This is a genomic window from Erwinia phyllosphaerae, from assembly GCF_019132875.1.
In the GTDB taxonomy this organism is placed as follows: domain Bacteria; phylum Pseudomonadota; class Gammaproteobacteria; order Enterobacterales; family Enterobacteriaceae; genus Erwinia; species Erwinia phyllosphaerae.
This window is the reverse complement of record NZ_JAHSPF010000002.1, coordinates 449,507-506,299: the sequence shown is the minus strand read 5'-3', so window position 1 is coordinate 506,299 and position 56,793 is coordinate 449,507. Positions and strand designations below refer to the sequence as shown.

At 53.7% G+C, this 56,793-nt stretch carries 53 protein-coding genes, 1 tRNA gene, 1 pseudogene and 1 other annotated feature; of the genes and pseudogenes, 28 read left to right on the top strand and 27 right to left on the bottom strand.

All coding sequences use genetic code 11. From position 1 onward, the window contains the following. Positions 1-219 precede the first annotated feature (219 nt). From KUE00_RS05735 to KUE00_RS05710, 6 genes are all read right to left on the bottom strand, one after another. The gene (locus tag KUE00_RS05735) at positions 220-1,467 is read right to left on the bottom strand and encodes a c-type cytochrome (protein WP_425523563.1); all 1,248 of its coding nucleotides are present in this window, start codon (positions 1,465-1,467) and stop codon (positions 220-222) included. Between the two features lie 6 nt (positions 1,468-1,473). Then, a complete protein-coding gene (locus KUE00_RS05730) occupies positions 1,474-3,243 on the bottom strand; it encodes a GMC family oxidoreductase (protein WP_246758639.1) in 1,770 nt (589 codons plus the stop codon). 34 nt (positions 3,244-3,277) lie between these two features. Further along, positions 3,278-4,003 carry a gluconate 2-dehydrogenase subunit 3 family protein gene (locus tag KUE00_RS05725; protein WP_246758638.1) on the bottom strand — a complete coding sequence of 242 codons (726 nt, stop codon included), beginning with the start codon at positions 4,001-4,003 and terminating at the stop codon, positions 3,278-3,280. A 305-nt stretch (positions 4,004-4,308) separates the two neighbouring features. After that, the gene (locus tag KUE00_RS05720; RefSeq protein WP_246758637.1) at positions 4,309-4,803 is read right to left on the bottom strand and encodes a DUF1198 family protein; all 495 of its coding nucleotides are present in this window, start codon (positions 4,801-4,803) and stop codon (positions 4,309-4,311) included. A gap of 106 nt (positions 4,804-4,909) precedes the next feature. Next, positions 4,910-5,191: a hypothetical protein gene (locus tag KUE00_RS05715; protein ID WP_246758635.1), complete on the bottom strand. Its 282-nt coding sequence runs from the start codon at positions 5,189-5,191 to the stop codon at positions 4,910-4,912. 143 nt (positions 5,192-5,334) lie between these two features. After that, a complete protein-coding gene (locus tag KUE00_RS05710) occupies positions 5,335-6,294 on the bottom strand; it encodes a chemotaxis protein (RefSeq protein ID WP_246758633.1) in 960 nt (319 codons plus the stop codon). A 1,171-nt stretch (positions 6,295-7,465) separates the two neighbouring features. Between KUE00_RS05710 and KUE00_RS21830 the strand changes: the two genes are divergently transcribed. After that, on the top strand, positions 7,466-7,594 hold the full coding sequence (locus KUE00_RS21830; protein WP_281434495.1) for a hypothetical protein: 129 nt from the start codon (positions 7,466-7,468) through the stop codon (positions 7,592-7,594). A gap of 365 nt (positions 7,595-7,959) precedes the next feature. Here KUE00_RS21830 and KUE00_RS21925 read toward each other — a convergent pair whose 3' ends face one another. Continuing rightward, positions 7,960-8,211, bottom strand: coding sequence for a hypothetical protein (locus KUE00_RS21925; protein WP_425523562.1), 252 nt, complete (start codon positions 8,209-8,211; stop codon positions 7,960-7,962). Positions 8,212-8,827: 616 nt separating this feature from the next. Here KUE00_RS21925 and KUE00_RS21920 point away from each other — a divergent pair. Next, a pseudogene (locus tag KUE00_RS21920) lies at positions 8,828-8,944 on the top strand (hypothetical protein); the annotation flags it as partial. Between the two features lie 72 nt (positions 8,945-9,016). On the opposite strand, the gene KUE00_RS05700 reads toward KUE00_RS21920, so the two are convergent. Beyond that, positions 9,017-9,093: transfer RNA gene (locus KUE00_RS05700), tRNA-Arg, on the bottom strand. A 183-nt stretch (positions 9,094-9,276) separates the two neighbouring features. Here KUE00_RS05700 and folD point away from each other — a divergent pair. Further along, entirely contained in the window at positions 9,277-10,143 is an 867-nt protein-coding gene (folD, locus tag KUE00_RS05695; RefSeq protein WP_246758632.1) for a bifunctional methylenetetrahydrofolate dehydrogenase/methenyltetrahydrofolate cyclohydrolase FolD, read from the top strand. Then, positions 10,143-10,355: a ribosome-associated protein YbcJ gene (gene ybcJ / locus KUE00_RS05690; RefSeq protein WP_246758631.1), complete on the top strand. Its 213-nt coding sequence runs from the start codon at positions 10,143-10,145 to the stop codon at positions 10,353-10,355. The genes folD and ybcJ overlap by 1 nt, the downstream gene beginning before the upstream one ends. 33 nt (positions 10,356-10,388) lie before the next feature. Here the strand turns inward: ybcJ and cysS are convergent, their stop codons facing one another. Then, the gene (gene cysS, locus KUE00_RS05685; protein ID WP_246758630.1) at positions 10,389-11,774 is read right to left on the bottom strand and encodes a cysteine--tRNA ligase; all 1,386 of its coding nucleotides are present in this window, start codon (positions 11,772-11,774) and stop codon (positions 10,389-10,391) included. A 232-nt stretch (positions 11,775-12,006) separates the two neighbouring features. On the opposite strand from cysS, the gene ppiB reads away from it, so the two are divergent. The 5 genes from ppiB to KUE00_RS05660 all read left to right on the top strand — a co-directional run bounded on the left by ppiB (position 12,007) and on the right by KUE00_RS05660 (position 16,140). Continuing rightward, a complete protein-coding gene (gene ppiB / locus KUE00_RS05680) occupies positions 12,007-12,501 on the top strand; it encodes a peptidylprolyl isomerase B (RefSeq protein WP_246758629.1) in 495 nt (164 codons plus the stop codon). After that, positions 12,501-13,226, top strand: a complete 726-nt coding sequence (gene lpxH, locus KUE00_RS05675) for a UDP-2,3-diacylglucosamine diphosphatase (RefSeq protein WP_246758628.1) — start codon at positions 12,501-12,503, stop codon at positions 13,224-13,226. The genes ppiB and lpxH overlap by 1 nt, the downstream gene beginning before the upstream one ends. A 145-nt stretch (positions 13,227-13,371) precedes the next feature. After that, the gene (gene purE, locus KUE00_RS05670; protein ID WP_246758627.1) at positions 13,372-13,881 is read left to right on the top strand and encodes a 5-(carboxyamino)imidazole ribonucleotide mutase; all 510 of its coding nucleotides are present in this window, start codon (positions 13,372-13,374) and stop codon (positions 13,879-13,881) included. Further along, a complete protein-coding gene (gene purK, locus KUE00_RS05665; RefSeq protein ID WP_246758626.1) occupies positions 13,878-14,957 on the top strand; it encodes a 5-(carboxyamino)imidazole ribonucleotide synthase in 1,080 nt (359 codons plus the stop codon). Before purE ends, purK begins: the two co-directional genes overlap by 4 nt. A gap of 439 nt (positions 14,958-15,396) precedes the next feature. Beyond that, entirely contained in the window at positions 15,397-16,140 is a 744-nt protein-coding gene (locus tag KUE00_RS05660) for a helix-turn-helix transcriptional regulator (protein WP_246758625.1), read from the top strand. Here KUE00_RS05660 and KUE00_RS05655 read toward each other — a convergent pair. From KUE00_RS05655 to ybbA, 3 genes are all read right to left on the bottom strand, one after another. Beyond that, complete coding sequence (locus tag KUE00_RS05655; protein WP_246758624.1) at positions 16,102-16,761, bottom strand: acyl-homoserine-lactone synthase; 660 nt, start codon at positions 16,759-16,761, stop codon at positions 16,102-16,104. The genes KUE00_RS05660 and KUE00_RS05655 overlap by 39 nt on opposite strands. Before the next feature lie 149 nt (positions 16,762-16,910). After that, positions 16,911-19,328 (bottom strand): putative ABC transporter permease subunit YbbP, encoded by a 2,418-nt coding sequence (ybbP, locus tag KUE00_RS05650; protein WP_246758623.1) that lies wholly within the window; start codon positions 19,326-19,328, stop codon positions 16,911-16,913. Then, entirely contained in the window at positions 19,325-20,011 is a 687-nt protein-coding gene (ybbA, locus tag KUE00_RS05645) for a putative ABC transporter ATP-binding protein YbbA (RefSeq protein WP_246758622.1), read from the bottom strand. Before ybbA ends, ybbP begins: the two co-directional genes overlap by 4 nt. Here ybbA and tesA point away from each other — a divergent pair. The 5 genes from tesA to KUE00_RS05620 all read left to right on the top strand — a co-directional run bounded on the left by tesA (position 19,982) and on the right by KUE00_RS05620 (position 23,799). Next, positions 19,982-20,632, top strand: a complete 651-nt coding sequence (gene tesA, locus KUE00_RS05640) for a multifunctional acyl-CoA thioesterase I/protease I/lysophospholipase L1 (protein ID WP_246758620.1) — start codon at positions 19,982-19,984, stop codon at positions 20,630-20,632. The genes ybbA and tesA overlap by 30 nt on opposite strands. Positions 20,633-20,636: 4 nt before the next feature. Then, positions 20,637-21,407, top strand: coding sequence for an SDR family oxidoreductase (locus KUE00_RS05635; RefSeq protein WP_246758619.1), 771 nt, complete (start codon positions 20,637-20,639; stop codon positions 21,405-21,407). 81 nt (positions 21,408-21,488) lie between these two features. Further along, the gene (locus tag KUE00_RS05630) at positions 21,489-22,346 is read left to right on the top strand and encodes a co-chaperone YbbN (RefSeq protein ID WP_246758618.1); all 858 of its coding nucleotides are present in this window, start codon (positions 21,489-21,491) and stop codon (positions 22,344-22,346) included. Between the two features lie 53 nt (positions 22,347-22,399). Then, positions 22,400-23,314, top strand: coding sequence for an SPFH domain-containing protein (locus KUE00_RS05625; protein ID WP_246758617.1), 915 nt, complete (start codon positions 22,400-22,402; stop codon positions 23,312-23,314). Further along, complete coding sequence (locus tag KUE00_RS05620) at positions 23,314-23,799, top strand: NfeD family protein (RefSeq protein WP_246758616.1); 486 nt, start codon at positions 23,314-23,316, stop codon at positions 23,797-23,799. The genes KUE00_RS05625 and KUE00_RS05620 overlap by 1 nt, the downstream gene beginning before the upstream one ends. A gap of 11 nt (positions 23,800-23,810) precedes the next feature. Here the strand turns inward: KUE00_RS05620 and cueR are convergent, their stop codons facing one another. Next, positions 23,811-24,221, bottom strand: a complete 411-nt coding sequence (gene cueR / locus KUE00_RS05615; RefSeq protein ID WP_246758615.1) for a Cu(I)-responsive transcriptional regulator — start codon at positions 24,219-24,221, stop codon at positions 23,811-23,813. A 156-nt stretch (positions 24,222-24,377) separates the two neighbouring features. Between cueR and copA the strand changes: the two genes are divergently transcribed. From copA to ybaK, 3 genes are all read left to right on the top strand, one after another. Continuing rightward, on the top strand, positions 24,378-26,873 hold the full coding sequence (copA, locus tag KUE00_RS05610) for a copper-exporting P-type ATPase CopA (RefSeq protein ID WP_246758614.1): 2,496 nt from the start codon (positions 24,378-24,380) through the stop codon (positions 26,871-26,873). 98 nt (positions 26,874-26,971) lie between these two features. After that, the gene (locus KUE00_RS05605) at positions 26,972-27,769 is read left to right on the top strand and encodes a TraB/GumN family protein (protein ID WP_246758612.1); all 798 of its coding nucleotides are present in this window, start codon (positions 26,972-26,974) and stop codon (positions 27,767-27,769) included. Positions 27,770-27,942: 173 nt separating this feature from the next. Continuing rightward, positions 27,943-28,422, top strand: coding sequence for a Cys-tRNA(Pro)/Cys-tRNA(Cys) deacylase YbaK (gene ybaK / locus KUE00_RS05600; protein ID WP_246758611.1), 480 nt, complete (start codon positions 27,943-27,945; stop codon positions 28,420-28,422). Here ybaK and KUE00_RS05595 read toward each other — a convergent pair. Next, the gene (locus tag KUE00_RS05595) at positions 28,419-29,306 is read right to left on the bottom strand and encodes a LysR family transcriptional regulator (protein WP_246758609.1); all 888 of its coding nucleotides are present in this window, start codon (positions 29,304-29,306) and stop codon (positions 28,419-28,421) included. The genes ybaK and KUE00_RS05595 overlap by 4 nt on opposite strands. Before the next feature lie 85 nt (positions 29,307-29,391). Here KUE00_RS05595 and KUE00_RS05590 point away from each other — a divergent pair, with 85 nt between their 5' ends. Continuing rightward, complete coding sequence (locus tag KUE00_RS05590) at positions 29,392-29,808, top strand: multidrug/biocide efflux PACE transporter (RefSeq protein WP_246758684.1); 417 nt, start codon at positions 29,392-29,394, stop codon at positions 29,806-29,808. 86 nt (positions 29,809-29,894) lie between these two features. Here KUE00_RS05590 and ushA read toward each other — a convergent pair whose 3' ends face one another. Further along, positions 29,895-31,655, bottom strand: a complete 1,761-nt coding sequence (ushA, locus tag KUE00_RS05585) for a bifunctional UDP-sugar hydrolase/5'-nucleotidase UshA (RefSeq protein WP_281434515.1) — start codon at positions 31,653-31,655, stop codon at positions 29,895-29,897. 440 nt (positions 31,656-32,095) lie between these two features. On the opposite strand from ushA, the gene ybaL reads away from it, so the two are divergent. Beyond that, positions 32,096-33,772, top strand: coding sequence for a YbaL family putative K(+) efflux transporter (gene ybaL, locus KUE00_RS05580; RefSeq protein ID WP_246758605.1), 1,677 nt, complete (start codon positions 32,096-32,098; stop codon positions 33,770-33,772). Between the two features lie 17 nt (positions 33,773-33,789). Here ybaL and KUE00_RS05575 read toward each other — a convergent pair whose 3' ends face one another. From KUE00_RS05575 to dnaX, 7 genes are all read right to left on the bottom strand, one after another. Then, a complete protein-coding gene (locus tag KUE00_RS05575; protein ID WP_246758604.1) occupies positions 33,790-35,094 on the bottom strand; it encodes an inosine/guanosine kinase in 1,305 nt (434 codons plus the stop codon). A gap of 75 nt (positions 35,095-35,169) precedes the next feature. Further along, the gene (hemH, locus tag KUE00_RS05570) at positions 35,170-36,129 is read right to left on the bottom strand and encodes a ferrochelatase (protein WP_246758603.1); all 960 of its coding nucleotides are present in this window, start codon (positions 36,127-36,129) and stop codon (positions 35,170-35,172) included. Between the two features lie 115 nt (positions 36,130-36,244). Continuing rightward, positions 36,245-36,889, bottom strand: a complete 645-nt coding sequence (gene adk / locus KUE00_RS05565) for an adenylate kinase (protein WP_246758602.1) — start codon at positions 36,887-36,889, stop codon at positions 36,245-36,247. 473 nt (positions 36,890-37,362) lie between these two features. Further along, a complete protein-coding gene (htpG, locus tag KUE00_RS05560; RefSeq protein WP_246758600.1) occupies positions 37,363-39,237 on the bottom strand; it encodes a molecular chaperone HtpG in 1,875 nt (624 codons plus the stop codon). A gap of 90 nt (positions 39,238-39,327) precedes the next feature. Further along, complete coding sequence (gene recR / locus KUE00_RS05555; RefSeq protein ID WP_246758598.1) at positions 39,328-39,933, bottom strand: recombination mediator RecR; 606 nt, start codon at positions 39,931-39,933, stop codon at positions 39,328-39,330. Then, positions 39,933-40,262 carry a YbaB/EbfC family nucleoid-associated protein gene (locus tag KUE00_RS05550; RefSeq protein ID WP_246758597.1) on the bottom strand — a complete coding sequence of 110 codons (330 nt, stop codon included), beginning with the start codon at positions 40,260-40,262 and terminating at the stop codon, positions 39,933-39,935. Before KUE00_RS05550 ends, recR begins: the two co-directional genes overlap by 1 nt. Before the next feature lie 54 nt (positions 40,263-40,316). Next, positions 40,317-42,458 carry a DNA polymerase III subunit gamma/tau gene (gene dnaX / locus KUE00_RS05545; RefSeq protein WP_246758595.1) on the bottom strand — a complete coding sequence of 714 codons (2,142 nt, stop codon included), beginning with the start codon at positions 42,456-42,458 and terminating at the stop codon, positions 40,317-40,319. Continuing rightward, positions 40,911-40,972: a sequence feature (DnaX frameshifting element), on the bottom strand. Its footprint overlaps the gene before it by 62 nt. Before the next feature lie 550 nt (positions 42,459-43,008). Here dnaX and KUE00_RS05535 point away from each other — a divergent pair. Beyond that, positions 43,009-46,512 (top strand): hypothetical protein, encoded by a 3,504-nt coding sequence (locus KUE00_RS05535; RefSeq protein WP_281434493.1) that lies wholly within the window; start codon positions 43,009-43,011, stop codon positions 46,510-46,512. Positions 46,513-46,553: 41 nt separating this feature from the next. On the opposite strand, the gene apt is transcribed toward KUE00_RS05535, so the two are convergent. Continuing rightward, a complete protein-coding gene (gene apt / locus KUE00_RS05530; RefSeq protein WP_246758592.1) occupies positions 46,554-47,105 on the bottom strand; it encodes an adenine phosphoribosyltransferase in 552 nt (183 codons plus the stop codon). A gap of 86 nt (positions 47,106-47,191) precedes the next feature. Between apt and KUE00_RS05525 the strand changes: the two genes are divergently transcribed. The 4 genes from KUE00_RS05525 to rsmS are packed head-to-tail and all read left to right on the top strand — an operon-like array spanning position 47,192 to position 48,383. Then, on the top strand, positions 47,192-47,338 hold the full coding sequence (locus KUE00_RS05525) for a hypothetical protein (RefSeq protein ID WP_246758591.1): 147 nt from the start codon (positions 47,192-47,194) through the stop codon (positions 47,336-47,338). A 36-nt stretch (positions 47,339-47,374) separates the two neighbouring features. Further along, on the top strand, positions 47,375-47,911 hold the full coding sequence (gene priC / locus KUE00_RS05520) for a primosomal replication protein PriC (protein WP_246758590.1): 537 nt from the start codon (positions 47,375-47,377) through the stop codon (positions 47,909-47,911). A gap of 43 nt (positions 47,912-47,954) precedes the next feature. Further along, positions 47,955-48,200, top strand: coding sequence for a GlsB/YeaQ/YmgE family stress response membrane protein (locus KUE00_RS05515; RefSeq protein WP_246758589.1), 246 nt, complete (start codon positions 47,955-47,957; stop codon positions 48,198-48,200). Positions 48,201-48,215: 15 nt separating this feature from the next. Continuing rightward, positions 48,216-48,383 (top strand): pleiotropic regulatory protein RsmS, encoded by a 168-nt coding sequence (rsmS, locus tag KUE00_RS05510; protein ID WP_246758587.1) that lies wholly within the window; start codon positions 48,216-48,218, stop codon positions 48,381-48,383. On the opposite strand, the gene acrR is transcribed toward rsmS, so the two are convergent. Then, the gene (acrR, locus tag KUE00_RS05505) at positions 48,380-49,021 is read right to left on the bottom strand and encodes a multidrug efflux transporter transcriptional repressor AcrR (protein WP_246758586.1); all 642 of its coding nucleotides are present in this window, start codon (positions 49,019-49,021) and stop codon (positions 48,380-48,382) included. The two genes, rsmS and acrR, sit on opposite strands and share 4 nt — an antisense overlap. A gap of 141 nt (positions 49,022-49,162) precedes the next feature. On the opposite strand from acrR, the gene KUE00_RS05500 reads away from it, so the two are divergent. From KUE00_RS05500 to ykgO, 4 genes are all read left to right on the top strand, one after another. Beyond that, positions 49,163-50,344, top strand: a complete 1,182-nt coding sequence (locus KUE00_RS05500; protein WP_246758585.1) for an efflux RND transporter periplasmic adaptor subunit — start codon at positions 49,163-49,165, stop codon at positions 50,342-50,344. Positions 50,345-50,361: 17 nt separating this feature from the next. Then, positions 50,362-53,505, top strand: coding sequence for an efflux RND transporter permease subunit (locus KUE00_RS05495; RefSeq protein WP_246758584.1), 3,144 nt, complete (start codon positions 50,362-50,364; stop codon positions 53,503-53,505). Positions 53,506-53,810: 305 nt separating this feature from the next. Beyond that, a complete protein-coding gene (locus tag KUE00_RS05490) occupies positions 53,811-54,059 on the top strand; it encodes a type B 50S ribosomal protein L31 (protein WP_246758583.1) in 249 nt (82 codons plus the stop codon). 9 nt (positions 54,060-54,068) lie between these two features. Continuing rightward, the gene (gene ykgO / locus KUE00_RS05485) at positions 54,069-54,209 is read left to right on the top strand and encodes a type B 50S ribosomal protein L36 (RefSeq protein WP_246758582.1); all 141 of its coding nucleotides are present in this window, start codon (positions 54,069-54,071) and stop codon (positions 54,207-54,209) included. A 150-nt stretch (positions 54,210-54,359) separates the two neighbouring features. Here ykgO and KUE00_RS05480 read toward each other — a convergent pair whose 3' ends face one another. Genes KUE00_RS05480 through KUE00_RS05470 form a run of 3 tightly spaced genes read right to left on the bottom strand, consistent with a single transcriptional unit; the run spans position 54,360 to position 56,763 of the window. Then, the gene (locus KUE00_RS05480; protein ID WP_246758581.1) at positions 54,360-55,238 is read right to left on the bottom strand and encodes a metal ABC transporter substrate-binding protein; all 879 of its coding nucleotides are present in this window, start codon (positions 55,236-55,238) and stop codon (positions 54,360-54,362) included. Beyond that, positions 55,235-56,107, bottom strand: a complete 873-nt coding sequence (locus tag KUE00_RS05475; protein WP_246758580.1) for a metal ABC transporter permease — start codon at positions 56,105-56,107, stop codon at positions 55,235-55,237. The genes KUE00_RS05480 and KUE00_RS05475 overlap by 4 nt, the downstream gene beginning before the upstream one ends. Continuing rightward, positions 56,104-56,763: a metal ABC transporter ATP-binding protein gene (locus KUE00_RS05470; RefSeq protein WP_425523561.1), complete on the bottom strand. Its 660-nt coding sequence runs from the start codon at positions 56,761-56,763 to the stop codon at positions 56,104-56,106. Before KUE00_RS05470 ends, KUE00_RS05475 begins: the two co-directional genes overlap by 4 nt. Between the last annotated feature and the right edge of the window lie 30 nt (positions 56,764-56,793).

Here is a 56,793-nt window from a genome sequence, read left to right as displayed (position 1 = left end):
CGGTGACTCCTGTCATAAGCGGCGAAACAATAAACAAACGGTACGCCTCCCTCTTTCAAAGCGCAACGGCAAAAGCTTTACCAAAATGCGGCATCTCTCCAGAAAACAAGATGTAACGAGTGAAACTATCGGAAAGTGGAGGAAAAAGGCGTGCGCCTTTTATGAGGGCTAACCACTATAAACAATTGCGGAGAGGCATTGCACCTCTCCGTTATGACATTAATGCTTCAGTGTTTCTCTGACCTTTTTCACGTCGCCCGCGTTGACCGCCGACGCTTTATTACCCCAGCCCTGGCGAATAAAGGTTGCCAGCTGCGCGACCTGTTCATCACTCAGGCGAGAAGCAAAACCGGGCATGGCCAACGTGGAGGGCGCTTTCGCCGTAGAAGGCTGCTGCGCGCCCGCAAGGATAGTGTGGATTAACCCTGTTGGATCGCCTGCGTTAACAATAGTGGCCCCGTCCAGCTGTGGGAACACGCCAGGCGCGCCCTTGCCCGTGACAAAGTGACAGGCCCCACAGTTGTCCAGATAGAGACGTTCGCCGGAAGTCAGTTTTTTGGCTGCCGTTAGCCTGGTTTCCGTCGCGCTGGCTGCTTTGTCATCGCTGGCAATAACGGCGGGATTACCGCCCAGAAACTTCAGATATGCCGTAATCGCCTTCAAGTCGGCGTCGCTCATATAAGAAGTACTGTGTTCTACCACCGAAGTCATTTCGCCGCCTACTGCCGCCTTATCGTTACGGCCCGTCGCCAGGTAATCAACGGTTTCCTGCTCCGTCCAGCGCGGCAGACCGCGCAGCGAAGGGACTTCCCAACCGTTGAGGCTACCGCCGGAAAGGAATGTTTTATCGCCGCTGTCCAGCGCTTTTTCATTCATTCCCAAACCGCGAGGCGTATGGCAGCTGCCGCAGTGTCCCAGGCTTTCCACCAGATAGGCACCACGGTTTACCTCTGCCGATGCACCGCCAACAGGCTGGAAAGGCTTATCGGAAACAAACGCCCAGTTCCAGAAGCGCATGCCCCAGCGCTGGCTGAACGGAAAACTCAGGCTGGTTTCAGGCGGCGCTTCCGCACTCGGTTTTACGCCCTGCATAAACCAGGTGTACAGCGCGTGCATATCTTTATCGCTGATTTTGGCGTAATCCGGATAAGGCATAGCCGGATAAAGCCGTGAGCCATCCGGCAATACGCCTTTTCTTACCGCATCAGAAAACTGCTGTTCGCTGTAATTGCCAATACCGTGCTCTTTATCCGGCGTAATATTGGTTGAATAAATCGTACCTAAATTAGATTCAATAGCCAGACCGCCGGAGAATGGCGCTTTGCCTGGCAGTGAATGGCAGGCGCTACAGTCGCCCAGCCGGGAAAGATATTCGCCCTGTTGCAGTTCGCTGTTATCGGCCGTTGCCGCCAGTACGGAACCGGCGCTCAGCAGCCCGGCTCCGGCGATTAAATATTTAATTTTCATCATCGCTTACGCCTGTACCATTGGTCCGGGGTTTTTCAAATAAATATCTTTAATAGCCTGCGCCGCCATCAGCGTTATTGCGCCAATGGTATCGGTAGGGTTAGCCTGGAAATTTTGTGGAAAAGCATTACCGCCCGGCACAAACACGTTATGGACATCCCAGCTTTGCAAATATTTATTCAGCGCTGACGTTCTGGGGTTATCGCCCATGACCGCGCCGCCCACGTTGTGGGTAGAGACATATTTGGTCAGGTCAAAATGCGCATCCATCGGCAGGAAACTTTCGCTGTAGCTGTCCGGATTTAGCTCTTTGGTGATATTACTGACTATCCCCTTCAGATACTGTTGCAGTTTCAGCTCGTTCTGTTTCCAGTCGAAAGTCATACGCAGCAGCGGATAGCCATATTCATCTTTATAGTTCGGGTCCAGGTCGAGATAGATATCGCGATAAGACTGGCAGGTCGTGGTGATGCTGATTTTCATTGAATGGCCGTACCACTCTTCCAGCCCTTCCTTCCAGCCGGTTCCCCACGCTGGCGTGCCCTTTGGCAGCGCAGTACTGATTGGCGTGCCGGTTGCCTGCGAGCTATGGATTTTTGCGCCGCCAATAAAGCCCAGCGATGGACCGTCAAAGTTGCCGGGCGAAATGTCATTAAACATCTGGCCGGTGGCGCCTGCGGTCGCAAAAGGATTGAAGTTTTTGTCTTTGAAGAACAGCGTCGAGCCGCCATTGCTCAGGAAGGCATAGTTACGGCCAACCACTCCCTCTTCGGTAACAGGATTGTAAGGCTTGCCAATGCCGGAAAGCAGCATCAGGCGTACGTTACAAAACTGGAAGCTGCTCAACACAACAATTTTTGCCGGCTGGAAGCACTCATTACCTTGCGCATCAATATAAATTACGCCTTTTGCCGTTTTTTTATCGTCATGTAGCACGACTTTCATCACGTTGGCATGCACTTCGTAGGAAAAGTTATCCATACGCTTAAGCGCATCCATTACGGCGGTCTGTGGCGATGCTTTAGAGTAGTTCAGGCAAGGATATTTACTGCAATAGCCACAGTAGTTGCATGGCGCAATCTGGTTGCCATAAGGGTTAGTCCAGGCGCGCGACACACAGGCGGAAGGATTCGGAAAGGGGTGATAACCCAGCTTTTTGGCCGCTTTAACAAACATTGTATTGTTTAGCGTATCTTCCAGTGCCGGGAGCGGATAAGGTTCTGAACGTGGCCCTTCAAACGGATCCCCGCCTTCCAGTATTTGCCCGCGCAAATTGCCGGTATTGCCAGACTGCCCGCAAATATGTTCGAACTTAGTGTAGTACGGCTCAATTTCATCCCAGCTGAACGGGAAATCCATGATACGCATATCTTCCTGCAGGATACCCGGCTTGTAAGCCTGATCTGCATAGGTTTTTAATTTTAAATCGGTTGGCGTGGGACGAATAAGCACCGCCGTCCAGTGCAGGCCGGAACCGCCTACGCCCGTGCCGGGTGCGAAGGCGCCCCATTTGCGGGTCGGTAATGCGGTTTGACTCATGTTATAACGGACGGTCACAGCAGCTTCTGCCGGGGTCGCCATTACTTTATTACGTACGCCGTAAGCGTACTCATCTGCCGGTTTAGGATAAGCAAACTCTTCATATCCACGGTCGCCACCGCGTTCCAGCGCGCGTACTTTTAATCTGGCCATCGCCAGCTCAATGCTCATCAGCGAGCCAGCCCAGCCCAGGCCGACGACGACGACGTCGACTTCTTCTTTATTTACCGTTGCCATTTTTGATCCTGTCAGTCTGCAATCAGAGAAAAATTCAGGCCTGCTCGCCTTTGATGCTTATCGGGCCAAGCGGGTACGGCACGTTGTGCTGTTTTACCCACTCCATATAGCTGGCGCGCGCGCCGGGAAAGCCGATAGCTATCCAGGCCTTCATCCCTTTATTGCCGCCATACATAGGATCGGAGAGATAGCCATGTTTGGTATTTGAGAGCAGCTCACTGAAGAATTGCGATCCCTGTAGCGCGCTTTCGCCAAGATCGGCGAAGCTGATCTGATTTTTTTGCACCTGGTTGAGCACGGCTTCCTGATCCGCTGTCGCCAGCTGGTGAAAGGCTTTCTGATGCTGTTGCTGGCACCAGCCGTCAATCAGGCGGATACCGGTTTGCAGAATCTGTTGTGGACGGAATGGAATCTGATAACCCATCGTGGCGGGCGCGTGTGGCTCGAACGGTCCCTGCATATAAATTTCGCTGCCGAGATCGCCGTGCATTTGCTGATCGATAAAAATCGGTACGTTGGTTTCAAGTGCGCCAGGCGCCTTGCCTTTGCCGCCAGCGGGAATAAGACGATCGCAGGCTGCCATAATAAACTGCCATTCACTGGCGGAGAAGAAAATGGGTTTGTAGTCGAGTAGATCGGGAGCGGCCATTTCCGCAGCCTGGGCCGCAGTCAATCCTTTGAAGACCAGTTCGCCTAGCGGTAAAGCTAATAGCGATCCCAGTAAAAACTTACGCCGGGTAGTTTCTTTTTGTAGCAACATATCATTACGACTCTCACGTGATAATAAAATGTAATTTGGTTTAATAAATTTTGTTATCGACCAGAAAGTCAGTAATGTTATGGATAACATTTATGTCTAAATGTAAGAATTGACGTGATTTTATTTTTAGTTAAGCTTTATAACTTTGTTATAAATTTGAAATTAAATTGATATTAAAATGTTTTGATTGCAAATTGCGCGTACGCATTACTTTTCTGCCGAATAAATGTACATTTCCCCTGTAATACGTTGCAGATAATTCAAACCGGTGATAATGCCTGCGCTGAACAGACGGGAAAAATTATTCAGTGGTGATGAGAATGAGAATGGATAGAGACAACATTATTTTGCGCAGATGATTCATTAGCCGCCAGCGGCGCAAAGCGGGCGTTATAACGCAGGCGAAACGCATGCATTTCCTGTGCATCCGGTTCCAGTTCACGCAGGAAGCTAAGTGCCAGACGAACATGCTCGCCGGAAAGCTCGGTGGGAAGCCAGGCTTCACGCAGTACGCCGCGCCAGAAAGCAATATTCTCTTCGGACTCGTCAACCAGAAAAAGCTGCCAGATTAACAGCACGCTGGCGGCGTTACTCAGGTGTGCCTCGCTGTCGCGGGAAAGATAAGCGACAAACTCTTCTCCGGCAGTACGTCCCATCAGGCTAAGCAACGATTCAACATAAACCGGATCGATATTCAGTCGTTTAGTCAGCGCGCCGGTAGCGCGTCGCGAAGGGGAATTAAGCACGCGAAAACCAATGATAAATACCACGGCCAGCGTCAAAAGCATTAACCAAATCATGTACAGTTCCGAAAGTAGCAAGCGTGAAGGACGCCAGATTAGCAGCAGGCTTGCGTAGAAGGCAAACCTGCACAAAGACAGCCTTTAACCAGAAAAATGCGTGACTTTAATTTTGCTGCTGCCACTCAGCACGATGTTTAACACACATATCAACAGCAAGCTGTAGCGTTTCGCCAGCCGTCTGGCCCGTCATTTTTTCGGCAGGTAAAATTATTTCATCGACCTTGGTCCACACGGCATAAGAGAGCAGACCAACCTGATGTTGTAACGATATGTGCGCCAGAGCCAGCGTGGCTTTACCTGTCTCATCGGCGAGGATCTCATATTTTAAGAAGTCGCCCTTCTCTTTATTAAGATAAATGATTTTTATTACTTCCAGCATTGTCATCCTGATCTCCTTATGGTCTGACAGAGCGAGAGGACAGAATACTTTTTTCCTCTCGCCAGTGCACTACCCATAAAAACAGTATCAGAAAGTAATAAAAGCCACTAAGGTCAGGCTACTGGCGGTCAGCTAACCGCCAGTCACTATCAGTTGCCTGCTTCTTCCAGCACTTTATGGATTACCGCGGAAAGTTCGTTAATCTCGAACTTAGCGACATAACCGTTTGCACCCACTTTACGGACGTGATCTTCGTTGGCGCTGCCCGAAAGCGAAGAGTGAATAACCACGGGAATATTTTTCAGGCCTAAATCACCTTTTATATTACGGGTTAGCGTAAAGCCGTCCATTTCAGGCATTTCCAGATCGGTTAATACCATCGCGATTTTATCGTGAATAGATACACCTTCCGCCATCGCCTGCTGGGCCATCAGCTTGATTTTTTCCCAGGCTTCGCGGCCCGTGTTGTGCATTACCGCTGGAATGCCCATTACTTTTAAACCTTGCTCCAGCATCTGCCGCGCCACTTTAGAATCTTCGGCGACAATCGCCACTGAACCCGGTTTGATATTAAACGCTTTCAGCTTAACGTCATCCGCTTTAACGTCGCGTACGGAAGGGATGACGTCGTGAAGGATCTGCTCAACGTCCAGCACCATTGCCATACTGTTGGTTTTATCATCCAGACAGGCGATGCTGGTAATGTTGCGGCTGCTGATCCCGGATTCGGCAGTATGGATTTGGTTCCAGTTAAGACGCACGATATCGTCCACCGATTCAACGGCAAAAGCCTGGGTGCTGCGGGCGTATTCAGTAACTAACAGCAAATTCAGCCCGGTTTCCGGCGTGCAGCCCGTTACCGCAGGCAGATCGATTACCGGAATAAACTGACCGCGGATATTGGCCATACCCAGCAGCGGTGACTTCATACCTGCCGCTTTGGTAATCGGCGGCATGGTAACGATTTCGCGCAGCTTAAATACGTTGATGCCAAACAGTTCCGATTTTGCATCGTTCTGATCTGAACCTAAACGGAACAGCAGAAGCTCAAATTTATTGGATAAGGCGAGATTCGCTCTCTCATCAATCTCTTTCTGAAAATTATCCATCACTACCTCTGGGTTGCCTGGCTGTTTGTACGCTGGTAAGCGGCGTACAACGGCACGCGGCTTATCACTCTGTCAGTGTTATCGGCAATGGTGAAGAAAAGTACAGGGGGAGGATAAAAGAGTTATGACATTAATCATTCGTCACCCAGGCTAACCAGCAGCTGAACGTCTCGGGCGGTATCGGGTGCTGTTTCCAGCCATTCTGGCGGCTCTTTTTTGCCGGTCAGGTAGTCTCTCTCGCGTCAAAAGCTTATGAACGCGCTTCACTTTCTGCCAGATAAAGGAGTGTGCCAACGCCAGTGGAGATATGCCAGTATGTATTTAACCCTTTTAGATAAGGTGCTTAGAAAAACCTGGTGAGAATTAATGATGATTCATCACATCCATTTTTAAAAAAATTGCATACTCTTTTCATAATTGCTTTTTGAATTAGCCATGTTTTATCTGCCATAAATATCCACACTGTTTTTAGTAGATGTTCAGGAAATTTTATTAATTCCGACAGGGAACCATTTTTAACTAAAGAACCCGCTACAAAACAGAGATAAGAATAATTTTTAACACTAAGTCTGGAGATAACAGACTATCTACCTCTGGCTTGATAATAGTCAATATTCAATTATTAAAAACATTTAAAATACAAGTTCATAACAATGAGATTTGCTACCGTTTTGCCCGCAGCCCCCTGCGGGCTTTTTTTGTAGGGAAAGACACGCTTATCGCACGCTAACTGAAGAATTTCATTCCTTGAATTGTGCAAATAAAGGTCAAACGCCACACAAAAACTCCAACCTAATGCAAACCAGCAGGCAAAACAACTTAATTGAAAATAAATTCATTTATTCCCGGCAATTTTGAGCATATGGTCTATATTTTTGAAGCTACACATTAACGTGCTGTAGTTCGAGAGTGAATTGTTCTGTTTTCCAGCCTTTGGCTGATTTTGTTCCAGACTACACAGTGTTGGATAAGCCCGCTATTTAAGCGGGCTTTTTTATGCCTGTTATCCGGGATTTAGGGCATTACTGTAAGGTTTAATCAGGGCTTGTATTGAGGGTTTCTAACTTCACCGTCACCATTCCACTCTTTATCAGTGTATGAAGCTTAACCCCTGAAAAATTTGGGACGAGCACAACAAGATGGCTATGGGGCAGCAGAGATTGCCAGATTTATGGAGGACCGCGCCGACGATATTGCTAACCCAACCGGTGGGGAATGGCTGGAAATCACGACTACGTTTCAGACGATCGGTAAGGCGGTGTTCGTTTCAGCTATCTATCTCACTACCGGTGAGTTTTAGTTCAACTGCAGCGATAAGAACGATAAAGGCACCATTGATTTACCGGAAGTTATCACGCCGGGACTGGCCCCGCTCCATTAAAGTGATCGTATGAGGTACAGGTCCGTCTGCGTGTGGGCAGGCTGACATTTAGGTTCACAACCCGGAACGCGTAATCAGAGACGCTTTTAATTCGGTAGTAGAGAACGTTAAAGCAGGTGTGATTGAGGCAACTGTTTACGATGCATAAACCTGATATATAATACTCCTGCCCGACTACTGCCGGGCAGGAGTATTGAGCAATCGTCATCGTATTTGTTTATGTATTTTACCGTTACTATCAACAGTAAAATTCAGTCGATATTTTTTTTCGTTAAGCATATACATCAAATCATAATCGGCGGCTTTTTTAAGTCAGCCTTGATGCATGTGTCAGGGTATTTTTTAGCGATACCGTCTTCCAGTACAAGTGGCTTCTGGTAATTGTCCAGTGAAGAACTTAACAGATAAAATTCCAGTATATCACCCGGAGATGTTTTAATGCATATACCGTTATTTTCTATACGAGCATCGTCCTGATGACGAAAGGACAGAGTATCGCCAGTACACCCGGAAAGAAGAACACAGCAAAAAACCATACTATATACGTTACTCATTTGGTCTTTTCTCTGTTCACATCGTGGACCAGCAGCTATCTCCGCGTAATGACATCATCGTAATCTGGTGTTGGTATATTTCCCACAATAGAGCTTCACGAAAAACTGAAGGCGGAAGCCTGGCGAGTTGATGAAATCGGAGATTTACCGACACGGACATTTAAGGATGCCTGCCTGCGTTGGCTGGATGAAAAAGAGCACAAATGCAGCCTGGACGATGACAAAGTAAAGATGGCTTTTTGGTCGGGCATTTCTCCAGCCGTGACATAATAACGGTTACGGCAAAAGGCGCAAAAATAGCCAACAAGATGGTAAAACGTAATTATCATCGCAAATGAAAAGTTCAGCGTGACGCGGCATTACGGGATGGGAAACCCGAGCCGAATTTTAGAGGTAAGCCGGTCAGTGCAGAAACTTAAAACCATTACCTTTCATTTATGCGCTTGCTGTTAAGCGCCCGGCAAATGAATGGAGGCGAATAAAAACGGATCCGGTTATCAAAACGAAAAAGCCGATCGAAAAAAGGATTGGCTGGTTAACGCGGAAGGAAGCGAGCAGGCTGATAGATTGCGCGTCAGAAAGTATGAGGCCGACAAAGGAGTCAATAGAAATGGCGCGCCGGTATGCGCATCTGGCACCGAACCATCTGACCGAGCATGCGCGTAAAATTAACCCACTTTTGGCAAGTCACGACACAAATACGACACAGCTTTGAGGATGCGTGTCTCAAATTTGTCCCACAAGGAAAATTTGAAACAGAGCAGGAGCGGTAATTCACTGATTTGATTGGTACGCCCTACAGGATTCGAACCTGTGACCTACGGCTTAGAAGGCCGGTGCTCTATCCAACTGAGCTAAGGGCGCATGGGGAACAGGGTCGGATTATACGGCGCGAAACCGTCGAGTCAACGATTTTACTTATCGGCGCATTCTGTTGCTGCACTATTAAGCAGCGCGCCTCGAATCTGTGCCTGACAGCGGCGTTCGCTTCTGCCAGAATAGGCGCCAACTCCCGTTTCAACTCAACACAGATGGATCCCCTTTCTGATGGCAGCAAAGATTATTGACGGTAAAACGATTGCGCAGCAGGTTCGCCTTGAGGTTGCTGAAAAAGTTCAACAGCGTCTGGCCGCGGGAAAACGCGCGCCTGGCCTGGCAGTGGTGCTGGTTGGTGAAAACCCTGCGTCGCAAATTTATGTCGGCAGCAAGCGCCGGGCCTGTGAGGAAGTTGGCTTTATCTCACGTTCTTACGATTTGCCCGCGTCCACCAGCGAAACCGAGCTGCTGGCGTTGATTGATAAATTGAACAACGACGGCGAGATTGACGGAATCCTGGTGCAGCTGCCGCTTCCGGACGGTATTGATAATGTAAAAGTACTGGAACGTATTGCGCCATCAAAGGACGTAGATGGTTTCCACCCTTATAATGTAGGCCGTCTGTGCCAGCGTGCACCTGAGCTACGCCCCTGTACGCCACGCGGTATTATTACGCTGCTGGAACGCTACAATATCGACACTTTTGGCCTGAACGCGGTTGTGGTTGGCGCATCCAATATCGTTGGTCGCCCGATGAGTATGGAACTCCTGCTGGCTGGCTGTACGACTACGGTTACGCACCGCTTCACCAAAGATTTGCGTCGTCATATCGAACACGCCGATCTGCTGGTCGTAGCCGTTGGCAAGCCTGGCTTTATTCCTGGCGAATGGATCAAACCGGGCGCCATTGTGATTGATGTCGGCATCAATCGTCTGGAGAACGGCAAGGTCGTTGGCGATGTTGATTTTGAAAGCGCAGCCGAACGGGCTTCTTATATTACGCCAGTGCCGGGCGGCGTTGGCCCGATGACCGTCGCTACGCTGATCCAGAACACTTTACAGGCGTGCGAAGAATTTCATGATGGAGCAGTAGAATAATGGCAACTTTTTCCCTGGGAAAACACCCACACGTAGATTTATGCGATTTGCTGAAGCTGGAAGGCTGGGCGGAAAGCGGTGCGATGGCCAAAGCGCTGATCGCTGATGGCTACGTTACCGTAGACGGCGTGGTGGAAACCCGTAAACGCTGCAAAATTGTTAGCGGTCAAACTGTCGCTTTCGACGGCAACAGCGTTACCGTTACTGAATAAAAAAATCAGGGGCCGCAGCCCCTGATTTTTTACCTATTTACGTCGCCAGCTGGTGCCCTGCGGGCCATCTTCCAGAATAATTCCCAGCTCGTTAAGCTTGTCCCTTGCCACGTCGGCCTGCGCCCAGTTTTTCTCTTTGCGCGCGTCGTTACGCATTTTGATCAGCGCTTCGATTTCAGCTACTTCATCGTCGCTGTTTTGCGCACCGCTTTGCAGAAACACTTCAGGATCCTGTTCCAGCAGTCCAAGCACCCCTGCCAGCTGACGCAGTTTTGCCGCCAGGGCGTTAGCCGCCGTCATATCTTCCGCTTTCAGACGGTTAACTTCGCGCGCCATATCAAACAGCACCGAGTAGGCTTCCGGCGTATTGAAGTCGTCATCCATCGCTTCGCGAAAACGCTGTTCGAACGCTTCGCCGCCCGCAGCTTGTGCATCAACATCCGTATTGCGTAACGCAGTATAAAGACGCTCCAGCGCCGCGCGCGCCTGTTTCAGGTTATCTTCGCCGTAGTTGAGCTGGCTGCGATAGTGGCCCGACATCAGAAAATAGCGCACGGTTTCCGCATCGAAATAGCTCAACACGTCACGCACGGTGAAAAAGTTGTTCAGCGATTTCGACATTTTTTCACGATCGACCATCACCATTCCGGAGTGCATCCAGTAGTTAACGTAAGGGCCGTCATGTGCACAGGTTGACTGCGCGATTTCGTTTTCGTGATGCGGGAACATTAGATCGGCACCGCCACCATGAATATCAAAATGTTCGCCCAGCTGTTTGCAGTTCATCGCGGAACATTCGATATGCCAGCCCGGGCGCCCTTCTCCCCACGGCGAAGCCCAGCCAGGCTCATTAGCTTTAGACATCTTCCACAATACGAAATCCATTGGGTTGCGTTTGACGTCGGCAACTTCGACGCGCGCGCCAGCCTGCAGCTGTTCCAGATCCTGACGCGACAGCAGACCATAATCCGCATCGCTGGCTACGGAAAACATGACGTCACCGTTACTGGCAACGTAAGCATGCTCGCGTTCCAGTAACTTGCTGACCAGCTCAATAATGTCGGCAATATGATGCGTCGCCCGTGGCTCCAGATCCGGCGGCAGAATATTTAATGCAGCAAAATCAGCGTGCATCTCTGCAATCATACGATCGGTCAACGCGTTGATAGTTTCGCCATTTTCATTGGCGCGCTTGATAATTTTGTCATCAATATCGGTGATATTACGCACATACTTTAGCGAATAGCCCAGATAACGCAGATAGCGGGCAACCACATCAAAAGCGATAAAAGTACGTCCGTGGCCAATGTGACAGAGGTCATAAACGGTAATGCCGCACACGTACATACCAATTTTACCGGCATGAATTGGTTTAAATTCCTCTTTTTGACGACTCAGGGTATTGAAAATCTTTAGCATTGAGACATTCCGTTTTTAACGTGTGCGATGGTGACAGTGGTATCTGTATTCTGACGTATTGTTAACGCAAGCGCCATGCAAAGCAAGGCTCCGCGCACGCGGCTTATTGCAGCGGCGGTGACTCGTCATCACATTTTGTGATATAAGAGCCGTCTGTTTTACCGCTCGTCGGCCCCACTGCGGCGCTGGCGACAGCGAAATTTACTCCCTTCAACCTTTACAGGATGAGAATATGGTCACTTTCCAGACTAATCATGGCGATATCGTTATCAAAACCTTTGACGACAAAGCGCCAGAAACCGTTAAAAACTTCCTGGATTACTGCCGTGAAGGTTTTTACGACAACACCATTTTTCACCGTGTCATCAATGGTTTTATGATTCAGGGCGGCGGCTTTGAACCGGGCATGCAGCAGAAAGCAACCAAAGCTGAGATCCGTAACGAAGCCAGCAACGGCCTGAAAAACACCAAAGGCACGCTGGCGATGGCTCGTACCCAGGCCCCTCACTCCGCTACCGCGCAGTTCTTCATTAACGTCGCGGATAACGACTTCCTGAACTTCCGTGACGAAAGCCTGCAGGGCTGGGGCTACTGCGTGTTTGCTGAAGTTGTAGAAGGCATGGACGTGGTTGAGAAAATCAAAGGCGTGGCTACCGGCCGTAGCGGTATGCATCAGGACGTGCCAAAAGAAGACGTCGTGATCCAGAAAGTCACCGTTAGCGAATAATGTCGCATACGCTGTTTATCGCAGATTTACATCTGTGTGCGGAAGAACCGGCAATCACTGCCGGTTTTCTTGCTTTTTTACGGCGTGATGCGCGTCAGGCCGATGCACTTTACATCCTTGGCGATCTGTTTGAAGCCTGGATTGGCGATGACGATCCGAATCCTTTGCATGCCGAAATAGCCGCAGCCCTGCGGGAATTAAGCCAGCTTGGCATCCCCTGCTTCTTTATCCACGGCAACCGTGATTTTCTGCTAGGTAAAAGTTTTGCTGCCGCCAGCGGTATGCAACTGTTGCCTGAAGAACAGCTGCTGAAGATCTATGGTCGCCGCATTTTGATTATGCATGGCGATACGCTTTGTACGGACGATGAAGGTTATCAACGCTTCCGTCGCAAAGTTCATCAGCGCTGGCTACAAAAACTTTTCCTGGCTCTGCCTCTATTTATTCGCCAGCGTATTGCCCTTAAAATGCGCGCCGGTAGCAAGCAGGCTAACAGCAGTAAAGCCACGGAAATTATGGATGTGAACGCTGCTGCCGTCACGCAAACTCTGCGCCGTCATCAGGTGCATTGCCTTATTCATGGGCATACTCATCGCCCTGCCGTTCATCAGCTGATCGTTGATGGTCAGCCAGCAGAAAGAGTCGTGCTGGGTGCCTGGCATAATGAAGGTTCAATGATTAAGGTCAGCGCCAGCGAAACCACCTTAATTACCTTTCCCTTTTAAGCAGTAAAATCGGGCTTTGTCGCCATTTTGCTACCAGAGCAAACGTTTTCCTTGCTCCCCAGTCATGGTATTCTCTGTGTCCTTCCCATCCATCGCCCTGCGGGTTGGTGGATGACGTATGTATAATCACAGGAGTCAGACCCGCATGTCTTCCAACGCCGCACCGGCCCGCATTGCTATTGTTATGGGTTCCAAAAGTGACTGGGCAACCATGCAATTTGCCGCGGATATTCTTACCAGCCTGGCTGTCCCTTTCCATTGTGAAGTGGTTTCAGCACACCGCACGCCGGACAAGCTATTTAGCTTTGCCGAACAGGCCGCAGAGAACGGTTTTCAGGTTATTATCGCTGGCGCTGGCGGCGCGGCTCATCTGCCCGGCATGCTGGCAGCAAAAACGCTGGTGCCGGTACTGGGTGTGCCGGTGCAAAGCGCTGCGCTGAGCGGCGTCGACAGCCTTTATTCTATCGTGCAAATGCCGCGCGGTATTCCAGTGGGCACGCTGGCAATCGGCAAAGCCGGTGCGGCTAACGCAGCCCTGCTGGCCGCCGCGATTCTGGCGCTGCATGATAAAGAACTGGCGACCCGGTTAAGCGACTGGCGGCAGGCCCAAACCGATGAAGTGCTGAATAATCCGGATCCGCAGGAGGAAGCATGAAGCCAGTCTGCGTATTAGGCAACGGCCAGCTGGGCAGAATGTTGCGCCAGGCCGGCGAACCTTTGGGTATCGCCGTTTATCCGGTCGGGCTGGATGCCGAACCGGAAGCGCTACCGATTCAGCAAAGCGTTATCACCGCCGAAATCGAGCGTTGGCCCGAGACGGCGCTTACGCGCGAACTCGCCACCCATACCGCTTTCGTAAACCGCGATATTTTTCCTCTGTTGGCCGACCGCCTGACGCAAAAACAGCTGCTGGATCGGCTGGGTCTGGCAACGGCGCCCTGGCAGCTATTGAGCGACCAGGCTGAATGGCCGCAAATATTTGCAGAGCTGGGCGAACTGGCTATCGTCAAACGCCGTACCGGCGGCTATGATGGCCGTGGTCAGTGGCGCTTACGTCAAAATGAAACCGCTTCTCTGCCTGCGGATTGCTACGGTGAATGCATTGTCGAACAGGGCATTAATTTTTCTGGCGAGGTTTCACTGGTAGGCGCTCGCGCGCATGACGGCACTACTGTATTCTATCCGCTGACGCATAACCTGCATCAGGATGGTATTTTACGCACCAGCGTGGCTTTCCCCCAGCCAGATGCCCAAAGCCAGCAACAGGCTGAGGCAATGCTTTCTGCCATTATGAATGAGCTTGACTACGTCGGCGTGATGGCGATGGAGTGTTTTGTAGTGCCGGAAGGGTTGCTGATTAACGAACTGGCACCACGCGTACACAATAGCGGGCACTGGACGCAAAACGGCGCTTCCATCAGCCAGTTTGAACTGCATTTGCGCGCCATTCTGCAGTTGCCGTTGCCGACTCCCGTCGTCAGTACGCCATCAGTCATGGTGAATTTAATTGGCACGGCACTCAATATGGCCTGGCTGCAACAGCCGTTGGTTCATCTGCACTGGTATGAGAAAGAAGTCCGTCCGGGTCGTAAGGTCGGCCATCTCAATCTGAGTGATACCAGCCATGAATCGCTTCAGCATGCACTCCACCATCTTGTGACTGATTTACCAGCCGATTATGCCAGTGGTATCCACTGGGCTATCACGCACCTGCAAAAGAACAGTGCTTAACTGTACTTAAGTATGGCTATCATTTTATGAGTGAAAGACGTATTGTATTGGCGAACAAAACAAGAAATACATAATACTATTAAGTAATTAGCAGTTTTTTTTGCCAACACCAAGGGAACCATTCTCCGGCTACCACAATAAATACGTAAGCTTTGTTGTACGATTTGCGTATTTATGGTCGGGTTTGGTTCACCCTCTCTGCCTTTTTCATCAAATAGTGCCTTTGCAAGACTCCCTGATTCCCTCCCGTGTCATATGACGCTACTATACCGCAACGACAGGCTAAAGATGTTGGACGTTATTTATCCAGCGCTTCTTTATTATGCAAATCATCTTAAGTAATCGGCCCGAAAGGGGAACCACGTTAGGTTTGGCTTTGAAAACATGCTAGAGTCGGCTATTGACGATGGAAGCCTCACTTTCTCAGGGAGATAATTACATGTCTAAATCATTCTTTGGTAATCAGGTTATCAACTCTTCTATAAAGGATTATCTGGAGAGGAAGCTGGCAAAATTTAGCCAGGTAAAATATGCCTACGCGATTATGAGTAAAAGAAATCCAGCAGATTTCTCCATCATATCTAACCGGGCAGAATGGTTTAAAGTTTATATTGAAAACAACTTTCAGTTTATTGACCCCGTCTTAATTACTGCACTCTATCGAATTACGCCGTTTTCATGGGATGAAAACATCATGCTCAATAAAGGCGTCAAGGTTCCCAAGCTGTTCGATATGGCCCGTAATCACAATATTATTAACGGCTACACCTTTATTGTTCACGACCAAAACAATAACCTTGTTGTACTTTCTATTATGCTGGATGAGCATTGTGATGACAATATTGAGGAGACAATCCAGAATAATAAATCCCAAATCCAGATGGTGCTGATAGAGACGCACGAGAAGCTCAACGAGCTGTATAAACAGCAGGCCAAAGAAGCAGATTTTAATGAAATGAACACGCGTGAGATTTTTTCAAAACGCGAAAACGAAATTATCTACTGGGCCAGCGTCGGCAAATCTTATCAGGAAATTGCGCTTATTTTGGGGATCAAGCTGACGACCGTAAAATACCACATTGGTAACGCGGTAAAGAAGCTGGGCGTTACCAATATGAAGCATGCTATCAGGCTGAGCATAGAGCTACAGCTGATCAGGCCCGTGTTGACCGACGGGGAATGACAGCGGCCAGGCATCCAGTCTTATCTTTAGCTCGGGTGCCTTAGATTTAACCAGCTCAATAAGTATACGCTGGTTCTTATCGTCGATTGGCATAAATATCAGATAGATGTTTTCGTTTTTCTCGGACAGGCTCTTTTCCACGACTTCTATTTTCCAGCCAGACTTTTTGAAAATAAGATACATTGGATGGCTGACTATCGCGTATATCCCTTCGTACTGATAATGCCTGGCGTAGTTAATCATCGATAAAAAGAGCAGTGCGCTTACGGGTTTCTGTCGCAGTTTAAGCGAGCTTATTCGCTCCTTATCGATAAACAGACGGCTTGCCTCAACGTAATTCCCTTCGGGTAAATCTGTGTTTTTAAACCATGAGCGAAACGTACCGGTAATCATATTAGGGTATTTAGTTTCTATAAACCGTAAACTGCAAACGCAAATATCATTGTGGACGCCAAAAACGTAGGTTGTATGCTCGTTATCATACTCATCAAACTCCATATCGTTCTGGCAGTTGACCATCCAGTTAAGCCTGTCCTTGAAAACCCGTTTTCTCAGAGTGAACAGCTCATTTGATTCAAGATCGGAAAGATGACGATATTTTATATCTAGCAAATCCAACATTTCAGTTATTTCCCTATGCTACTATCTACGTTACTTATGGCCTTTATCAAAACATTACCCGGGAAAGTGCCAGACTTAATTCAACGATCGCAGGCCCTGGTGATAATAAAAAGATAAATGATGAAGACCGGTTTATACCGGCCTTCATTCTACGCTGCATTATAACTTCTGAACAATGCCTTTCCTTTAAGTAGTCTTATGCCCAGCCAGCCTCCGCACGCGGATAGCAAAATGATGCCGGAAAGCGGTAAAGCGAACCACAGCAGATAATCTGGCTGCCACGGAAAATCAAACACTTTACGCTGTAGTCCCCACAGCGCTACTTCAGCACCTACCACGGCCGCTACGCCAGCTACGCCGCCCAGCAGAGCAAACTCGCACCATAAAGTGTTACGCAACAGTGACTTACTGGCACCCAGCGTACGATACACCACCAGCTCCTGCCGACGCTGGCGCATGCCCACCTGAATTTGTGCCAGCAACAGTAACACGCCACATGCCGTCACCAGCACGACCATAATCTCCAGCGCCTGGCTAACCTGCGCCAGTACCTGCCCAATCTGGCGTAAAATGCTGCCAATATCTAACAGGCTGACGGCAGGAAAAGCACGATTCAGCTGGGCCAGCAGCGCGCTGTCGTTGTTCAGGCGAAAGCTGGTCAGCCAGGTCTGTGGCTGATTATCCAGCGCGCCATGCGGAAAGATAAAGAAAAAGTTTGGCTTAAGGCTTTCCCAGTCCACCTTACGCAGACTGCTGATTTTAGCCGTAAAGGTTTGCGTGTCTCCCGTAAAGGTCAGCGTGTCGCCAGGCCTGACGCCCAGCCTTCCGGCCAGTCCCTCTTCCATAGAGACTTCACCTTGTTGCGGCGGCCAGCGACCGGCAGTCAAAGGATTATGATCCGGCAGCTGCTCAAGCCAGGTAAGGTTTAATTCTCGATTCAGCGAATTGTCGAGGGCGGGATCGGCGGGCTGTTGATTAATGTTGGTCAGACGAGCTCTGACCACAGGATAAAAGGTCTGCGGCGCAATATGATGTTGCTGAAGGAAGTCACGAACCTGTGGCACCTGATCTTGCGTAATATTAAGTAAGAAGTAGTTGGGGCTGTCCGGTGGAAGCTGCTGCTGCCAGCGATCGAGCAGATCGCCACGCATCACCAGTAACAGCGCAAGCAGCATAAAAGAGAGAGAAAAAGCCGCCAGCTGGCTAAAGGTGGTGGAAGGCTGACGCACCAGCCGATTAACTGCCAGCCGGAACGCCAGATTACGCACGCGCAAACGACGCAATAACAGTAAAGTCCCCCAGCCGATGGCCCCCAGCAGCAGTGTCAGCAGCATGATGCCGCCGGTAAGCGCCCAGAGTAACTTACTGCCGCCAACCAGCAAGGCGAGCAGAACCAGTATCGTCAGCACCATAGCGGGAAGATAATATTTTAGCGGCCAGACAACGGCTACGGCATCACGCCGCAGTACCCGTAGTGGCTGGGTGGCCAGCAGCAGCAGGTATGGTCTTAATCCCACCAGCAGCGAGATGACAAACAGCGCCCCTGTCGCCCATAGCCAGGGCCAAAAGCTGGCCGGCGGCAGGTCACCCGGCAAAACTGGCCTGAGCATATGCAGCAACAGCGCTTCAAAACCTTTCCCGATAACGCAGCCACAAACGGCAGCCAGCAGCAGTACTGCACCCCATTGCCCTACGATTAACTTGCGCAAAGCGGCCCGGTTAGCACCCAGGGTTTTTAATACGGCAACCAAATCGTAGCGGCTACGGCAGTAATGGTTCATCGCTACTACTACGGCAGCGATGGCCAGCATCAGTGTTAGCAGCGCAGAAAGCAGCAAGAACTGTTGGGCGCGCAGCATCGATTTACCCAGAGCGTCATCGGAGTCGGTAACGCTAATCCAACGCTGGTCTGGCTTAATACGCGAGTTAATATAGCGGTCATAGTTTGCCAGCTGCTGTGGCGTACCGGCAAATTTATAGCGCCACGTCACCCGACTGCCGGGCTGGACGGCAGCCGTTTTTCCGACGTCGGCCAGATTCATTAGCAGGCGCGGCGCGGTCTGAAAAGGATTAAAACCGGCATCCGGTTCCTGAATGACTTCTCCGGCAACCTGTAATGTCGCATCGCCTACATCCAGCTCACTGCCGGGCTTCAGATTAAGTAAGGCCAGCAGGCGCGGCGCGGCTAACACGGTTCCCGCCGCGGGTTTCAAACCTTGAGGGTTGGTTGCCAGCTTGCCAAACATGGGATAGCTATCGTCAACGGCCTTTACCGCCGCCAGCTGTGGCGTATCGCCCGCAAAGGTCATGGTCATAAACGTCAGCTGGCGTCCCATTTGCAACCCTTCCCTTGTGGCCTCTGCCAGCCACTCCTCCGGTACTTCGCGCGCGCTTTGCAGCGTACGGTCTCCCGCCATATAGTCACGGCTCTGCTGCGTTAAGCCTTTTTCCATTCTGTCGCTGAGCGAGCCGAGCGCCAGCACGCAGGCCACCGCCAGCGTTAACGCCAGCCAGACAATCAGCAGCGACGGCGATTTCCACTCCCGCCAGAACCAGCGCCAGATCATACTTCCTCCTGCAGCCTGCCGTCCCGCACCCTTAACCGGCGATCGCAACGGGCCGCCAGCTGTTCGTCATGGGTAACAAGGATCAGCGTGGTGGCAAAGTCACGGTTGAGTGAAAACAGCAGATCGGCAATGCGTTCGCCGGTGTGGCGATCCAGGTTGCCCGTTGGTTCGTCGGCAAACAGCAGCGTAGGTCGGCCGCTAAATGCTCTGGCCAGCGCCACCCGCTGCTGCTCGCCGCCGGAAAGCTGTGAAGGCAAATGGTTAAGCCGCGCTGCCAGACCAAGCTGAGTCAGCAGGCTTTTAGCCTGTTCCCGGCTTTGCGCATCGCTTTCGCCGCGTAGCAGCGCCGGAAGCTGCACGTTTTCCAGCGCGTTCAACGTAGGCACTAGCATAAAGGACTGAAAAACGAAGCCCACGCTTTTGGCCCGTAGTTCTGCACGCTGCTCTTCATTCATCTGGTGCAATGGCGACCCAAGTAAAAAAACCTCGCCTGCCGACCCATCGTCAAGCCCGGCCAGGATGCCTAACAAGGTTGATTTGCCGGAGCCTGACTCGCCGACCAGGGCAATAGTTTCCGCCGGTTTGACAACCAGCTCAACTCCGGTAAGGATGGAAAGCTGATGCTCACCCTGACCGACGGACTTACTAAGACGATGAACTGCAAGAATGTTTTCCGCTGGCATTACCTTGTCCTGTTATTTTTGGCTTTAACGACGCTGCGCGCGGCGGCGGCAGAGCATTTGCTGGTGCTCGGCGACAGCCTGAGTGCGGGTTACCGCATGTCAGCCAGCGCCGCGTGGCCCGCGCTACTCAATGATAAATGGGAAAAATCGCCTGGCGTTGTTAACGGTAGCATAAGTGGCGATACCTCGGCGCAGGGGCTGGCTCGCCTGCCTGCGCTACTTAAACTGCACCAGCCTCGCTGGGTACTGATTGAACTGGGCGGAAATGATGGCCTGCGTGGGTTTCCTCCTGGCCAGACAGAGCAAACTTTAAGGCAGATTATTCAGCAGGTTAAAACTGCCGGGGCGCAGCCGCTGCTGATGCAAATCCGTTTACCGGCCAACTATGGCCGCCGTTATACTGAAGCGTTCAGCGCTGTTTACCCGCGGCTGGCGAAGGAGTTTTCTCTGCCCCTGGTCCCCTTTTTCATGGAGCAGGTTTACCTGAAACCTGAATGGATGCAGCAGGACGGTATCCATCCTAATCCTGCCGCACAGCCTTTTATCGCCGATTTAATGGCAAAGGAGCTGGCTCCGCTAGTTAAGCATGAGTCAGCGGAATCAAAGCAGGCTAACAGGTAAAGTTATGCAAAAAAAAGTAGTAATAACCGGTTGTTCCAGCGGTATCGGCCTGGTGGCCGCCAACGATCTCCTGCGTCGTGGCTACCATGTTTTTGCCGCCTGCCGGAAGCCGCAAGACGTCCAGCGCATGAACGATTTGGGTTTTACCGGCATTGAGCTGGATCTGGACAGCAGCGAAAGCGTAGCCCGTGCCGCAGAGCAAATTCTTGAGCTAAGCGGTAACCAGCTTTACGCCCTGTTCAACAACGGCGGCTTCGGCGTTTATGGCCCGTTGACCGCCATCAGCCGCCAGCAGCTGGAACAGCAGTTTGCGACTAATCTTTTTGGTACGCATCAGCTGACGATGCTGCTGCTTCCGGCTTTACGCGCCGGCGGCGAGGCGCGAATTATTAATACCAGTTCAATCATGGGGCTGGTTTCCACGCCGGGCCGGGGCGCCTACGCCGCCAGCAAATATGCGCTGGAAGCCTGGACAGATGCGCTACGAATGGAGCTTCACGGCAGCGGCGTTAAGGTCAGCCTGCTGGAGCCGGGCCCAATCAAAACCCGCTTCACGGACAATGTTAACCAGGCCGAGCAGGACAAACCGGTGAAAAATCCCGGCATCGCGGCCCGCTTTACGCTGCCGCCAGAGGCAATTTTACTCAAACTACATCATGCGCTGGAAAGCCGACACCCACGCTTGCGTTATCCCGTGACGTTGGTTGCGCATGTACTGAGTCTGTTGCGGCGTTTGCTACCCGGCTGGATGCTGGATCGCATTTTGCGCGGTTAAGCGGCCTGAATCTCAGGTAAAGCTTGAAGCGCATACATCTGCCCCAATAGAGTAAGAAACCCAGAATAAAGAGACGAATTCATGTCACCACAAGCTGCCATTGTTACTATTAACGAAAGTAATCTGCACCAGACGCTTGAACAGTCGATGCAGATCCCCGTGCTGTTTTACTTCTGGTCTGCGCGCAGTCAGCATTGCCAGGAGTTAACGCCGGTGCTGGAGCGTCTGGCGCAGGAGTATGCGGGCCAGTTCCTGCTGGCCGAGCTGGACTGCGATGCGGAACCGGCCGTCGCGCAGCAGTTTGGCTTGCGCTCAATTCCAACCGTCTATCTGTTCCAGAACGGCCAGCCGGTTGACGGTTTTCAGGGCCCGCAGCCTGAAGAAGCTATCCGCGCGCTGCTGCATAAGGTCCTGCCTAAAGAAGAAGAGCTGAAGGCTCAGCAGGCGATGCAGCTTATGCAGGAAGGCAAAACGCTGGAAGCGCTGCCGCTGCTGAAAGAAGCCTGGCAGCTAAGCCAGCAAAGCAGCGAAATCGGTTTTCTGCTGGCCGAAGCCTTACTTGATCTAAACCGCAGCGATGAAGCGCAGGCCGTGCTGGACGTAGTGCCATTGCAGGATAAAGACACGCGTTACCAGGGACTGCTGGCGCGCATCGACCTGCTGAAGCAGGCCGCCGACACGCCTGAAATTCAGCTGTTGCAGCAGCAGAGCGACGCAGAGCCGGACAATGCTGAACTGGCCACTAAACTGGCCGTGCAGCTTCATCAGGTAGGACGTAATGAAGAAGCGCTGGCGCTGCTGTTCAGCCATCTGAAAAAAGATTTAGGTGCCGCAGACGGCCAGGCACGCAAAATATTGCAGGAGATTCTGGCGGCCTTAGGAACAGGCGATGCGCTGGCGGCAAAATATCGTCGGCAGCTTTACTCTTTACTCTATTAAGTTAACACGCGGGCCGAATGAATCGGCCCGTTTATCAACAGCCCGGAGGTTATATGCTTACTGTTATTCCCGTTATCGTTCTCGTCGCGCTGGTCATTGTCTGGTCAGGCATAAAAATTGTTCCTCAGGGGTATCAGTGGACGGTCGAGCGCTTTGGCCGCTACACCAAAACCCTGCAGCCCGGCCTTAACCTGCTTGTGCCCTTCATGGACCGCGTTGGCCGAAAAATCAACATGATGGAACAGGTGCTGGATATCCCTTCCCAGGAGATCATCTCCAAAGATAACGCCAGCGTCACTATCGACGCGGTCTGCTTTATTCAGGTTATCGACTCTGCGCGGGCGGCTTATGAAGTCAGCAACCTTGAGCTGGCGATAGTGAATCTGACCATGACCAATATGCGTACCGTGCTGGGGTCGATGGAGCTGGATGAGATGCTGTCGCAGCGTGACAACATTAATACCCGACTGCTGCGCATCGTCGATGAAGCGACCAACCCATGGGGCATAAAGATTACCCGCATTGAGATCCGTGACGTGCGGCCGCCAGCGGAGCTGATCGCGTCCATGAACGCGCAGATGAAGGCTGAACGTACCAAGCGTGCCGACATTCTGGAAGCGGAAGGCGTGCGACAGGCGGCGATACTGCGCGCCGAAGGCGAAAAACAGGCGCAGATCCTGAAAGCGGAAGGCGAACGCCAGTCGGCCTTTTTACAGGCAGAAGCACGGGAAAGAAGCGCAGAAGCAGAAGCGCAGGCGACAAAAATGGTTTCGGAAGCCATCGCTGCCGGGGATATTCAGGCTATTAACTACTTTGTGGCGCAAAAATATACCGACGCGCTACAGCAGATTGGCACCTCCCACAGCAGCAAAATGATTATGATGCCGCTGGAAGCTTCCAGCCTGCTTGGTTCAGTGGCCGGCATCGCTGAGCTTCTGAAAGAAACCAGCAAAGATCGGGAGTCGTAATGCCACACGATCTGTTAGCCAATCCCTCCTGGCTCTGGCTGACGCTGGGGGGCACTCTGCTGGCCGCTGAAATGCTGGGGGCCAGCGGGTACCTGCTGTGGAGCGGCGTCGCCGCCGTGCTGGTTAGCGTGCTGGTCTGGCTGGTGCCGCTGCCGTGGGAATGGCAGGGACTCTGTTTTGCCACGTTAACGGTGCTGTGCGCGCTATGGTGGTATTACTGGCTGCGTGGACGAGAGAGAAAACAGCCGCCCTCTTCGCTTAATCAGCGCGGTAACCAGCTGATTGGCACAGAGCTGCTGCTGGCTGAGGCACTGCGCGACGGGATTGGACACGTGCACATTGGCGACAGCAGCTGGCGAGTCCAGGCAACGGAGGATTTAGCAGCCGGTACGCCGGTGACCGTGGTCGGCGTTGAAGGGATTACGCTGCGCATCGTCAGGCGGTCTGGCACCTCGCCAGCTTCTGACCGGCTTCTACATCGGTAACCGGGCCACCGTCAGACCTTTTTCTGCCCATGACAGCAGCCCAGTAAATCATTAATGATCGGGCAGTCGGCACTATCGTCGCCGGGACAGCTTGCCGCGAGCGCCAGCAAACGCTCGCGCATCAGGTTCAGCTCCTGAATGTGCGCTTCAATCCCGGCCACTTTTTCCAGCGTTCTGGCTTTGACATCTGCGCTATGGCGCTGTGGATTATGAAACAGCGCAAGCATTTCACGGCACTCTTCCAGGTTGAACCCCACCTGGCGTGCCTGGCGCAGCAGCGTCAGCTCTTCCAGATGCTTTGCGTTGTAAAGTCGATAGCCGTTTTCACCTCTTGACGGCGCCGTCATCAGGCCTTTTTCTTCATAAAAACGGATCGCCTTGCTGGTCAGCCCGGTTTTTCGAGCCACGTCGCTGATATTCATCTTCAACCTTTGCAAATCAAGTTTACCGGGGGATAGTAGCATCCCTGCCGCCGATGACTAAAATAAACGCACCGACCGTTTGACCTTCCCCTTGATGGAAGGTTTAACCTTAGCAATAACGGTAAAACGTGCCAAAGCAAAACAGAAGGAGTTTCTATGTCACAGACTATTTTATTATCACTGGATGGCCTGTCCTGCGGCCACTGCATAAAAAGAGTCAAAGAAACGCTGGAGCAGCGTGACGACGTTGAGCAGGCAGAAGTGTCGCTCAATGAAGCCCGCATCAGCGGCAGCGCAAACCCTGCCGATCTGATCGCCGCCGTCGAGCAGGCAGGTTATGAGGCCGCGCTGGCAGACAACGCCTCCCCAAAGACTGAACCGCTGACAGACTCAGAACCTCAGCCGGAAGCGCTGACAGCGGCCTCAACCCAGCTTCCGGCACAGAATGAAAGTTTTCACCTGCTGATTAACGGCATGAGCTGCGCCAGCTGCGTCAGCCGTGTCCAGAACGCTTTGCAACAGGTGCCCGGCATTACGCAGGCACGCGTCAATCTTGCCGAACGTAGCGCGCTGGTGACGGGAGAAGCGTCACCGGACGTGCTGATTAAAGCCGTACAGAATGCGGGCTACGAAGCAGAGATCATTGAAGACGAAAACGAACGCCGGACAAAGCAGCAGCAGTCTGCGCTTAAAGCGATGCGCCGCTTTCGCTGGCAGGCGATTGTTGCTCTGGCGTTTGGTATACCGCTAATGATTTGGGGCATGCTCGGCGACAATATGATGCTGAGCGATAATAACCGCCCCACCTGGTTAGTGCTGGGTGCCCTGACGCTGCTGATCATGGTGGTTACCGGTAGCCACTTTTATCGTAGCGCCTGGCGCAGCCTGCTGAAAGGCAGTGCCACTATGGATACGCTGGTGGCGCTGGGCACGGCCGCCGCCTGGCTCTACTCTACCGCCGTGAGCTTATGGCCTGCCGCTTTTCCTCCTGCAGCCCGCCATCTCTATTTTGAAGCCAGCGTGATGATTATCGGCCTTATCAACCTGGGTCACATGCTGGAACAGCGCGCCCGCCAGCGCGCTTCCCGGGCGCTTGAGCGCCTGCTGGATCTTACGCCGCCGGTTGCCCGCCTGGTAGAACAAGGCCAGGAAAGAACGGTGCCGCTAAGCGAAGTGCAGCCGGGCATGACGCTGCGCCTGACCACGGGCGACCGCGTTCCCGTTGACGGTGAGATTACACAGGGCGAAGCCTGGCTGGATGAAGCCATGCTGACCGGTGAAGCCTTGCCGCAGCAAAAGGCAAAAGGTGACAAAGTTCATGCGGGCACGGTGATGCAGGATGGCAGCGTGCTTTTTTCTGCCAGTGCGGTAGGCAAAAATACGACGCTTTCGCGCATTGTTAATCTGGTGCGCCAGGCACAAAGCAGCAAGCCAGAAATCGGCAGGCTGGCGGACAGAATTTCCGCCGTCTTTGTTCCCATTGTGGTGGCGATAGCCTTGCTGAGCGCGGCGGTCTGGTACTTTGTCGGGCCAGCGCCGCAGCTCGCCTATACGCTGGCGGTGGCTACTACGGTGCTGATTATCGCCTGTCCGTGCGCGCTGGGGCTGGCCACGCCCATGTCTATTATCGCCGGGACGGGACGGGCCGCCGAGTTTGGCGTGCTGGTGCGCGATGCCGATGCGCTACAGCAGGCCAGTACCCTTTCCACGCTGGTCTTTGATAAAACCGGCACCCTGACGGAAGGTAAACCGCAGGTTGCGGAGATTACGCTTTTTAACGGTGCTGATGAAAAGCAGGTATTACGCTACGCTGCGGCGCTGGAACAGGGTTCGCAGCATCCGCTGGCTCGGGCCATAGTGGAACGGGCGGGTGATACTGCGTTCCCGGAAGTCTCAGGCTTCCGTACCACAGGCGGCCTGGGCGTTAGCGGCATCATCAACGGCAAAAAGCTATGGCTGGGCAATCGTGCGATGATGCAGCAGCAGCAGATCGCTATGGACGACATGGAGCAGCAAATTGCGTCTCGGGCAGCAAAAGGCATGACCCCGGTCTTGCTGGCAGTTGAAGGCGAGATCCATGCCATATTTTCTATTCGCGATCCGTTACGTAAAGAGAGCGTCGCCACGCTACAGCACCTCCACCAGCAGGGTTATAAGCTGGTGATGCTGACCGGCGACAATGAGATAACCGCGCAGGCTATCGCAAAAGAAGCCGGAATCGACAAAGTGATTGCGGGCGTGCTGCCCGACGGTAAGGCCGAGGCAATCCGTCAGCTACAGCAGCAGGGCCAGCAGGTCGCCATGATTGGCGACGGTATCAACGATGCGCCCGCGCTGGCGCAGGCGGATGTCGGCATAGCCATCGGCAGCGGCAGTGACGTGGCGATAGAAAGCGCGGGTATTACGCTGATGCGTCACGATTTGCACGCGATTATTGATGCGCTGGCAATTGCAAAAGCCACGCTGCGCAATATGCGGCAGAATTTACTGGGCGCGTTTATTTATAACGCCTGTGGTATTCCAATTGCGGCTGGCGTGCTTTATCCGCTGACCGGTACCTTGCTTAGCCCGGTTATTGCGGGTGCAGCCATGGCCCTCTCCTCCGTCACCGTGGTCAGCAACGCCAACAGGCTGCTTCGCTATCGGCCTTAGCAGAACGACTTTCAGTGCTTGTCTGAAAGACTGGTTTCCCACTGTCCTTCAGTGGGTTAAACCATTAGCATGGGCAGATAACCTGGAAGGCGGAACCAATGGGAAATTTATTACGCAAAGCAGCTGCGCTGTGGCGCAGACTGTCGCCGGTCTCCTATGCCTATCCGGCACAGGATATTGCCACCGGCCCCTGCCGTCTGCACCTGGTCGGCAGTATCCATATGGGCACGCAAAACATGACCCCGCTGCCGGTGGCTTTACAGAAAAAGCTGTCGCAGGCCGACGCACTGATTGTCGAAGCGGATATTACTTCTGGCGTTTCGCCTTTCAGCGAAAGCGAATTTTGCCTGCCGCTGGCCGAACGACTGAGCGCCGACGAGCACAATCAGCTGGGCCGCCTTTGTCAGGAAGTGGGCATTGACAGAGAAATGCTGGATAACCTGCCGGCCTGGCAGATTGCGCTGATGTTGCAGGCGCAGCAGGCCCAGCGTCTGGGACTGCGGGCAGAGCACGGTATCGATTTTCAGCTGCTGAAGGCGGCAAAAGCACAGCGGAAAAAAATTATCGAGCTGGAAGGGCCGCAAACGCAGCTGGCACTGCTGAAGGCACTGCCCGAAAACGGCCTGTCGCTGTTGCAGGATACGCTTAAGCACTGGCATACCAATGCCCGGCTGCTGCAAACCATGATCGGCTGGTGGCTAGAGAAGCCGCCAGTCAACAGCCAGCTGGCGCTGCCCGCCACGTTTAACAGCGCGTTAAATGATGTGCTGATGCTACAGCGCAACCAGCGCTGGTATCATGAGCTGACAGCTTTGCCGCCCGGCGACTACGTGGTGGCCGTGGGCGCGCTGCATCTTTACGGTGAAGGGAATCTGCCTGACCTGCTAAAAAAGTAAAAAAAAGGGCCGGTATCGCTACCAGCCCGTTAAAAAGGTATTTTTTTATGATTTTAGTTCGCCGCTGGCAATTGGCTTGCTGACGGGGGAGCAGATTGTCGCCTGGAGTCCGAATTTTATCCAGTACTTTTTTTCATCACTTTTTGCCATTCCATGTTAAAAGGAAAACGGTCATGACCCCGGCAGTAAAATTCCTTGAAAAACAAAAAGTAAAATTTAAGTTGCACAGCTATGAGCACGACAGCGGTGATACCCACTACGGTGATGAAGCCGTTCGCAAACTAAACCAGGACGCTAACCGGGTTTATAAAACGCTGCTGGTTGCCCTGAACGGGGATGCCAAAACGCTGGCGGTTGCCGTGACGCCCGTTGCCGGGCAGCTGGATTTAAAGCACATGGCGAAATCACTGGGTGTTAAAAAGGTGGAAATGGCCGATCCACAGATTGCGCAGCGTACCACGGGCTATCAGACGGGCGGCATCAGTCCGCTGGGGCAAAAAAAACGTCTGCCTACAGTTGTTGACGAGCTGGCGCAGCACTTTCCCACCATTTTTATTTCGGGCGGCCGCCGCGGGCTGGAAATCGAAATTTCCCCGCAGGACTTAGTGCAGCAGCTGGATGCGATTTTTGCCGATATTGCGAAACGTGCTTAAAAAAGCGGTTCTCCAGCCTCGTCAGCAGGCTGGTCTGAAAGCCGGTCGAGCATCCAGCGGCCAGCTGGGCCCGGGGGCGACTGGCGTGACCAGACCGCATCCACCTGAATATTCTGCGGCCAGCCGCTGACGGGCAGCTCGCGCAGTAGCCGATGTCCAAACTGCTGCACCATCCAGCGCGGCAATACCGTCCAGCCAAATCCCTGCTCTGCCATCTCCATCAGCAGCAGATAAGAAGGTGCCGACCATACGCCCTTTCCCGCCCGATAGTGCCGGTTCGCGCCCGTATTCAGACAAAGTTGCCGCACGCTTTTTAAGGCGTCCTCACTGACTTCAGGCAGCTGCGCCAGCGGATGGTCCCGATGCAGATAGATAGCCAACTGCGCCTTCACCTGTAGCCTCGTCGTTGCAATATCTTCCGGATAGCCGGGCTGGACGCGGATCACTCCAATATGCGCTCTGCCCGCCTGAATCAGATCGATAATGTCGCCGTCTTCGGCAATCATGCATTCAAAATCAATTTGCGGATAACGTACCGCAAAACGCTGCAGCAGTGATTCGTGATAGTCCGCCTGCCAGAAATCAGAAATGACCATGCTTAAACAGGGTTCAACAGCGCCCGCCAGCCTGACCACCAGCTCATCCAGCCGCTCGCTGGCCGCCAGAATTTCTCTGACCTGTGCCAGCACGCGTTGCCCGCTTTCCGTTAATACTGGCGTACGTGCTTCCCGGCTGAACAGCATCAGGCCAAGATCGGCTTCCAGATTAGCGACCGCCGTACTGACAGTTGACTGGCTTTTGCGCAATGCACGCGCGGCGGCAGAAAAGGAGCCTTTTTCGACCGTCTGAACAAAAGCCTGCAAGGATTCCGGTGAATAACGCATCAAAGTATCGCTTTTTTCGATAGGTAATCATTTCATCTTAACAAAGAAAATGGCGAGAATGCGCGTTCACTAAAATGAAGGAGAGATCATGACGCGGACGTTAAAAGAGCGTTTTTTCCACGCGGTGGGTTTTGAGCTGCTGGCGGTGCTGATAGTTTCCCCGCTGGCATCATGGGCGATGGCAAAGCCGCTGTTTCAAATGGGTGCGCTTGCCGTGATGCTCTCAACCGTAGCGATGATCTGGAATATGATTTACAACGCCGGGTTCGATTATCTGTTCCCTGCGGGTAAGCAAGGCTGGCCGCTGCGTATTTTGCACGCGCTGGGGTTTGAAGGCGGCTTTATCCTGATTGGGCTGCCGATTGCGGCCTGGATGCTGGGGATTTCGCTGTGGCAGGCGCTACTGCTGGAAATCGCGTTTTTCCTCTTTTTTCTGCCTTATACCGTGGCTTATAACTGGGTATACGACACTTTGCGCGCGCGCAGAAGATGCCAGCAATAATTTATGCGCCAAAGATGCAGATAAAGAACAACGCCCGCTGCAAAGTCAAAGGCGAGGATAATTACCCTCGCCCGTTTAATGTAAAATCAGCCGCGCGACCCGCTTTCGGGATGGCCCATTACCGTTTCTATAATGGCTTTACGCCATCTTTTCAGCGGTTCAAGGCTGCTTTTCTCGGCCTCCGGCGCGGTTGCCTGCAGCGGTTTTCCCTTTTGAATTTCACCGGCTGGCGCGAAAGCAGCGGCATCCAGCGGCGAGTGCTTTTCAATATACTGCTTCAGCACTTCAGCATCGACAAAGCCCGTATTCACATAGCCCGGAAAAGAAGTAATGACCGGATAGCCATCTCCGCCCGTGGCGTTAAAACTTAGCGTGGCCATGCGATAGGTTTTCTCTTTTTGCAGAGGTTCGCCTTTGATTTTAATCTCGCGCACGCCTGTACCATCAGCCGTCAGGCTGACGTTGGCAAACTGCGCATACGCGCCGGAATCAACCTGCTTGTTAGCCACTACCGCCAGGTATTTTTCTACCTCACTGCCCTTCATATCGACATACACCAGCGTGTTGCCAAAGGGCTGCACTTTCAGCACGTCTTTATAGGTAATATCGCCAGCGTCCATAGAGTCACGCACACCGCCGCCGCTCATGACCGCAAAGTCAGCTTTAGTCCGCTCCATCTGTGCACTTAAAATCACTCTGGCAAGGCTGGTCTGCACAAAGCGCACTTTGCTGCGGTCCCCTTCCAGCCGGCCATTGGTGCTGCCGATTTTAACGTTAAGTTGCGCTTCGCCTTTTTTCTGGAATGGCGTCAGCAGCTTCATCATGGCCGGATTTTTAACAATTTCCTGGGTGTAGTTGACCCAGCTAACGCTGCCGTCGGCATTGGTGACCTTATGACGCAGGTTAATGGGCACCAGCTCGTAATGTTCCAGCGTCAGCTTACCGTTAAGAAAGGTGAAGTCAGCGCGGCCAATATATTTTCCCCACTCGTGCGCCTGCACTATCCACGTCCCATTTTGCCTGTCCGGCTGGCACGGCGTGCCCGGCACGTAGTCGGCTTGCTTAACGTTTTCTTTGGCCATACAGACCGGGTCCTGAGAGTGCCCGCCGACAATCATATCCAGATAGCCCGCCGGTAATTCACGCGCCATCTCCACATCGCCAGGCGCATTGGAGCCGTGGTTACCATTGTCGTAGTGGCCCATGTGGGTGGCTGCGATAATGACGTCCGGTTTTTCTTTCTGCCGTAGCTCTTCCACTACCGTTTTGGCTTCTGCCGCCGGCCGGTGGAAAATGATATCGTCAAAATATTCCGGGTTACCAATTTTAGCCGTATCGTCGGTGGTTAACCCAATCACGGCGATTTTTAACCCCATGCGGTTAAAGAGCGCATAAGGCTGAAACAACCTTTTTCCCGTGCTTTTCTGGTAGATATTGGCGGAAAGCAGCGGGAACTTTGCCCACTTTTGCTGCTGGCGAAGAACGGAGAGCGGCTTATCGAACTCGTGATTGCCGATGGCCATTGCGTCGTAGCCTATCAGGTTCATGCCGCGAAAATCGGGTTCTGCATCCTGCATATCTGACTCCGGCACGCCGGTATTGATATCGCCGCCGGACAGGATCAGCACCGCGCCGCCGTGGGCCTGCACCTCATATTTGATCTGATCCATCATTGTTTTCTGTGCGGCCAGGCCATACTCGTCATGCTCGTTCTGCCAGAAGCGGCCATGATGATCGTTGGTGTGCAGCACGGTAAATTTATAAACCCGATCTTTTACCCAGGCCTGAGCAACGATCGGCGCACTAAGCAACGCCAGCGCCAACAGCGTCAGCGACTTTTTCTTCAGTAAAAGCACAGCGAATCTCCTTGTTTAAAGACTTATAAAGCTGGCGTTCCGCACCTGCCGCAGAGGTTCTGCACGGCAGACAAAGAGGCGTTAAACAGCACTCGTGACGCCATTTTATTTCATCACGCCAGGCATGAAGGAAAGATGACTCACAGATCTAAGGCTTTCCTGTAGTAACCACTATTGCAGGCATATTTCCCAGACACTTCCGCAGATAAAAACGTGCCTGATGTCGACAAAACTATGACCAGCCATCAGGAAATTCAGCAAGAATTCGGTTTAACTTCAGGTTAAGCCTCAAAAATTTGGATTGCTATAGCATTTATTTGCCGAAGGCGTTTTTTTTGCGTTTTAACCAGAATACGCCAGGCAGGCTGACTTATTATGCCATACACTTAAAACTTACATCCGGATACATTTGCACACAAAGGGAGAAAAGCATGCATCATACTACGCCGCTTATCACCACCGTCGTTGGCGGTCTTGTTCTCGCTTTTCTCCTCGGTATGCTGGCTAATCGTTTACGCATTTCACCGCTGGTAGGCTATCTGCTGGCTGGCGTGTTGGCCGGCCCTTTCACCCCCGGTTTTGTCGCCGACACGAACCTTGCCCCCGAGCTGGCCGAGCTGGGTGTGATTCTGCTGATGTTTGGCGTTGGGCTGCATTTTTCCCTGAAGGATCTCATGGCGGTCAAAGCGATAGCTATCCCTGGCGCGGTAGCGCAGATTGCCGTCGCCACGCTGCTGGGCATGGGTCTTTCGTCAGCGCTGGGCTGGCCGTGGATGACCGGGCTGGTTTTTGGCCTTTGTCTTTCCACCGCCAGTACGGTTGTGCTGCTGCGAGCGCTGGAAGAGCGCCAGCTTATCGATAGCCGACGCGGGCAAATCGCCATTGGCTGGCTGATTGTAGAAGATCTGGTGATGGTGCTGGCGCTGGTGCTGCTACCCGCCATTGCGGGCATGATGGAAGAAGGCAGCGCCAGTCTAGCCATGCTGCTGACCGATCTGCTGATTACCATTGGCAAAGTCGTTGCCTTTATGGTGCTGATGATGGTGGTCGGGCGGCGTGCGGTGCCGTGGATCCTCGCCCGCAGCGCCGCCACCGGCTCACGCGAGCTTTTTACGCTGGCCGTTCTGGCGCTGGCGCTGGGCATCGCTTTTGGCGCGGTTGAGTTTTTCGACGTCTCTTTTGCGCTTGGCGCGTTCTTTGCCGGTATGGTGCTGAATGAATCCGAATTAAGCCATCGCGCCGCGCACGATACCCTGCCGCTGCGTGACGCCTTCGCCGTGCTCTTTTTTGTCTCTGTCGGCATGTTGTTCGATCCTATGGTACTGGTCGACAAGCCGCTGGCCGTCCTCGGCGTGCTGGCCATTATCGTACTGGGCAAATCACTGGCCGCCCTGCTGCTGGTGCGGCTGTTTGGCCATTCGCGCAGTACCGCCCTGACCATCTCTGTTAGCCTGGCGCAGATTGGTGAGTTTGCCTTTATCCTGGCGGGATTAGGCATCTCATTGAATCTGCTGACGCAGGAAGGCCGTAACCTGGTGCTGGCAGGCGCAATCCTTTCCATTATGCTTAATCCGATCCTGTTCGCTTTGCTACAGCGCTATGGCGACAAACGCGAAGCGCGGGAAGAACAGGCTCGCGAAGAGGCGCAGGCAGAAGAACCGCAGATCCCGGTCTCCTTGTGCAATCACGCTATTATCGTGGGGTTTGGTCGCGTCGGCAGTCTGCTGGGGCGAAAGCTGATAGAAAACGGCGTGCCGATTGTGGTGGTGGAAAACAGCCGCGCGCGCGTGGAAGCATTAAGAGAACAAGGTATCAGTGCGGTGCTGGGCAATGCAGCGCGCACGGACGTCATGGAGCTGGCGCGTCTGGACTGTGCCAGCTGGCTGCTGCTGACCATTCCTGATGGTTTTGAAGCGGGAGAAATCGTCGCCGCAGCCCGTGAAAAGCACCCGGCCATTGAGATAATTGCCCGCGCCCATTACGACGAAGAGGTGAGCTATATCACCGAGCGCGGCGCTAATCGCGTCATCATGGGCGAGCGGGAAATTGCCAGCAGCATGTTGAACATCCTGCTGGCGGAAGCAAAGCCACAGGAATGTCCTGTGTGAGCCGCGACCGGAAGAGCTTAGCGTTCCCAGTAGGACTCTTCCAGACTGTCCTCACGCTCCGGCAGCCCGCGCGTTAAGCGTGGCGAATGCTGGTTAAGCACCTGATAGCTGACGCGGTTAGCATATTTACAAACCTGGGCCAGCGATGAGTACGTCAGGTAGCGGCGGCCATGCTTGCTGGAGTTTGGCACGTTGAGACGATGGTAATCGTTAGCGGTGATGTCATGCAGCAGCGCCGCCAGCGCACCGTCGCCCGCGCCGTTGGTGTTCATGATTTTTTCCGGGCCGCCCATGTAAGGCGCAATATGCGAGAAAATCCGCAGCGGCTGCTCGCAGTCCTGATGGCGCATGGCGCGGCTGAACTCATACTGGTTGAACTCCGGGATCGCGCCGGGCAGCAGGGGATGCTGCGTTTTACGTTTGCCTTCCTCTTCCGTAAAGCCAGCCATGTACAGCCCGTTTGGTCCAGCGGTACAGAGCACCAGATCTACCCAGTCCAGCGCCATATTCGCCGCCTGTAGCGGATCGCTAAAGCCGGTCAGCGCTTCGCCCTCTTCCTCATTCATCGCCACCACGGATACATGGTCGCGCAGAAAATCGCGCCAGAACTGTGGGTTATCGCCAATCACATATTTGGTTCCCAGCGTCAGCACGACCGGAATATTGTGTTTTTTAGCCCAGGCAATCGCCTGCATGGTCGCTTCCGCCATCGGCTCACCCGGCTTGCAGCGCAGCAGATAAGAAGTCAGCAACAGCGCAGAGGCACCAGCGACGACCTCTTCCGGAATGCTCTCTTTTTTCAGCTGGTTCATCATGCCGGGACTAATGGCAAAGGTGCGCTCGCCGTGCTCGCCAATCAGCGTAAAGCAGCGGCCAATCGCGCCATCAACGCCCTGCAGGTAGTTCAGATCGGTGCGGCTGGAGGTATTACAAAGATAGCGATAGGCGTAACTGCCAATCTGTACGTTGCTGCACATCACGCCCAGCAACACCGACCTGTCGTCCGCCAGTACCGAATAGTTATGCAGCGTATTGCCGATGGTGCCGCCAGCAAACTGATGGGTAATCAGGTTTTCTCGCGTCAGCTCTTCATACAGCGCCTCGGCTACGTCATCCTCAATCACCAGCGAATGCCCCATGCTCAGACCATAGCGAGCGACAAAAGCGTCATCCACTTTCGCTTCGATATCTACCAGGATCTGATCGATGCCGGCTATCCAGCTGGTGCCGGTTTCGCTTTCCGGCTGCACCGGTTTTAACAACGGATCGCGGGCGCTAACGGGGAAATAGTGTTTGGATTTACGCTGACCGGGAAATTTCATCTTGCTGACTTCAGGAAGGGATACAGGCGGGCAATCATAGCAGGGATGGGGCTGGCTGCCCACACCCCCTGATTTTTAGCGCTGGCTGTTGACCAGCTCGACCATCATATCAATGTGCAACGCATCATCGTTTAAAGCCGGAATGTATTCAAACTTCGTGCCGCCCGCGTGCATAAAGAACTCACAGTTCTGCTCGCTGATCTCTTCCAGCGTTTCCAGGCAGTCGGCGGAAAAGCCGGGACTCATGATCTGCACGTGCTTGACGCCTTTTGCCGGCAGCGACTGCATCGTCTCATCGGTATAAGGCGTCAGCCACGGTTCCCGACCAAAACGGGACTGGAAGGTCAGCATCGCTTCGTCACTGCGCAGCCCCAGCGCCGCTATCAGTGCCTCGCTGGTTTCGCGACAGCGCAGCGGATAGTCGTCACCTTCGTCAGCAAAGCGCTGCGGGATGCCGTGAAAAGACATCACCAGCAGATCCGGCTTGCCGTGTATGGCAAAAGAGCGTTCAACCGAAGCTTTCAGGGCTGCAATGTAGGCCGGATGAGTAGCGTAGTCGCGTATAAACTGTACCGAAGGCAGGCTGCGATAGCCCGCAAACACTTCCGTAATTCCGTCCCACACCGCCGCTACGGTAGAGCAGGAAAACTGCGGGTAAAGCGGCAGCACGATCAGGCGGGTCACGCCCTGCGCCATCAGGCTGTCGAGCGCGCTTTTCAGGCTCGGATTGCCGTAGCTCATTCCCAGCTCAACCGGCATATCCAGCCTTGCCGCCAGCGCCGCGCGCTGGCGTTTGCTGAACACCATCAGCGGCGAGCCTTCCTCCATCCAGACTGATGCGTAGAGTTTGGCGACGCGCGGTGAACGAATCGGCAAAATCGCGCCGTTCAGAATCGGCCACCACAGCCAGCGTGGCGTATCCACAACGCGCTTGTCGCTGAGGAACTGTTTCAGGTAGCGTTTTACAGCAGGCGTGGTGGGCGCGTCAGGCGTGCCTAAGTTCACCAGCAGCACGCCGGGTTTATCTTGCCGCATTGTTATTCCTTATCTGGCATCTCAGGTGATGAAAACGAGAATCATTCTAGCGGAAAATCAGGGAGGGGAAACCAATTGCTGTAACAGGGCCGGCTTTTACCGGCCCGGAAAGGGACTAACCGAAGATTTTTTCCAGTTCGGCGCTGACTTCAGACACTTTACGCGTGCCGTCAATTTTGTGGTAGGCGGTGTTGCCCGCTTCCGCTTCTTTGCTGTAGTAAGCAATCAGCGGCGCGGTCATCTGATGGTATTCCACCAGGCGCTTACGCACGGTTTCTTCCTGATCGTCTTTACGCGTGGTCAGCTCTTCACCAGTCACGTCGTCTTTGCCTTCAACCTTTGGCGGATTGAAGGTAACGTGGTAAACGCGGCCGGATGGCGCGTGAACGCGACGGCCAACGATGCGCTCGACGATCAGCTCGTCCGGCACGGCGAATTCCAGCACGTTATCAATTTTAATGCCCGCTTCCTTCATGGCGTCTGCCTGAGGAATGGTGCGAGGGAAGCCGTCCAGCAGAAAACCGTTGCGGCAATCTTCCTGAGCGATGCGCTCTTTTACCAGGGCGATAACCAGCTCGTCAGTGACCAGCTTGCCAGCATCCATCAATTCTTTGGCCTGTTGGCCCAGCTCGCTATTGGCTTTTACTGCCGCACGCAGCATGTCGCCCGTGGAGATCTGCGGAATGCCGTATTTCTCCATAATAAACTGAGCCTGAGTCCCCTTACCTGCACCCGGAGCACCGAGCAGAATAATACGCATTGCGTAAATCCCCTTGCGAATCGCTTTAATCAAATTATCCAGGGCATGAACATAACATTATGACCCTGTATCCACAAGGAACCCCGCAGCTTAGCGGTGTCCGCAGGCCGCGACGTTACCGGTAACTAAAGGGAAATTCGGTATGACTGGCACAGCTTTAAGCGGTTTCTGGCGTCAGCGGCCTGAAAGCCCTGTTTTCAGACTTTTTCACCCGATTAAGTAGCAGGATGACGCATAGTGAGGTCGTCAGTGAGGGGAAAGTAACCGGCGAGGAAATAAAAACAGGGAGCAAAGGTTTGCTCCCTGTAGCTGTGACGAAATTGCAGGCTCGAGAAACGGGCGCTTTCTATAAGGAAGTAAAAAGCGCGTTTCCTGACTGCCTTAGCCTGGCAGTTGCTGGTTCATACGACGGATAAACCGGGCAGCCTTAGCCTGGCAACAGCTGGTTCATACGGCGAATAAACCGGGCAGCCTTAGCCCAGCAGCAGCTGGTTCATACGGCGGATAAACTGGTTAGGATCTTCCAGCGTACCGCGCTCGGCAAACATCGCCTGATCCAGCAGCAGTTCTACCCACTCGGCAAAACGTGCTTCGTCCTGCGTATCGGCAGCACGCTTCACCAGCGCGTGTTCCGGATTCAGCTCAAACAGATATTTTACTTCCGGCACCGGCTGGCCAGCCGCAGCAAACAGCTTCGCCATCTGCGTGCTCATTTCGTTAGCGTCCGTGGTCACAATTGCTGGCGTATCGGTCAGGCGGTGCGTCAGACGCACATCCTTCACGCGCTCGCCCAGCAGCGTTTTCACGCGGTCAACAAAAGGCTCCAGCGCTTTCTCTGCTTCCTTCTGCTCTTCGCTCTCTTCATCGGCCAGCTTGCTTAACGCTTCATCTGCTTTGCTGACGGACTGGAAGGTTTTACCGTCGAACTCGGTCAGATAGCTCATCATCCATTCGTCGATGCGATCGGAAAGCAGCAGCACCTCGATGCCTTTTTTACGGAACAGCTCCAGATGCGGGCTGCTTTTCGCGGCGGCGTAGCTGTCGGCAGTGATGTAGTAAATTTTATCCTGCCCTTCCACCATGCGGCTGACGTAATCTTCCAGCGACACGGTCTGCGCGGAACCTTCGCTGCTGGTCGAAGCAAAGCGTAACAGCTTAGCGATGGTTTCTTTGTTGGCGCTGTCTTCAGCCGGGCCCTCTTTCAACACCAGACCAAACTGCTGCCAGAATTTCTGGTATTGCTCTTCGTCATCCTTCGCCACTTTTTCCAGCATTTGCAGCGCGCGCTTACTCAGCGCGTTACGCAGATTCTGGGTAATGCGGCTGTCCTGCAGGATTTCACGCGAGACGTTCAGCGGCAGATCGCTCGAGTCTATCAGGCCACGAACGAAGCGCAGGTAGTTCGGCATGAACTGCTCGGCGTCATCCATGATAAATACGCGCTGTACGTACAGCTTCAGCCCGTGTTTATGATCGCGGTTCCACATATCCCACGGCGCCTGGGAAGGGATATAAAGCAGGCTGGTGTATTCCTGCTTGCCTTCCACACGATTGTGACTCCAGGTCAGCGGATCGGCAAAGTCGTGGGAAACGTGCTTATAAAATTCTTTGTACTCGTCGTCGCTGATTTCGGACTTGTTGCGCGTCCACAGCGCCTGCGCCTTGTTGATTTTTTCCCAGCTGGAAGTTTTTTCTTCTTCGTTGTGCTCTTCGATTTCTACCGGCAGCGCGATATGGTCGGAGTATTTGCTGATAATACTGCGCACGCGCCAGGCGTCCAGGAACTCATCTTCGCCTTCACGCAGATGCAGCGTGATTTCCGTTCCGCGATCTTCTTTATTTATATCGGCGATGGTGTATTCGCCTTCACCGGCAGATTCCCAGAACACGCCCTCTTCGGCGCTGGCTCCGGCTGCGCGGGTACGTACGGAAACCTTATCCGCCACGATAAATGCGGAATAGAAACCGACGCCGAACTGACCGATCAGCTGGCTATCTTTTGCCTGGTCAGAGCCCATCGATTCCAGGAAAGATTTGGTGCCGGATTTAGCGATGGTTCCCAGGTTTTCAATGACTTCGTCTCGCGTCATGCCGATGCCGTTATCGCTCAGCGTCAGCGTACGATTTTCCTTATCAACAGAAACACGAACCCGCAAATCGCCGTCGCCCTGATAGAGATCCGGCGTGGAAAGCGCGCGGAAGCGCAGCTTGTCGGCCGCATCGGAGGCATTGGAGATCAGTTCACGCAGGAAGATTTCTTTATTTGAATAGAGGGAATGGATCATCAGGTGCAGAAGCTGTTTTACCTCTGACTGGAAGCCACGCGTCTCTTGTCCTTTCATGGTCATTGCTACCTCATAACTGGTTTACGTTGAGAAGTAGAATGGGGACAGCGGGGAAAAATTCAAGGCGGCACGACGGATCGTGCCGTTAAATAGTTAAAATTTAATCTTATGGCGCCCGGCCAGAGAGTGCGACAGCGTGGTGCCGTCGACCATTTCCAGCTCGCCGCCAACCGGTACGCCGTGCGCGATGCGGCTGGCGTCAACGCCATATTGCCCGCACAGTTCGGCGATATAGTTGGCGGTCGCTTCTCCTTCTACTGTTGGATTGGTCGCCAGGATAACTTCCTGAATCGACTCTTTTTCCAGCCTCTGTTCCAGCCGGTCCAGACCGATATCGTTCGGGCCAATGCCGTCCAGTGGTGAAAGATGCCCCATCAGCACAAAGTAGCGGCCGGCAAACTGCCCGGTTTGCTCAATGGCATGGATGTCGGCAGGGCTTTCCACCACGCAGATCAAACCGGTTTGCTGCCGCCGGGAATTGGCGCAGATGGTGCAGATTTCCTGCTCGGTAAAAGTACGGCAATCGGCACAGTGGCCAATTTCCGACATGGCTCGGGTCAGCGCCTGCGCCAGACGCATTCCGCCGCTGCGATCGCGCTGCAGCAGCTGAAACGCCATGCGCTGTGCCGACTTGGGCCCTACACCGGGCAGGCAGCGCAGCGACTCCATCAGGCTTTCAAGGAGCGGGCTGGTTTGCATCAGAACGGCATCTTAAAGCCAGGCGGCAGCTGCATACCGCTGGAAACCGCAGCCATCTTGTCTTTCTGCGCTTCCGCTACGCGACGAGCCGCATCGTTGAATGCCGCAGCGACCAGATCTTCCAGCATATCTTTGTCGTCTTCCAGCAGGCTGGGATCGACTTCCACGCGCTTACAGTTGTGTGCGCCGTTGATGGTGACTTTTACCAGGCCTGCGCCTGATTCGCCGGTCACTTCCATCGCCGCGATCTCTTCCTGTACCTGCGCCATTTTGTCCTGCATTTGCTGGGCCTGCTTCATCAGGTTACCCAGTCCGGCTTTTCCAAACATAGTTCTCTCTCTTTAAGAAGGGCCGCACGCGCGCCGGAGCGCAGGTGCAGCGTTTCAAAGGGGGCGGATACTCTCTTCATCCACATCGGCGTCAAAGAAACGACGCAGCGTCTGAATATGATTATCCGCGATAATCGACTGACGCGCCTGCGCCAGTTTTTCTTCGTAAATTTTCTGCCGCCATTCCAGCGGCGTTAACACCGCCGGATTATCGTCTTCAATCAGCGTGAGTTCAACCGTCTGGCCCGCCGCTGCACTTAACGCCTCGCTCAGCGCTTTTTGCGCCGAAGGGGAATTAAGGTGCCGCTGGCTGGAACGCAGATGCAGGCAGATACCGTTCTCCGTCTGCTCTTTCCAGGCATTCAGCGCCAGCTGCTGTACCAGCTTAGGCAACGTCAGCGCGGCTATCTCGGCCGCCCAGGCGTCACGCTGCTGGGATTCAATGGTCAGCTTGGCCATCAGCTCAGGCGTTTTCTCGTGTTCTAACGCTGAACGCAGCGCTTTTGGCGTGGCGACTGGCTCGGGCTTGACCTCTACCGTTTGCGCTTTCCAGCGGTATGCTTCAGGTTTTACCGGCTCAGCGGCAACCACGGCGCTTTGCCGTTTCTGACCACGCTCGGTAACGGCCGCCAGCCGCTCCAGCGCCGAGCCTGCCGGCCGCGCATTGGGCGCTGCCGGCTCACTCTTTTTTAGTTTGGTCGCTCCCTGCTGGCGCATTAGCTGCGTTCGCGCCTGCAGCAGCTGGCTGGTGGCGTCGGGGAGCGGCGCGGCATCCTGAACGGTATGCACCGGCGCTGCTCCCGCTGGCGGGACCGGATTCGACTCTGGCGGCGGCGCGCTTTGTGGCCGCTGCATTTCCTGCTGTACCTGAGGCTGCCGCTGCGGCGGCTGTGAGTGCGGCTGCATCTGAGGTTGTGCATGCTGCTGCGGCTGTCCCTGCGGCTGAGGTTGCTGCTGCCTTACCTGCGCCTGAGGCTGCTGCTGTGAATGCGGCTGCATCTGAGACTGCGGCTGCGGCTGCATCTGAGACTGCATCTGAGACTGTGCCTGTGACTGAGGCTGCGCCTGCGGCACCATTGCAGGACGCGCTACCGGCTCGGCAATCACCTGTTTAGGATGAAAGGCCAGCGCACGCAGCAGCGTCATCTCAACGCCCATTCGGCGATCCGGCGCCAGCGGCAATTCTTTCCGTCCCACCAGCAGCGTCTGGTAATAGAGCTGCACGTCAGCGGGCGGCAACACGCGAGCCAGCTCGCGTAGCCGCTGCTCAATACTGGCGAACTCTTCGTCCAGCGCGGAAGGCAGAAGCTGGATCATCGCCACGCGGTGCAGCAGCGTCAGCATTTCTACCAGCAGCGCTTCCCATTCAACGCCTCTGGAAGCCGCCTGGTTAAGCAGCGACATCACCTGTTCGCCCTCGGCGTTGACCAGCGCTTCAACCAGCGCCAGCGGCTGCTCGTCATCGAGCGTGCCGAGCATACTGCTGACGGCCTCGGTGGTGACCTTGCCCTGCCCCATGGCGATAGCCTGATCGGTCAGGCTTAACGCGTCGCGCATGCTGCCGTCGGCGGACCTTGCCAGCAGCTGGAGCGCGCGCGTTTCGGCCTCGATCTGCTCTTCATTCAGTACATGTTCCAGCTGACCGCGAATTTGCCCGACGTCGAGCGCCTTCAGATGAAACTGCAGGCAGCGTGACAGAATAGTCACCGGCAGCTTTTGCGGATCGGTCGTCGCCAGCAGAAATTTGACGTGCTCGGGCGGCTCTTCCAGCGTTTTCAACAGCGCGTTAAAGCTGTGGCGGGAAAGCATGTGCACTTCATCGATCAGGTAAACCTTAAAGCGACCGCGCGCGGGAGCATACTGCACGTTATCCAGCAGATCGCGCGTATCCTCAACCTTGGTTCGCGAGGCCGCATCGATTTCAATCAGATCGACAAAGCGCCCTTGTTCAATTTCCCGGCAGTTGTCGCACTTGCCACAAGGCGTGGCGGTGATGCCGGTTTCGCAGTTAAGGCCTTTCGCCAGGAGGCGGGCAATAGTGGTTTTTCCTACACCCCGGGTGCCGGAAAAAAGGTAGGCGTGATGGATGCGGCCAAGCGACAGCCCGTTGGCCAACGCGGTCAAAACGTGCTCCTGACCGACCACATCACTAAATGCCTGGGGACGCCACTTGCGGGCCAGTACCTGATAGCTCATTAGTGCTTCATCATTGATTTATAAAGGATAATTAATCTAAACACCGTTAACCCGTGGTTTAGCCTCGTTTCAGATTACCCGCACAGTGTACCAGTACAGTCCACGTCATTCCTGTTATTTTGCGTAAAACCGCCCGGTAAATCTCCCGATGGCGCACAGGCTAAAAAAGGATATCTGGTTTGTTTAAGAAAAAATACCTGGGGGCCGCGCCGTAAATTTCTCCTAATCATTAAATGATGACGAATAAATAAAAAACCAGTCAATACTCCTAAAATTATAAAATTAATTTACTGGCAGCACACCAGAGTATTTAATAACAAAACCCTTAAGAAGAATCAGAAAAGGCAACCAGCAAAAGGAGGTAATCCAATAGCAATGAACGACCTTATTTTTAATTTAAGCTGTTGAAAATAAAATACTTTATAAAATAAGCATCACGGTGTGATTATTCCCCTTGTTAAGCTGAAATTAATGGATTGATAAAATGAAAATTAAGGACAATAAGACGCCCTTGAAAGTCCCCGCTGCGGGAAACAAAAATAATTTAATAATGACTCTTAACGCGCTGGCGATAATGACCCTGCCCGCGCTGGCCTGTATCAATATAAGCCGGGCAGCAGAAAATATTACTGTCGGTACTCAGGGCGGTAGCGGCGGCAACGGCGGTATGGCCAGCCAGCCTGGTGGCGCGGGTAACGGCAGCAACGGCGGCGATGGAGCCAGAGCGGCAGGAAGCAACAACGCCAGCAATGGCAACAGCGGCATTGATGGAAGTCATGCAGCCAGCGGCTCAGCAGGCGTTGATGGGGTAACGGGTACGGCTGCTTCCGCCACCGCTTCTTCCTTACGCAACGTCAAAGGTCAATCAGGGCTATTGCAAATTGGTGCTGACGGCGGCGAAGGCGGTACGGCGGGTGAAGCCTCCAGCGGTTCCAGCGGCGGCAACGGTGGCAAAGGCGGCAACGGCGGTAACGGTGGCACTTCCGGAAGCGGCGGCGATGGGGGTAACGGCGGCAACGGCGGCACGGGCGGCGACGGTGCCAGCGGTGGCAATGGCGGCAGCGGCGCAACGGGTGGCGATGGCAGCCTGACCGTCAGCCAAAGTACGTTTACCACTACGAAGCTGGCGGTCGGCGGCGCGGGCGGCAGTGCCAGCAATGGCCAAAATGGCCAGTCGGGAGGCAACGGCGGCGCGGGCAACAGCGGTGGCGAAGCGGGTTTGCATGGCGTACAGGCCGCTGCTGGCCTTCCGGGTAACGGCGGGAACGGCGGTGACGCTGGCCAGGGAGGACGCGGGGGCAATGGTGCGGCCGGTGGCAATGGCGGTGACGGGGTTTTACTGCTCAGCAATACAACGCTGAACGTACAAAATGCTTTGACGATTGGCGGGGCGGCAAGCCACGGATCGAACGGCGGGCATGGCGGCAGCGGCGGCAACGGCGGTGATGCAGGAAGAACCGCCAGTACTAACAGCGAAACTAATATTACCGGCGAAACGGGCAATAGCGGCCAGGGTGGCGCGGGAGGTCGAGGCGGCGATGGCGGCAACGGCGCTAACGGGGGCAACGGGGGCGAGGGAACGCTGACGCTCAATAACACTATTTTAAATGCCAGATCTGTGGCTATCGGTGCCAGCGGCGCAAATGGCGGTGACGGTGGCAGCAGTGGCGGTAACGGGAAAGCTGGCGTCGTCGACAGTATGGCCGCCGCAGGTAAAAGCGGCTCCGGCGGCAAAGGAGGAACAGCAGGAAACGGCGGCATAGCGGGCGCGGGTACGCTTAACATCGACAACACCACCCTCACCCTGTCTTCAATGCAAATTGGCGGTAACGGCGGCCATGGCGGTAATGGCGGCTCCCTTCAGGGCAGTGCGGCTGTTGGTAACGGCGGTGATGGGTCAGATGGGGCTACCGGCACGCTATGGTTCAACAGCGGCAAAGTGACCAACAGCGGCCACCTTCAGCTGGGAGGCCGGGGCGGCGATGCCGGTGATGGCGGTACTGGCCAGGGCGTCAGAGGCCGAGCGGGGAACGGCGGCCAGGCGGGTAATGGCGGTAAAGGTATAGCTATTTTTACCGGCGGCAGCGGCCAGATTGGCGGCACCGTGCAGTTAGGTGGAGAAAATGGCGGCCACGACGGCGTTTTAAACAGCAGCGCTTTTGCGCAAACTGCGGGAACAGGCGGTGCCGGGCTACTGGAGATCAGAGGCGGCACCTTTACGGCAGGCACGCTGAAGATTGGTACAGCCACGGTATGGGGCGCGCTAACGGGCGTAACGTCAACGGCGGAAAGTCAGTATCTCCAGAGCGGCGGTATTTTTCAGTCTGGCGCTACCGAGCTGAACAGCGGCAGCCTGATGGTTAGCGGCGGCACTTTTGCCAGCCAGACGCTGGAAGCCAATCAGGGCACGCTGGCCGTAAGCGGCGACGGCACGCTGATTTTCGGCTCAAACGAGTTAAACGCTAACAGCTGGCAGGAAAGCGTGGCGCTTTTGCAGCAAGCGCAACAGGTAACCTGGAACGGTAAGCTGATTCTGAGCGGCAACACGACGCTCGATCTTTCCAGCAGCGATCTTTCATGGCGGATCGGCGGTAATGATGCCACCTGGGGCTTGGGATCCTCATCGCTAACGGTGATCGATGCTCGATCTTATATTGAATCCGGGAATCCTGCGCTGGCGATGGGCAGTGCGCAAATTGCTTCAGATGCCAGACTGCTGGTGCTGACGGATGATGGCGTAACCGCAGGAGAAAGTTTTATCGCCGTAGCGGGCGCAGGAGGCACAACGCAGGCGGCACCAGCCTGGGCGCAAAGCAGTATCAACACGTCCAACCGGTTGCTGACCGCAACATCTTCTGCCGGTACGGAAGGCACGCTGCTGACGCTCGGCAACGCCGATATCGCTAAGACGATGCCAAAAATGTCCGCTCGCTCGGTCAGGCTGCTTAACGCGATGAGCAGCCAGATTGGCATTAATACCGCGTCAGACAACGCCGCACAGCGCTTTCTTTCCCAGACAACGGATGTTCGCTACGTCAGCGATGCCACCACTGCCGCTCGCATTATGGAATCTGCGATCAACTTTGCCTCTGTCGCCAACGTGGCCGGCACCAGTTATCAGGTAATGACCGCAACAACCAGAGCTATTTCGCAGCACTATTCACAGAGCGAGCATTTTTTTGCAGGAACGCCCCGGGAAGAAGGGTTCAATCTGTGGACGTCGCTGCTTTATAACAATGCGGCGCTAAAAGGCTATAACGCTGGCGGTTTTAACGCCAGAACGAAAACCTGGCTGGGCGGAATTTTTATCGGCGCGGAAGATACGCTGATTACTAAATACGACGCGCTGCTGAAAACCGGCGGCGCGCTGAATATCGGCAAAGGAAAAAGCAGAGCAAGCGGTAATCTTTATCCCGTGAAGAACGATCTCGATTTCTGGGGCGGCTCGCTCTACGGCAGCTGGTTAAACAATAACTGGAACCTGATGGCCGATGTAAACTATTCACGTGCGAACCATGAGATGACGCAATCGCTGCCTGCCTACGGCTATTCGAAAATATCCGGCAAGGCAAAGTCCACAATTATCAACGGCGGCCTGACGGCAGAGTATCTGTTTCCCACTCGCTATCTGGATGTAATGCCGCATATTGGCCTTCGCTATACCTCGCTCAAAACCGACGACTTTAAGGCTAAAAGCAATAAAAAAACGCTGTTCAGCAATGCCAGCAGTTCAGCAGCGCTGTGGTCAGTGCCGGTTGGCGTCAGCGTGGGACGGGAATTTAAAACCAAATCGGGTTATACGCTGAAACCTAAAGCGGATCTTTCGTGGATTGTTAACGTCGGTGATAAAACCAGCGGAACGAAGGTGACGATGGCGGACGTTAGCGGTTCAGCCTGGAGCGAGGCGCGGATTGCCGACGGTTCGGCTTTGAACGCCAGCGCCGGTATTTTGCTACAGAAAGAGAGCCTGACTTATGGGCTGCATTACGGCGTACAGACCTCTTCGCATGAGGTTTCTCAGGCCGTTTCTGCTTCATTCAACGTGAAGTTCTAAAAAAAAGGCCGGCAAACGCCGGCCTTTTTTTATCCTCGGGCTTAATGGCCCGGGAAATTAACCAGGCTAAAGCAGGTTAATCCCATCGCATTCAGACGTGCTTCACCGCTCAGGTCGAACAGGTTGATAATAAACGCCGCATCTTTCACTTCACCACCCGCACGGCGGATCAGCTTAGCGGTCGCTTCTATCGTACCGCCCGTCGCCAGCAAATCATCCACCACCAGCACTTTGTCGTCCGGGCCGATCGCATCGCAATGCAGCTCCAGACAATCCGTGCCGTATTCCAGCTCGTAGCTTTCAGAAAACGTTTTGCGTGGCAGCTTGCCCGGCTTGCGTACCGGCACAAAGCCAACGCCCAGCGCCAGAGCAACCGGTGCGCCAAACAGGAAGCCGCGCGCTTCGGTACCCACTACTTTAGTAATACCGACATCACGATAGCGTTCAACCAACAGTTCAATACTGAGTGCATAGGCTTTTGGATCTTCCAGCAGGCTGGTTACGTCACGGAACAGAATGCCTGGCTTAGGATAATCCTCAATGCTTTTGATACTGTTTTTAATAAATTCAAGCTGCTGCGCAGTCGCGGTCATAGTGTTATGCCTGGTAAATACAAATCTGACTCGCGCGGCTTTATGCCCTTACGAAGAAATTCGCAGAGCAAAACAGAAGTGTCCGGATGGAAGCCACGCACGAAAGCGACCAAATCTATGCAAATTGTCCGACAATTGCAACCGCTGGAAAGCAATTCAGCGCTTTTGTTGCGCATATCGCCCTCGTTGTGAAGCATAAGAAAGCGCGTCAGAACACAGATAAGGTGAATTAAGCGTATTATAGGCACGATTCCTCGCGGAGAGAAAAAATGAAAAGTGCCAATTTGCTGGCGCAGCTGGCAGAAAAACTGGAAGAGCTGGCGCAGGCTATCGCGCCGCACGCTAATAAGCGCACCCCAAAAGCGCGTTTTGATAGTCAGCTTTTCCATTGTCATACTACACGGCTGGGCGATTATTTACTGGAAGTGCGGCAAAGTCTGGCCTTGTTAACGCAGAGCGTAAACGGGCAGCGGACGGAACGCGTTGCCTGGATGGCTGAACGTGTCGTGCTGCAAATAAGCGCATTGCAGCGCGAGCTGGCGACGTTAAAACTGCGCAGCAGCGAAACCCAGCCGGAGCCTGAACAGGAAAATCTTTATGAAAAGCTGGCCAAACATCAGGACTATGAACGACGTCTGCGGGCAATGGTAGCCGACAGAGAAAGCCAGCTGGCCCGTCAGGAAACGCTGGCGCAGCAGCAAACCCTGCAGCGTGAAATTGCCGCGCTTGAGGGGCGCCTACAGCGCTGTTTGCAGGCGCTAAAGCGTATTGAACGCGCTATCGAAAATCGTGAGCGCTACGTTTGATGCCGTTGCTATACTTGCGAATAAAACTGGCTGGAGATAAACAATGGGATTGCTCTCCTGGATAATCATGGGGCTGGTAACGGGTTTCGCCAGCCGCTACTTCTTTCCCGGCCGTCCCGGCGGCCTGGTGGCGACGCTGGTACTGGCCGTGGTTGGCGCATTGATCGGCGGCTATATCAGCGTCTTTTTCGATTATGGTACGCTGGCCGCTATTGAACCCAGAGCGCTACTGATTGCCCTGGCTGGCGCGCTGCTGATGGTGCTGGTGGTAAAAAAGTTAAAGATCTAACGCCCGGAGAACGCTATGTCGCTGGAAAGTGCCCCTGAAGAAATTAAGCTGGCCGTGGATTTAATCATGCTGCTGGAAGAGAACAAGATAGCGCCACAAACGGTGCTGGACGCTTTAGCTATCGTACAAAAAGATTTTGAACAGAAAGTCAGCCGCGAAAAAGAGAGTAGCCTCTCTGGTTAACCCGCAGTCGTGCGCAGCGCCTGGCTATGCTGCAGCATGTCCAGCACGACGTCGACCAGCTGCGGCGCATCTGCCGCCAGATCGAAACTCTCAGGCATAAACAGCCAGTTTTCCATAAGACCCGTGATATAACCCCGCATGACGACAGCCGCGCAGCGTGTGTTCAGCTTCCCGGGTATCTGCCCTGCCGCGATACACTGACGCAGGACATCTTCTATTTTGTCATAACACTCCAGATAAAGCGTTTGCTGGAGCATCTGCAGAGTGGCCATTTCCCCGACAAATTCGCACTTGTGGAAAATAATTTCCATAAGCGCGCGTCGACGCGTATCCCTTACTGTTGCTTCAAGGACATAGATAAGCATGGCGCGTAAAACTGAGAGTGGATCGCCAGGGTATTTTAATTGATACTCAAGCTCTACGTTTTCCAGCCCGGATTCAGACTGAGCCCAAATTTCATTAAGTAAGTCAGTTTTGTTTCTGAAATGCCAGTAAATAGCACCGCGCGTTACCCCGGCAGCCGTGGCAATATCAGCCAGAGACGTTTTCGCCACGCCGTGTTCGGAAAACCTTGTAATAGCGGCATCAAGGATGTGATGGCGCGTTTCCAGCGCCTGCTGTTTGGTTTTTCGTGCCATAGGGTGATGTTAACAACCAGAGTAGACTTACATACATTTGCGAATGTATGTACCATAGCACGACCATAATTTAAACGCAGCAATGGGTTTATTGGGTTAAGACCCATTGAACAATCGATATCGGACACTCGAGGTTTATTTATGAACAAAAACAGAGGGTTAACGCCTCTGGCGGCCGTTCTGATGCTTTCAGGCAGCCTGGTGCTAACAGGATGTGACAATAAGGAAGCACAGCAAGGCGGTCAGCAGAAAGCGCCAGAAGTGGGCGTGCTTACATTAAAAAGCACTCCGCTGAAAATAACTACCGATCTTCCAGGCCGTACCTCTTCTTTCCGGGTTGCAGAAGTTCGCCCGCAGGTTTCGGGCATTATTCTGAAACGTAACTTTGTAGAAGGTAGCGATGTTAAGGCAGGTCAGTCTCTTTACCAGATCGACCCTGCCCCTTACCAGGCAGCCTATGACAGCGCCAAAGGCGATTTAGCTCAGGCCGTGGCGAACGCACAAATTGCCGCCGTGACCGTGAAACGCTACAAGCCGCTGATGGGCACCAAATATATCAGCCAGCAGGATTACGATAACGCTGCCGCCACGCAAAGCCAGACCGCCGCCGCGGTGCAGGTAGCAAAAGCCAGCGTAGAAACCGCGCGTATCAACCTTGCCTATACCAAGGTGATTTCGCCTATCAGCGGTCGTATCGGCAAATCTGCCGTGACCGAAGGCGCGCTGGTGCAGAGCGGCCAGACCACTGCCCTGGCCACAGTTCAGCAGCTCGATCCTATTTACGTTGACGTTACGCAATCCAGTGAAGACTTTATGCGTCTCCGTCAGGAGCTGAACTCTGGCAAGCTGCAGCAAACCGACGGTAAAGCTCAGGTAAAACTGCTATTACAGGATGGTAGCGAGTTTGCGCAAACGGGAACATTGGAATTCTCCGATGTCACCGTGGACGAGACCACCGGCTCTATCACCCTGCGCGCCGTGTTCCCTAATCCGGATCACTCTTTACTGCCGGGGATGTTTGTACGCGCTCGTCTGGAAGAAGGGACCAATCCTTCCGCGCTGTTAGTACCACAGCAGGCGGTAACCCGCACGCCTACCGGTCAGGCGACCGCGATGGTAGTGGGTGCAGACAACAAGGTTGAGTCGCGCAATCTGACCACCGAACAGGCTATCGGCGATAAGTGGCTGGTTACCGCAGGCCTTAAAGACGGCGACCGTGTCATCACCACGGGTGTACAGCGAGCCAAAGCAGGCGCCACTGTGACTCCGCAGGAAGTGAGCGCCGACGACGTGACCAAAACGCAGCAACAACCGCAGTCTTAAACAGGAGCCGCTGATACATGGCTAAGTTCTTTATCGATCGCCCCATCTTTGCATGGGTCATCGCCATCATCATCATGCTGGTGGGCGTGCTGTCGATTCTAAAACTGCCGATTGAGCAATATCCTAATGTTGCGCCACCGGCCGTACAGATTCGCGCCACCTACCCGGGTGCCGATGCAAAAACGCTGCAGGACTCCGTAACCCAGGTTATTGAGCAAAACATGAACGGCATTGATGGCCTGATGTATATGTCATCAAACAGTGATTCATCCGGTACGCTACAGCTGACCCTGACCTTCCAGTCAGGTACAGATCCGGATATCGCCCAGGTTCAGGTGCAGAACAAACTGCAGCTGGCTACCCCGCTGCTGCCGCAGGAAGTTCAGCAACAGGGTATTCAGGTACAGAAATCCTCCAGCAGCTTCCTGATGGTGGCGGGTTTCGTCAGCGACGACGGCAGCATGACGCAGAACGATATTGCGGACTATGTCGCCTCGAATATCAAAGATCCTATCAGCCGTACGCTTGGCGTGGGTGATACGCAGATCTTTGGTGCGCAATACGCGATGCGTATCTGGATGGATCCGCACAAGCTGAACAACTATCAGCTGACGCCGGTTGACGTTATCAGCGCCATTAACTCGCAGAACGCCCAGGTAGCCGCTGGTCAGCTTGGTGGTTCGCCGCCGGTGCCGGGCCAGCAGCTGAACGCCTCCATCATTGCGCAAACGCGTCTGACCTCTACCGACGAGTTCGGTAAAATCTTGTTGAAGGTCAACACGGATGGTTCTCGCGTGCTGTTGAAAGACGTCGCGAAAATTGAGCTGGGCGGTGAAAACTACGAGATCGTCGCGCGCTATAACGGCAAGCCGGCCTCGGGTATCGGTATCAAGCTGGCTACCGGCGCTAACGCGCTGGATACGGCAGCGGCAGTAAAAGCCGAGCTGGGCAAGCTTGAGCCGTTCTTCCCGGCAGGCATGAAGGTGGTTTATCCGTACGACACCACGCCGTTCGTCAAAATCTCAATCATGGAAGTAGTTAAGACCCTGATTGAAGCGATTGTGCTGGTGTTTATCGTGATGTATCTGTTCCTGCAAAACTTCCGCGCCACGCTGATCCCAACGATCGCCGTGCCGGTGGTGCTGTTAGGGACGTTCGCTATCATCAGCGCCTTTGGCTATTCGATAAACACCCTGACAATGTTCGGGATGGTGCTGGCGATAGGCCTGCTGGTGGACGATGCCATCGTGGTGGTGGAAAACGTCGAGCGCGTGATGGCGGAAGAAGGTCTGCCGCCAAAAGAAGCTACCCGCAAGTCGATGGGGCAGATTCAGGGCGCGCTGGTCGGTATTGCGCTGGTGCTGTCAGCGGTATTTATTCCGATGGCTTTCTTCGGCGGCTCTACCGGCGTTATCTATCGCCAGTTCTCGATCACCATCGTTTCCGCAATGGTGCTGTCGGTTATCGTGGCGCTGATCCTGACGCCTGCGCTCTGCGCAACCTTGCTGAAGCCGATTAAGAAAGGCGATCACGGTAAAACCACCGGCTTCTTTGGCTGGTTTAACCGCCTGTTCGATAAAAGCACGCACCACTACACCAACAGCGTCGGCCATATTATCCGCAGTACCGGTCGCTATTTGCTGATTTACCTGGTGATTGTGGTCGGCATGGCCTGGATGTTCGTTAAGCTGCCAAGTTCCTTCCTGCCGGAAGAGGACCAGGGGCTGCTGCTGGCGCAGGCTTCACTGCCGGCTGGCGCAACTCAGGGACGTACGCAGAAGGTGCTCGACCAGGTTACGGATTACTTCCTGACCAAAGAGAAAGATAACGTTCGCTCGGTCTTTACGGTTAACGGTTTTGGTTTTGCGGGTCGTGGCCAGAACACCGGTATCGCCTTCGTCAGCCTGAAGCCATGGGATGAGCGCAGCGGTGCAGCCAACAAGGTAGAAGGTATCGCCGGTCGCGCCATGCAGGCTTTCGGCGCGATTAAAGATGCCATGGTGATCCCGTTCAACCTGCCGGCGATTATCGAGCTGGGTAACGCAACCGGCTTTGACTTCGAGCTGATTGACCAGGGTAACCTTGGGCATGAAGCGCTGACCAACGCGCGTAACCAGCTGCTCGGCATGGCCGCTCAGCATCCGGATATTCTGGTCGGTATGCGTCCAAACGGTCTGGAAGATACGCCGCAGTATAAGCTGACCATTGATCAGGAGAAGGCGGAAGCGTTAGGCGTTTCTATTTCTGATATTAACACCACGCTGGGCGCGGCCTGGGGCGGCTCTTACGTTAACGACTTTATCGACCGTGGTCGCGTGAAGAAAGTTTACGTCATGGGCAAAGCGGACTCCCGTATGCTGCCGAGCGACATCGATAAGTGGTACGTTCGCGCATCCAACGGTGAAATGGTGCCGTTCTCCTCCTTCGCCAGCGCGAAGTGGCAGTATGGTTCACCGCGTCTGGAGCGTTATAACGGTCTGCCGTCGATGGAAATCCTGGGTCAGGCAGCACCGGGTAAGAGTTCCGGCGACGCTATGAACCTGATGGAACAGCTGGCTGCCAAACTGCCTCAGGGCATCGGCTACGAGTGGACGGGCATGTCCTATCAGGAACGCCTCTCCGGCAACCAGGCTCCGGCGCTGTACGCAATCTCGCTGATTGTGGTGTTCCTGTGTCTGGCCGCGCTGTATGAAAGCTGGTCGATACCTTTCTCGGTCATGCTGGTAGTACCGCTGGGCGTTATTGGCGCACTGCTCTTTACTACCGTGCGCGGTCTGAGTAACGACGTGTACTTTGTGGTTGGGCTGTTGACCACCATCGGTCTGTCGGCGAAGAACGCGATACTTATCGTCGAATTTGCCAAAGATCTGATGGAGAAAGAGGGCAAGGGTCTGATAGAGGCGACGCTGGAAGCGGTACGTATGCGTCTTCGTCCTATCCTGATGACCTCGCTGGCCTTTATCCTTGGCGTACTGCCGCTGGCAATCAGTACCGGTGCAGGTTCCGGTGCGCAGAATGCGGTAGGTACAGGGGTAATGGGCGGTATGGTGACAGCGACTATTCTGGCCATCTTCTTTGTACCCGTGTTCTTTGTGGTGGTTCGCCGCCGCTTCAGTAAACACAAGGAAGATCTGGAACCGCACGATGTACAGAACCATTAATTAAGCATTCAGCTTTATCAGGAGGCCGCCAGCGCGGCCTCTTTTTTTATCTGCTGCATCATCCGTTTATTAACCCCTCCCCTGTCTGTATTGATGGCTGTCGCTTCAGCTTCTTCCTGTATACATCCCGTCGCGTTTCGTCCCCTTACCTGCTGCTATCGCTTCTGTCCCTTTTTTCAGGCTGCCTTTTAACCGTCTCGTGCCGTTACAAGGTAAATACGGCTTTAACTTTTATCATTGCATTTTCGTCACGCGCCGAGCATACTTGTTGTTATGTTATAACGTAACAATATCTGGAGTGCTTTATGAAACAGGATATCCATCCGGCCTACCGTCCCGTTGCTTTCCACGACACCAGCGCCGACAGCTGGTTTATCGTTGGCTCTACCATCAAAACAGATCGCACCATTGAGCTTGATGGTAAAACCATGCCTTACGTCGTACTGGATGTTTCTTCCGCCTCGCATCCTTACTACACCGGCAAGCAGAAAGAGTTTGCTAAAGAAGGTAGCGCACATCGCTTTAACCAGCGTTTTGGCCGCTTTTTTAAATAAGGAAAGTCCATGCAGGTACTTAACTCCCTGGCTTCTGCCAGAAAACGCCATAAAGATTGTAAAATCGTGCGCCGCCACGGGCGCGTATTTGTTATCTGTAAAAGTAATCCGCGCTTTAAGGCCGTACAGGGCGGCAAGAAAAAGCGATAGCAGGTCCAGGACGTGCCAAACGAGCCTCCATGGATGGATTTATGGCGTGTCTGTGTTCCGCTCAGCCTTTACAGCTCTTTACTGGCCTGAACGCGGCCTGAAACGTTTATCAAAGACCTCAGGCGGACCAGCAATGGTCCGCCTTTTCTATTATTTCATGCTGTTAAGCATGGCCGTTACGTTATGGCGGAAGGCGGTGATATAGGTATCGGCCACGCCGCCTTTCTCCGTCAGCGCCTCTGGATAGAGTTCGCCACCCGGCTGCGCGCCTGTCGCCGATGCAATCTGTTTAACCAGACGTGGATCGGTCTGATTTTCAATAAAATAGCTGTGGATATGCTCGTTTTTTAACTGGGTAATCAGTTCGGCAACATCTGAAGCGCTGGCTTCGGACTCGGTAGAAAAGCCGACTGGCGACATAAAAGTCACGCCGTAGCGCTGACCAAAATAGCCGAACGCGTCGTGGCTGGTCAGCACTTTCCGCTTAGCCGCCGGTATCGCGGCAAAGCTGTCTGCCGCCCACTTATCCTGTTTTTGTAGCTGGCTCAGGTAGGCCGCACCGCGCTGGCGAAATAAAGCGGCATCCTGTGGATCGGCCGCAATCAGGGCGTTCATTACGTTAGTCGCGTAGGTTTCGCCGTTTTTCATGCTGTTCCAGGCGTGCGGATCGGTAATTCTTTTACCGTCCTCTTCCATTGAACGCGTGGTAATACCTTTAGAGGCTACTACTACCTCACCTTTATAGGATGACGCTGAAATCAGGCGATCCATCCAGCCTTCCAGACCCAGGCCGCTGACAAAAACGACATCTGCCTTTGCCAGCGCCTCGCTATCCTGCGGCGTAGGCTCAAAGCTGTGCGGATCGCCATTTGGCCCTACCAGACTTTTCACATGCACACGGTCGCCGCCTATCTGTTTGACGATATCAGCCAGCACGGTAAAACTGGCTACCGTATCCAGGGTCTTTGCCATTGCCAGCGGCGTTGCACACAGCGTTGCCAGTGCCAGTACAACAGGTAACTTCTTCATACTTTCTCCTTACCAACAAGAAAAGGACGCGCGCGCAGAATACCGCCGCACGGCCCCATTAAAATCGAGATGAAAAACAGAATAGCGGCGCAGAGCACCACGGCCGGGCCAGCAGGCAACGCTAAATAGAAAGAAGCCGTAAGCCCGCTAAGGCTGGCAATCAGTGCCAGGATGATGGCAGAGGCGATCATCCCTGGCAGTTCCTGACGCCAGAAACGTGCCGCCGCTGCCGGTAACATCATCAGGCCCACACACATCAGCGTGCCCAGGACCTGGAAACCCGCCACCAGGTTGGTGACGACCAGTACCAAAAAAACGCCGTGTACCAGCGGCGCAGTCCAGCGATTTTGCGCGCGTAAAAAGGTGGGATCGAAAGCATCGATAACCAGCGGACGATAAATCAGCGCCAGCGCCAGCAACGTCACGGAAGAGATAGCGCTGACCAGCAGAATTGACGGGTTATCTACGGCCAGTAAAGAGCCAAACAGGACGTGGAGCAGATCGACACTGGAGCCGCGTAGCGAAACCAGCGTGACGCCCAGCGCCAGCGATCCCAGATAAAATCCGGCAAAGCTGGCATCTTCACGCAGCGGCGTATAGCGGCTTACCGCACCGGAAAGTAAAGCGACGGTCAAACCAGCAATCACGCCGCCCACGCCCATAGCCACCAGCGAAAGCCCGGAAATAAGGTAGCCAATGGCGGCACCGGGCAGAACCGCATGGGAAAGCGCATCGCCTACCAGGCTCATCCTGCGCAACAGAAGAAATACGCCAAGCGGCGTAGCGCTGAGCGAGAGTGCTACGCATGCCACCAGCGCGCGGCGCATAAAACCAAATTCAATAAAAGGATGGATAAGCGCATGGATCATGCTGACTCCCGCTTCATTATCTGAGGATTATTTTCTGACCATTCGGCACAATCTGTAGTGAATCGCAGCGTTTGTGGGAAAAACCGCTCGACCATAGTCTTATCGTGTAGCACCACAATCATGGTGCAGCCTGCCCGGTGTCTTGCAGTCAGTAGCGCAAGCAGAAGTTCGGTGGTCGCGGTATCGATGCCGGTAAAAGGCTCGTCCAACAGCAAAAGCGAAGCATCCTGTACCAGCAATCTGGCAAACAACACGCGCTGAAGCTGGCCGCCGGAAAGCGTGGCAGGCTGCGCTGTGGCGAAATCCTGCATATTGACCTGATGCAGCGCCGCTATGATTTTCTGCCTCATCTGACGGGTGATCCCGCCGAACCAGCCGCACTGGCGCCAGCAGCCCATGGCTACCAGATCAAAGACGCTAAGCGGAAAGTTTTTTTCAATTTCCGACTGTTGCGGAAGCCAGGCCATATCCAGCTGCGAGCGGGCTGGCGTAATATGGCCTGCTACGGGCGGAAGCAGCCCGGCCAGCGTTTTGAGAAACGTAGATTTGCCGCAGCCGTTAGCGCCAACCAAAGCGGTCATCGAACCCTGGTGGAAAACGCCATTCAATAAGGGGGTGACGGCGCGCCCCTGATAACCCGCCTCTAAATTAACCATATTTATCATCAGGATATCGCCCAATAAGTA

Coding starts and splice junctions, on each gene's coding strand:
- KUE00_RS05735 (WP_425523563.1), bottom strand. CDS start 1,467: ATGAAAATTAAATATTTAATCGCCGGAGCCGGGCTGCTGAGCGCCGGT.
- KUE00_RS05730 (WP_246758639.1), bottom strand. CDS start 3,243: ATGGCAACGGTAAATAAAGAAGAAGTCGACGTCGTCGTCGTCGGCCTG.
- KUE00_RS05725 (WP_246758638.1), bottom strand. CDS start 4,003: ATGTTGCTACAAAAAGAAACTACCCGGCGTAAGTTTTTACTGGGATCG.
- KUE00_RS05720 (WP_246758637.1), bottom strand. CDS start 4,803: ATGATTTGGTTAATGCTTTTGACGCTGGCCGTGGTATTTATCATTGGT.
- KUE00_RS05715 (WP_246758635.1), bottom strand. CDS start 5,191: ATGACAATGCTGGAAGTAATAAAAATCATTTATCTTAATAAAGAGAAG.
- KUE00_RS05710 (WP_246758633.1), bottom strand. CDS start 6,294: ATGGATAATTTTCAGAAAGAGATTGATGAGAGAGCGAATCTCGCCTTA.
- KUE00_RS21830 (WP_281434495.1), top strand. CDS start 7,466: ATGGAGGACCGCGCCGACGATATTGCTAACCCAACCGGTGGGGAATGG.
- KUE00_RS21925 (WP_425523562.1), bottom strand. CDS start 8,211: ATGGTTTTTTGCTGTGTTCTTCTTTCCGGGTGTACTGGCGATACTCTG.
- folD (WP_246758632.1), top strand. CDS start 9,277: ATGGCAGCAAAGATTATTGACGGTAAAACGATTGCGCAGCAGGTTCGC.
- ybcJ (WP_246758631.1), top strand. CDS start 10,143: ATGGCAACTTTTTCCCTGGGAAAACACCCACACGTAGATTTATGCGAT.
- cysS (WP_246758630.1), bottom strand. CDS start 11,774: ATGCTAAAGATTTTCAATACCCTGAGTCGTCAAAAAGAGGAATTTAAA.
- ppiB (WP_246758629.1), top strand. CDS start 12,007: ATGGTCACTTTCCAGACTAATCATGGCGATATCGTTATCAAAACCTTT.
- lpxH (WP_246758628.1), top strand. CDS start 12,501: ATGTCGCATACGCTGTTTATCGCAGATTTACATCTGTGTGCGGAAGAA.
- purE (WP_246758627.1), top strand. CDS start 13,372: ATGTCTTCCAACGCCGCACCGGCCCGCATTGCTATTGTTATGGGTTCC.
- purK (WP_246758626.1), top strand. CDS start 13,878: ATGAAGCCAGTCTGCGTATTAGGCAACGGCCAGCTGGGCAGAATGTTG.
- KUE00_RS05660 (WP_246758625.1), top strand. CDS start 15,397: ATGTCTAAATCATTCTTTGGTAATCAGGTTATCAACTCTTCTATAAAG.
- KUE00_RS05655 (WP_246758624.1), bottom strand. CDS start 16,761: ATGTTGGATTTGCTAGATATAAAATATCGTCATCTTTCCGATCTTGAA.
- ybbP (WP_246758623.1), bottom strand. CDS start 19,328: ATGATCTGGCGCTGGTTCTGGCGGGAGTGGAAATCGCCGTCGCTGCTG.
- tesA (WP_246758620.1), top strand. CDS start 19,982: ATGAACTGCAAGAATGTTTTCCGCTGGCATTACCTTGTCCTGTTATTT.
- ybbA (WP_246758622.1), bottom strand. CDS start 20,011: ATGCCAGCGGAAAACATTCTTGCAGTTCATCGTCTTAGTAAGTCCGTC.
- KUE00_RS05635 (WP_246758619.1), top strand. CDS start 20,637: ATGCAAAAAAAAGTAGTAATAACCGGTTGTTCCAGCGGTATCGGCCTG.
- KUE00_RS05630 (WP_246758618.1), top strand. CDS start 21,489: ATGTCACCACAAGCTGCCATTGTTACTATTAACGAAAGTAATCTGCAC.
- KUE00_RS05625 (WP_246758617.1), top strand. CDS start 22,400: ATGCTTACTGTTATTCCCGTTATCGTTCTCGTCGCGCTGGTCATTGTC.
- KUE00_RS05620 (WP_246758616.1), top strand. CDS start 23,314: ATGCCACACGATCTGTTAGCCAATCCCTCCTGGCTCTGGCTGACGCTG.
- cueR (WP_246758615.1), bottom strand. CDS start 24,221: ATGAATATCAGCGACGTGGCTCGAAAAACCGGGCTGACCAGCAAGGCG.
- copA (WP_246758614.1), top strand. CDS start 24,378: ATGTCACAGACTATTTTATTATCACTGGATGGCCTGTCCTGCGGCCAC.
- KUE00_RS05605 (WP_246758612.1), top strand. CDS start 26,972: ATGGGAAATTTATTACGCAAAGCAGCTGCGCTGTGGCGCAGACTGTCG.
- ybaK (WP_246758611.1), top strand. CDS start 27,943: ATGACCCCGGCAGTAAAATTCCTTGAAAAACAAAAAGTAAAATTTAAG.
- KUE00_RS05595 (WP_246758609.1), bottom strand. CDS start 29,306: ATGCGTTATTCACCGGAATCCTTGCAGGCTTTTGTTCAGACGGTCGAA.
- ybaL (WP_246758605.1), top strand. CDS start 32,096: ATGCATCATACTACGCCGCTTATCACCACCGTCGTTGGCGGTCTTGTT.
- KUE00_RS05575 (WP_246758604.1), bottom strand. CDS start 35,094: ATGAAATTTCCCGGTCAGCGTAAATCCAAACACTATTTCCCCGTTAGC.
- hemH (WP_246758603.1), bottom strand. CDS start 36,129: ATGCGGCAAGATAAACCCGGCGTGCTGCTGGTGAACTTAGGCACGCCT.
- adk (WP_246758602.1), bottom strand. CDS start 36,889: ATGCGTATTATTCTGCTCGGTGCTCCGGGTGCAGGTAAGGGGACTCAG.
- htpG (WP_246758600.1), bottom strand. CDS start 39,237: ATGACCATGAAAGGACAAGAGACGCGTGGCTTCCAGTCAGAGGTAAAA.
- recR (WP_246758598.1), bottom strand. CDS start 39,933: ATGCAAACCAGCCCGCTCCTTGAAAGCCTGATGGAGTCGCTGCGCTGC.
- KUE00_RS05550 (WP_246758597.1), bottom strand. CDS start 40,262: ATGTTTGGAAAAGCCGGACTGGGTAACCTGATGAAGCAGGCCCAGCAA.
- dnaX (WP_246758595.1), bottom strand. CDS start 42,458: ATGAGCTATCAGGTACTGGCCCGCAAGTGGCGTCCCCAGGCATTTAGT.
- KUE00_RS05535 (WP_281434493.1), top strand. CDS start 43,009: ATGACTCTTAACGCGCTGGCGATAATGACCCTGCCCGCGCTGGCCTGT.
- apt (WP_246758592.1), bottom strand. CDS start 47,105: ATGACCGCGACTGCGCAGCAGCTTGAATTTATTAAAAACAGTATCAAA.
- KUE00_RS05525 (WP_246758591.1), top strand. CDS start 47,192: ATGGAAGCCACGCACGAAAGCGACCAAATCTATGCAAATTGTCCGACA.
- priC (WP_246758590.1), top strand. CDS start 47,375: ATGAAAAGTGCCAATTTGCTGGCGCAGCTGGCAGAAAAACTGGAAGAG.
- KUE00_RS05515 (WP_246758589.1), top strand. CDS start 47,955: ATGGGATTGCTCTCCTGGATAATCATGGGGCTGGTAACGGGTTTCGCC.
- rsmS (WP_246758587.1), top strand. CDS start 48,216: ATGTCGCTGGAAAGTGCCCCTGAAGAAATTAAGCTGGCCGTGGATTTA.
- acrR (WP_246758586.1), bottom strand. CDS start 49,021: ATGGCACGAAAAACCAAACAGCAGGCGCTGGAAACGCGCCATCACATC.
- KUE00_RS05500 (WP_246758585.1), top strand. CDS start 49,163: ATGAACAAAAACAGAGGGTTAACGCCTCTGGCGGCCGTTCTGATGCTT.
- KUE00_RS05495 (WP_246758584.1), top strand. CDS start 50,362: ATGGCTAAGTTCTTTATCGATCGCCCCATCTTTGCATGGGTCATCGCC.
- KUE00_RS05490 (WP_246758583.1), top strand. CDS start 53,811: ATGAAACAGGATATCCATCCGGCCTACCGTCCCGTTGCTTTCCACGAC.
- ykgO (WP_246758582.1), top strand. CDS start 54,069: ATGCAGGTACTTAACTCCCTGGCTTCTGCCAGAAAACGCCATAAAGAT.
- KUE00_RS05480 (WP_246758581.1), bottom strand. CDS start 55,238: ATGAAGAAGTTACCTGTTGTACTGGCACTGGCAACGCTGTGTGCAACG.
- KUE00_RS05475 (WP_246758580.1), bottom strand. CDS start 56,107: ATGATCCATGCGCTTATCCATCCTTTTATTGAATTTGGTTTTATGCGC.
- KUE00_RS05470 (WP_425523561.1), bottom strand. CDS start 56,763: ATGGTTAATTTAGAGGCGGGTTATCAGGGGCGCGCCGTCACCCCCTTA.